Annotated in this window: 57 protein-coding genes (1 of these 57 cut by a window edge); 24 read left to right on the top strand and 33 right to left on the bottom strand. The window is 67.6% G+C overall.

Translation table 11 applies throughout. The annotated features are described in order from the left end of the window. From EAF64_RS01020 to EAF64_RS00995, 6 genes are all read right to left on the bottom strand, one after another. Positions 1–206, bottom strand: partial view of a hypothetical protein gene (locus EAF64_RS01020; RefSeq protein ID WP_227738848.1) — the 5' portion only. The gene continues 19 nt to the left of window position 1, outside the view; only the first 206 of its 225 coding nucleotides appear in the window; it begins with the start codon at positions 204–206; the stop codon falls past the left edge of the window. Next, positions 206–997, bottom strand: coding sequence for a M48 family metallopeptidase (locus EAF64_RS01015; RefSeq protein WP_394345743.1), 792 nt, complete (start codon positions 995–997; stop codon positions 206–208). Before EAF64_RS01015 ends, EAF64_RS01020 begins: the two co-directional genes overlap by 1 nt. A 141-nt stretch (positions 998–1,138) precedes the next feature. Beyond that, entirely contained in the window at positions 1,139–1,690 is a 552-nt protein-coding gene (gene moaC, locus EAF64_RS01010; protein ID WP_129067120.1) for a cyclic pyranopterin monophosphate synthase MoaC, read from the bottom strand. Then, positions 1,683–3,119, bottom strand: a complete 1,437-nt coding sequence (locus tag EAF64_RS01005; protein ID WP_193767530.1) for an NAD(P)H-hydrate dehydratase — start codon at positions 3,117–3,119, stop codon at positions 1,683–1,685. The genes moaC and EAF64_RS01005 overlap by 8 nt, the downstream gene beginning before the upstream one ends. Before the next feature lie 2 nt (positions 3,120–3,121). Then, a complete protein-coding gene (locus EAF64_RS01000) occupies positions 3,122–3,400 on the bottom strand; it encodes an acylphosphatase (protein WP_129067118.1) in 279 nt (92 codons plus the stop codon). Between the two features lie 36 nt (positions 3,401–3,436). Beyond that, the gene (locus EAF64_RS00995; protein WP_129067117.1) at positions 3,437–4,345 is read right to left on the bottom strand and encodes a DNA-3-methyladenine glycosylase family protein; all 909 of its coding nucleotides are present in this window, start codon (positions 4,343–4,345) and stop codon (positions 3,437–3,439) included. A gap of 142 nt (positions 4,346–4,487) precedes the next feature. On the opposite strand from EAF64_RS00995, the gene EAF64_RS00990 reads away from it, so the two are divergent. Further along, a complete protein-coding gene (locus tag EAF64_RS00990; RefSeq protein WP_129067116.1) occupies positions 4,488–4,988 on the top strand; it encodes a DUF555 domain-containing protein in 501 nt (166 codons plus the stop codon). 102 nt (positions 4,989–5,090) lie between these two features. Here EAF64_RS00990 and EAF64_RS00985 read toward each other — a convergent pair whose 3' ends face one another. Next, on the bottom strand, positions 5,091–5,327 hold the full coding sequence (locus tag EAF64_RS00985) for a UPF0058 family protein (RefSeq protein ID WP_129067115.1): 237 nt from the start codon (positions 5,325–5,327) through the stop codon (positions 5,091–5,093). Positions 5,328–5,551: 224 nt separating this feature from the next. On the opposite strand from EAF64_RS00985, the gene EAF64_RS00980 reads away from it, so the two are divergent. Then, positions 5,552–5,956 carry a translation initiation factor IF-2 subunit beta gene (locus EAF64_RS00980; RefSeq protein WP_129067114.1) on the top strand — a complete coding sequence of 135 codons (405 nt, stop codon included), beginning with the start codon at positions 5,552–5,554 and terminating at the stop codon, positions 5,954–5,956. On the opposite strand, the gene EAF64_RS00975 is transcribed toward EAF64_RS00980, so the two are convergent. The 6 genes from EAF64_RS00975 to EAF64_RS00950 form a co-directional block, all read right to left on the bottom strand. After that, the gene (locus tag EAF64_RS00975; RefSeq protein WP_129067113.1) at positions 5,953–6,132 is read right to left on the bottom strand and encodes a DUF7836 family putative zinc-binding protein; all 180 of its coding nucleotides are present in this window, start codon (positions 6,130–6,132) and stop codon (positions 5,953–5,955) included. The genes EAF64_RS00980 and EAF64_RS00975 overlap by 4 nt on opposite strands. 83 nt (positions 6,133–6,215) lie before the next feature. After that, positions 6,216–7,196, bottom strand: a complete 981-nt coding sequence (locus EAF64_RS00970) for a transcription initiation factor IIB (protein ID WP_129067112.1) — start codon at positions 7,194–7,196, stop codon at positions 6,216–6,218. A 243-nt stretch (positions 7,197–7,439) separates the two neighbouring features. Then, positions 7,440–8,246: a DUF4397 domain-containing protein gene (locus EAF64_RS00965; protein ID WP_193767529.1), complete on the bottom strand. Its 807-nt coding sequence runs from the start codon at positions 8,244–8,246 to the stop codon at positions 7,440–7,442. A 119-nt stretch (positions 8,247–8,365) separates the two neighbouring features. Further along, the gene (locus EAF64_RS00960; protein WP_129067111.1) at positions 8,366–8,668 is read right to left on the bottom strand and encodes a hypothetical protein; all 303 of its coding nucleotides are present in this window, start codon (positions 8,666–8,668) and stop codon (positions 8,366–8,368) included. Positions 8,669–8,722: 54 nt separating this feature from the next. Then, positions 8,723–8,998 (bottom strand): winged helix-turn-helix domain-containing protein, encoded by a 276-nt coding sequence (locus EAF64_RS00955; RefSeq protein WP_129067110.1) that lies wholly within the window; start codon positions 8,996–8,998, stop codon positions 8,723–8,725. A gap of 459 nt (positions 8,999–9,457) precedes the next feature. Continuing rightward, entirely contained in the window at positions 9,458–9,742 is a 285-nt protein-coding gene (locus EAF64_RS00950) for a DUF357 domain-containing protein (RefSeq protein ID WP_129067109.1), read from the bottom strand. A gap of 129 nt (positions 9,743–9,871) precedes the next feature. On the opposite strand from EAF64_RS00950, the gene EAF64_RS00945 reads away from it, so the two are divergent. Continuing rightward, a complete protein-coding gene (locus tag EAF64_RS00945) occupies positions 9,872–10,924 on the top strand; it encodes an NAD(P)/FAD-dependent oxidoreductase (RefSeq protein ID WP_129067108.1) in 1,053 nt (350 codons plus the stop codon). On the opposite strand, the gene EAF64_RS00940 is transcribed toward EAF64_RS00945, so the two are convergent. Next, positions 10,921–11,502: a hypothetical protein gene (locus tag EAF64_RS00940; RefSeq protein ID WP_129067107.1), complete on the bottom strand. Its 582-nt coding sequence runs from the start codon at positions 11,500–11,502 to the stop codon at positions 10,921–10,923. The genes EAF64_RS00945 and EAF64_RS00940 overlap by 4 nt on opposite strands. A 43-nt stretch (positions 11,503–11,545) precedes the next feature. Between EAF64_RS00940 and EAF64_RS00935 the strand changes: the two genes are divergently transcribed. Further along, a complete protein-coding gene (locus tag EAF64_RS00935) occupies positions 11,546–11,779 on the top strand; it encodes a hypothetical protein (RefSeq protein WP_129067106.1) in 234 nt (77 codons plus the stop codon). A 192-nt stretch (positions 11,780–11,971) separates the two neighbouring features. On the opposite strand, the gene EAF64_RS00930 is transcribed toward EAF64_RS00935, so the two are convergent. Further along, on the bottom strand, positions 11,972–13,006 hold the full coding sequence (locus EAF64_RS00930; protein WP_129067105.1) for a hypothetical protein: 1,035 nt from the start codon (positions 13,004–13,006) through the stop codon (positions 11,972–11,974). A gap of 85 nt (positions 13,007–13,091) precedes the next feature. Continuing rightward, positions 13,092–13,229 (bottom strand): hypothetical protein, encoded by a 138-nt coding sequence (locus EAF64_RS20690; protein WP_193767528.1) that lies wholly within the window; start codon positions 13,227–13,229, stop codon positions 13,092–13,094. Between the two features lie 151 nt (positions 13,230–13,380). Between EAF64_RS20690 and EAF64_RS00925 the strand changes: the two genes are divergently transcribed. Beyond that, entirely contained in the window at positions 13,381–13,671 is a 291-nt protein-coding gene (locus tag EAF64_RS00925) for a DUF7545 family protein (protein ID WP_129067104.1), read from the top strand. Positions 13,672–13,699: 28 nt separating this feature from the next. Here the strand turns inward: EAF64_RS00925 and EAF64_RS00920 are convergent, their stop codons facing one another. Then, the gene (locus tag EAF64_RS00920) at positions 13,700–14,362 is read right to left on the bottom strand and encodes a 2,5-diamino-6-(ribosylamino)-4(3H)-pyrimidinone 5'-phosphate reductase (RefSeq protein WP_129067103.1); all 663 of its coding nucleotides are present in this window, start codon (positions 14,360–14,362) and stop codon (positions 13,700–13,702) included. A 99-nt stretch (positions 14,363–14,461) separates the two neighbouring features. Here EAF64_RS00920 and EAF64_RS00915 point away from each other — a divergent pair, with 99 nt between their 5' ends. Then, positions 14,462–15,511 (top strand): bactofilin family protein, encoded by a 1,050-nt coding sequence (locus EAF64_RS00915; protein WP_227738881.1) that lies wholly within the window; start codon positions 14,462–14,464, stop codon positions 15,509–15,511. 2 nt (positions 15,512–15,513) lie between these two features. On the opposite strand, the gene EAF64_RS00910 is transcribed toward EAF64_RS00915, so the two are convergent. After that, positions 15,514–15,774, bottom strand: coding sequence for a DUF7513 family protein (locus tag EAF64_RS00910; protein WP_129067101.1), 261 nt, complete (start codon positions 15,772–15,774; stop codon positions 15,514–15,516). Continuing rightward, positions 15,771–17,345, bottom strand: coding sequence for a Na+/H+ antiporter NhaC family protein (locus EAF64_RS00905; RefSeq protein WP_129067100.1), 1,575 nt, complete (start codon positions 17,343–17,345; stop codon positions 15,771–15,773). Before EAF64_RS00905 ends, EAF64_RS00910 begins: the two co-directional genes overlap by 4 nt. 123 nt (positions 17,346–17,468) lie before the next feature. Between EAF64_RS00905 and EAF64_RS00900 the strand changes: the two genes are divergently transcribed. The 7 genes from EAF64_RS00900 to EAF64_RS00870 all read left to right on the top strand — a co-directional run bounded on the left by EAF64_RS00900 (position 17,469) and on the right by EAF64_RS00870 (position 25,530). Next, complete coding sequence (locus tag EAF64_RS00900) at positions 17,469–18,743, top strand: Single-stranded DNA binding protein (protein WP_129067099.1); 1,275 nt, start codon at positions 17,469–17,471, stop codon at positions 18,741–18,743. Then, the gene (locus tag EAF64_RS00895) at positions 18,740–20,449 is read left to right on the top strand and encodes a hypothetical protein (protein ID WP_129067098.1); all 1,710 of its coding nucleotides are present in this window, start codon (positions 18,740–18,742) and stop codon (positions 20,447–20,449) included. The genes EAF64_RS00900 and EAF64_RS00895 overlap by 4 nt, the downstream gene beginning before the upstream one ends. Then, positions 20,449–21,195, top strand: coding sequence for a metallophosphoesterase (locus EAF64_RS00890; RefSeq protein ID WP_129067097.1), 747 nt, complete (start codon positions 20,449–20,451; stop codon positions 21,193–21,195). The genes EAF64_RS00895 and EAF64_RS00890 overlap by 1 nt, the downstream gene beginning before the upstream one ends. A gap of 65 nt (positions 21,196–21,260) precedes the next feature. Further along, positions 21,261–24,086, top strand: a complete 2,826-nt coding sequence (locus EAF64_RS00885; RefSeq protein ID WP_129067096.1) for a DEAD/DEAH box helicase — start codon at positions 21,261–21,263, stop codon at positions 24,084–24,086. A gap of 30 nt (positions 24,087–24,116) precedes the next feature. Beyond that, complete coding sequence (locus EAF64_RS00880; protein ID WP_129067095.1) at positions 24,117–24,614, top strand: macro domain-containing protein; 498 nt, start codon at positions 24,117–24,119, stop codon at positions 24,612–24,614. A 60-nt stretch (positions 24,615–24,674) separates the two neighbouring features. Beyond that, positions 24,675–25,259: a hypothetical protein gene (locus EAF64_RS00875; protein WP_129067094.1), complete on the top strand. Its 585-nt coding sequence runs from the start codon at positions 24,675–24,677 to the stop codon at positions 25,257–25,259. A 25-nt stretch (positions 25,260–25,284) separates the two neighbouring features. Beyond that, positions 25,285–25,530, top strand: coding sequence for a hypothetical protein (locus EAF64_RS00870; protein ID WP_129067093.1), 246 nt, complete (start codon positions 25,285–25,287; stop codon positions 25,528–25,530). Here the strand turns inward: EAF64_RS00870 and EAF64_RS00865 are convergent. The 5 genes from EAF64_RS00865 to EAF64_RS00845 form a co-directional block, all read right to left on the bottom strand. Continuing rightward, positions 25,513–26,619, bottom strand: coding sequence for an alpha/beta fold hydrolase (locus EAF64_RS00865; protein ID WP_129067092.1), 1,107 nt, complete (start codon positions 26,617–26,619; stop codon positions 25,513–25,515). The two genes, EAF64_RS00870 and EAF64_RS00865, sit on opposite strands and share 18 nt — an antisense overlap. Beyond that, positions 26,619–27,593, bottom strand: a complete 975-nt coding sequence (locus EAF64_RS00860; RefSeq protein WP_129067091.1) for an aldo/keto reductase — start codon at positions 27,591–27,593, stop codon at positions 26,619–26,621. The genes EAF64_RS00865 and EAF64_RS00860 overlap by 1 nt, the downstream gene beginning before the upstream one ends. Before the next feature lie 64 nt (positions 27,594–27,657). Then, positions 27,658–28,716 carry an ABC transporter permease gene (locus tag EAF64_RS00855; protein ID WP_227738847.1) on the bottom strand — a complete coding sequence of 353 codons (1,059 nt, stop codon included), beginning with the start codon at positions 28,714–28,716 and terminating at the stop codon, positions 27,658–27,660. Beyond that, positions 28,703–30,562 (bottom strand): ABC transporter permease, encoded by a 1,860-nt coding sequence (locus EAF64_RS00850; protein ID WP_129067090.1) that lies wholly within the window; start codon positions 30,560–30,562, stop codon positions 28,703–28,705. Before EAF64_RS00850 ends, EAF64_RS00855 begins: the two co-directional genes overlap by 14 nt. Continuing rightward, positions 30,559–31,434, bottom strand: a complete 876-nt coding sequence (locus tag EAF64_RS00845; protein WP_129067089.1) for an ABC transporter ATP-binding protein — start codon at positions 31,432–31,434, stop codon at positions 30,559–30,561. Before EAF64_RS00845 ends, EAF64_RS00850 begins: the two co-directional genes overlap by 4 nt. Before the next feature lie 93 nt (positions 31,435–31,527). On the opposite strand from EAF64_RS00845, the gene EAF64_RS00840 reads away from it, so the two are divergent. Further along, on the top strand, positions 31,528–31,950 hold the full coding sequence (locus tag EAF64_RS00840) for an SRPBCC family protein (RefSeq protein ID WP_193767526.1): 423 nt from the start codon (positions 31,528–31,530) through the stop codon (positions 31,948–31,950). A gap of 21 nt (positions 31,951–31,971) precedes the next feature. On the opposite strand, the gene EAF64_RS00835 is transcribed toward EAF64_RS00840, so the two are convergent. From EAF64_RS00835 to EAF64_RS00815, 5 genes are all read right to left on the bottom strand, one after another. Then, on the bottom strand, positions 31,972–32,208 hold the full coding sequence (locus EAF64_RS00835; RefSeq protein WP_077207588.1) for an HVO_2901 family zinc finger protein: 237 nt from the start codon (positions 32,206–32,208) through the stop codon (positions 31,972–31,974). A gap of 196 nt (positions 32,209–32,404) precedes the next feature. Next, positions 32,405–34,708: a PAS domain S-box protein gene (locus tag EAF64_RS00830; protein WP_129067088.1), complete on the bottom strand. Its 2,304-nt coding sequence runs from the start codon at positions 34,706–34,708 to the stop codon at positions 32,405–32,407. A 113-nt stretch (positions 34,709–34,821) separates the two neighbouring features. Continuing rightward, positions 34,822–35,691, bottom strand: coding sequence for a succinate--CoA ligase subunit alpha (gene sucD, locus EAF64_RS00825; RefSeq protein WP_129067087.1), 870 nt, complete (start codon positions 35,689–35,691; stop codon positions 34,822–34,824). Then, entirely contained in the window at positions 35,688–36,833 is a 1,146-nt protein-coding gene (gene sucC, locus EAF64_RS00820; protein WP_129067086.1) for an ADP-forming succinate--CoA ligase subunit beta, read from the bottom strand. Before sucC ends, sucD begins: the two co-directional genes overlap by 4 nt. Positions 36,834–37,164: 331 nt before the next feature. Continuing rightward, entirely contained in the window at positions 37,165–37,818 is a 654-nt protein-coding gene (locus EAF64_RS00815) for a hypothetical protein (protein WP_129067085.1), read from the bottom strand. Positions 37,819–37,995: 177 nt separating this feature from the next. Here EAF64_RS00815 and EAF64_RS00810 point away from each other — a divergent pair, with 177 nt between their 5' ends. Then, positions 37,996–38,964 carry a transcription initiation factor IIB gene (locus EAF64_RS00810; RefSeq protein ID WP_129067084.1) on the top strand — a complete coding sequence of 323 codons (969 nt, stop codon included), beginning with the start codon at positions 37,996–37,998 and terminating at the stop codon, positions 38,962–38,964. A 13-nt stretch (positions 38,965–38,977) separates the two neighbouring features. Here EAF64_RS00810 and EAF64_RS00805 read toward each other — a convergent pair whose 3' ends face one another. Together EAF64_RS00805 and EAF64_RS00800 are read right to left on the bottom strand one after the other, a co-directional pair. Then, on the bottom strand, positions 38,978–39,703 hold the full coding sequence (locus EAF64_RS00805; protein WP_129067083.1) for a bacteriorhodopsin: 726 nt from the start codon (positions 39,701–39,703) through the stop codon (positions 38,978–38,980). A gap of 2 nt (positions 39,704–39,705) precedes the next feature. Continuing rightward, positions 39,706–42,009, bottom strand: coding sequence for a methyl-accepting chemotaxis protein (locus EAF64_RS00800; RefSeq protein WP_129067082.1), 2,304 nt, complete (start codon positions 42,007–42,009; stop codon positions 39,706–39,708). Positions 42,010–42,190: 181 nt separating this feature from the next. Between EAF64_RS00800 and EAF64_RS00795 the strand changes: the two genes are divergently transcribed. Further along, complete coding sequence (locus EAF64_RS00795) at positions 42,191–43,705, top strand: protein kinase domain-containing protein (protein ID WP_193767525.1); 1,515 nt, start codon at positions 42,191–42,193, stop codon at positions 43,703–43,705. After that, positions 43,702–44,454: a hypothetical protein gene (locus tag EAF64_RS00790; RefSeq protein ID WP_129067080.1), complete on the top strand. Its 753-nt coding sequence runs from the start codon at positions 43,702–43,704 to the stop codon at positions 44,452–44,454. The genes EAF64_RS00795 and EAF64_RS00790 overlap by 4 nt, the downstream gene beginning before the upstream one ends. Positions 44,455–44,617: 163 nt before the next feature. Here EAF64_RS00790 and EAF64_RS00785 read toward each other — a convergent pair whose 3' ends face one another. After that, positions 44,618–45,280, bottom strand: a complete 663-nt coding sequence (locus tag EAF64_RS00785; RefSeq protein WP_129067079.1) for a glycerophosphodiester phosphodiesterase — start codon at positions 45,278–45,280, stop codon at positions 44,618–44,620. Between the two features lie 125 nt (positions 45,281–45,405). Between EAF64_RS00785 and EAF64_RS00780 the strand changes: the two genes are divergently transcribed. From EAF64_RS00780 to EAF64_RS00765, 4 genes are all read left to right on the top strand, one after another. Next, positions 45,406–46,113, top strand: coding sequence for an SDR family oxidoreductase (locus EAF64_RS00780; protein WP_129067078.1), 708 nt, complete (start codon positions 45,406–45,408; stop codon positions 46,111–46,113). Beyond that, positions 46,061–46,525 (top strand): DUF7509 family protein, encoded by a 465-nt coding sequence (locus EAF64_RS00775; protein WP_129067077.1) that lies wholly within the window; start codon positions 46,061–46,063, stop codon positions 46,523–46,525. The genes EAF64_RS00780 and EAF64_RS00775 overlap by 53 nt, the downstream gene beginning before the upstream one ends. Positions 46,526–46,586: 61 nt before the next feature. Beyond that, positions 46,587–47,924 (top strand): sodium-dependent transporter, encoded by a 1,338-nt coding sequence (locus tag EAF64_RS00770; protein ID WP_129067076.1) that lies wholly within the window; start codon positions 46,587–46,589, stop codon positions 47,922–47,924. 128 nt (positions 47,925–48,052) lie between these two features. After that, positions 48,053–49,450, top strand: coding sequence for a sodium-dependent transporter (locus EAF64_RS00765; protein WP_129067075.1), 1,398 nt, complete (start codon positions 48,053–48,055; stop codon positions 49,448–49,450). Here EAF64_RS00765 and EAF64_RS00760 read toward each other — a convergent pair whose 3' ends face one another. Then, complete coding sequence (locus tag EAF64_RS00760) at positions 49,451–50,071, bottom strand: uracil-DNA glycosylase family protein (protein WP_129067074.1); 621 nt, start codon at positions 50,069–50,071, stop codon at positions 49,451–49,453. It abuts the gene before it with no gap. A gap of 106 nt (positions 50,072–50,177) precedes the next feature. Here EAF64_RS00760 and acs point away from each other — a divergent pair, with 106 nt between their 5' ends. The 3 genes from acs to EAF64_RS00745 all read left to right on the top strand — a co-directional run. Then, positions 50,178–52,142, top strand: a complete 1,965-nt coding sequence (gene acs, locus EAF64_RS00755) for an acetate--CoA ligase (RefSeq protein WP_129067073.1) — start codon at positions 50,178–50,180, stop codon at positions 52,140–52,142. Between the two features lie 125 nt (positions 52,143–52,267). Continuing rightward, a complete protein-coding gene (locus EAF64_RS00750; RefSeq protein ID WP_129067072.1) occupies positions 52,268–54,088 on the top strand; it encodes a bacterio-opsin activator domain-containing protein in 1,821 nt (606 codons plus the stop codon). Between the two features lie 243 nt (positions 54,089–54,331). Next, positions 54,332–54,823, top strand: a 492-nt coding sequence (locus tag EAF64_RS00745; protein ID WP_153188278.1) for an acetyl-coenzyme A synthetase N-terminal domain-containing protein, incomplete at its 3' end; no start/stop codon positions are given.

Below are 54,823 nucleotides of genomic sequence, written 5' to 3'. Positions count from 1 at the left end.
AAGTAGCCGCCGCCGACGAGCAACAGGACGCCTACGGCGCGAACGATCCACTGCCAGGTGTCGGGCGCGCCTGCTTCGCCGTACTCCCCGTGTCTGTCACCCGTCCAGCCGGCAGTGTACATCCGGACGACGGCCTGGGGGAACGCGAGGAACCCGAGTCCGAGCGCGACGCCGAGCACTGCGGCGAGCAGTTCCCGGGTGACCATCAGTAACTGCGGAGGCGCTCGATGCGTTTCTCGGTGTCGGGGTGGGTCGAGAGCAGGCTCATCCCGCCGCCGAAGATACAGAGCGCGCTGACCTCCTTGGCCTCGGCGGTCGGCTCACTGCGCTGTGCGCCGGCGGAGATCTTCTCGAGGGCCCGCGCCAACGGGTCGCCCCGGCCCAGAGTCTCGGCGGCCGTGCGGTCGGCGACGTACTCGCGGTGCCGGGAGATGGCGAACACGAACAGCATGACGAGCAACTGGGCGATGTTGCTCACGATGATACCGAGGAAGATGTCGACGAGCTCGTTGTCGCCGGTCAGGATCACTGCGAAGTAGGCAGCGAAGCCGATGATCGAAGCGATCCCCTGCCCGAGTTGCATGATGATCGAGTCGCGGTTCTTGAGGTGAGCCAGTTCGTGAGCGACGACGCCTTCCACCTCGTCCTGGTCGAGCAACTGGAGGAGTTCACGCGACACCGCCACGGTACCGCTTCCCTGCCGACCCAGCGCGAAGGCGTTGGGGACGCCCATCTCGACGAGGTAGAGGTCCGGCTTGTTGATACCCATATCCTCGCTGGTGCGCTCGACGAACCGGTGGAGCTCCTGGAACTGGCCTTCCGGGAGTTCCTGTCCCTTGAGCGACCGCAGTGTGAACCACTTGCTGATCTTGTACTGGGCGGCCACGAACAGGACGCTCAGCCCGATCAGTAACGGGATCGGTACCTGGAACACCAGGTAAAAGAACGACATCGCGATCGTGTAGAAGGCGAACAGGATCGAACCGACGATCGCCATTCGCAGTTTGAGTCCGAGGTTGCGCATTGCTGTGCTGATAGTTGGTCGTTCGCGAACTTATGTTTCGTGGTCGGGACACAACCAAAAAGTACTCCAAGGCACGGAACGGAGCCGAGCGGTCGGCTCGCAGGCCGGTCGCCGTTAGGACTCGTATTTCTGTTTCTCCACCACTCGCACCTCCCGGATCGCCGTGTCGGGGTACTGTCCGTCCCCGTCCTTCTCCGCGGCCTTCACCATGTCCCAGACGACGTTCAGGCCCGTCGTCACGCCCTCCAAGGCCTCCATCTCACAGCCTGTCTTCCCCGTCGTCTCGACGGCGACGGTCGCGACCACCCGATCCTCGCGCACGTCGAACTCGCAGTCGACGTTCGTGATCGGGATCTGGTGGCACATCGGGATCGTCTCCCAGGTGTGTTTGACCGCCTGGATCGCGCCGATCCGAGCCGTCGCCAGTACGTCGCCTTTCTCGACCTGATCGTCCCGGATCGCCTCGACGGTCGAGGGCTGGAGTCCGATCTCCCCGCGAGCAACCGCCCGGCGATTCGTGTCGGGTTTGTCGCCCACGTCGACCATCTGCACGTCGCCCTCGTCGTCCGTGTGGGTCAGTTCTTCGCTGCCCTCCGTGGCGGTCGCCCCGACTTCGTCGAGGGGGTCGTCGTTCTCGCCGCTGTCACCCTCGCCACCCTCACTCATCGGCACCACCCCACAGCGCCGTCGGGAGTGCGTCCACGAGGTCTGGAGCGACGAGGCCGTGGCCGAACTCCTCGACCGCGATGTCGCCCGCACGTCCGTTCGCGTACGCGGCGATGGCCCCGGCGTGGATCGGCTCCTGGGTGGCCACCAGTGCGCCCGACGCCCCTGCCAGCACGTCGCCAGTGCCGCCGACGGTCATCCCGGGGTTGCCCGTCCGGTTGACGCGTGTCGTCTCGCCGTCGCTGATCACGTCGTAGGCTCCCTTCACCAGTAGTGTGTGGCCGAGGTCGGCGGCGAACGACTCCACCAGTTCGGCCCGCGTCTCCCAGCTCTCGTCCGTCTCCCCGCCCATCGTCCGGAGTTCGCCCTGGTGGGGCGTACAGAGCAGGGTGGCGTCGGTGTCGGCCTCGGGGACGACCTGCAGGGCGTCGGCGTCGACGACGGCCCGCCCGTCGAACTCGCCGAGGAACTCCTCGACGGCTTCGAGCGTCCCCGTCGCGTTGCCGAGGCCGGGACCGATCACGACCACGTCGTGTTCGACGGCCCGGTCCAGCAGCTGGTCGACGTGGCTCGGTTCGAGCAGGTCGCCGGTGAACGGCCGGACGATGATCCCCTCGGAGAAACTCTGGACCTCGCGGGCGACCGAGGAGGGACAGGCGACCCGCACGAGGTCGGCTCCGGCCCGGAACGCGGCCTGGGCGGTGAGCGCCGGCGCGCCGGTGTAGGGACCGCCGCCGATCACCAGTACTTCGCCGTGGTCGCCCTTGTGGCTCTGGGGGTCCCGGGAGAGTCGGAGGAGATCGCCGCGTTCGACGAACCGCTCGGCGGCCTCGGGGATGCCGATGTCCGCGACGGTCACGTCGGCGTCGAGATCGACGAGTCCGGGCTTCTGGTCGTGGAACGTGACGACGTGGTCGGCGTCGACGGCCGCGCCGGCGGCCTCGCCGGTGTTGGCGTCGACCCCCGAAGGGACGTCGACGGCGACGACAGTCGCGTCGGTCTCGGCGATCCGTTCGGCGGCGGTGGCCTCCGGTTCGCGGAGCGCGCCGGTGACGCCGGTGCCCAGCATCGCGTCGACGACCACGTCCGGGTCACCCAGGTCGAGTCCGGTCGAGTCCCGGAGCTCGCGGGCGTCGACCTCGGCCCGCTGGAGTGCATCCCAGTTCTCCCGGGCGATGTCGGTCGTGATGGTCTCGGCGCGGCCCAGCAGGTGGACGGTCACGTCGTAGCCCTTCAGGAAGCGTGCGGTGACGAACGCGTCGCCGCCGTTGTTCCCGCGCCCGGCGACGATTGCGACCTGGCTCCCGGACTCGGCCACGTCGCGAACGACCCGTGCGACCGCGCTGCCGCTGGATTCCATCAGCTGTTTCCGCGGGACACCCAGCGCTGCGGCGTTCTCGTCGAGGACGGCCTGGTCCTGGACGCCCATCATCACCACTTCACCTCGAAGCCGTCCAGACCCTCCGGGTCTTCGTACTCGACGTCGACGTCGTCGACGCGTGCCCGGGGGCTCCCGTCGTGACACCACTCGACCAGCGTCTCCACGTCCCCCTCGGGTCCCTCGAAGACGGCTTCGACGCGGCCGTCGTCCAGGTTGCGAACCCAGCCGTCGAGGCCCTGCTCCCGGGCGGTGTCGCGCGTGTTCGCGCGGTAGTAGACCCCCTGGACTTTGCCGGTGACGTGGACGTGTGCACGGACGCGCTCGCTCATAGCCCACCCTTCTCTCGCCGCCGACGAAAACCTTGGTCACTCGCCGCCGTTCCGAAGGTAGTGGAAGACGTAGGTCTGGGCGTAGCCTGCGTACTCGCCCCCGAACGCTTCGCGGATCGCCCGCGACGTCTCGGCGTAGGATCCCCGGTCGCAGTCGGGGTAGTACTCCTCGATGGTCGTCCTGATCCACGTGTCGAGCGGCACCGCCTCCAGGAAGTCGAGCGAAAACAGCAGGACGCAGTCGGCGACTTTCTCGCCGACGCCGACGAACTCCGTGAGGTACTCGCGGGCCTCCTCGTAGGGCAGGTCCCGGGCCTCGTCGGGGTGGGCCGTCCCGCCGGCGACCATCTCCGCAGTCCGCTGGACGTAGGGCGCACGGTAACCCAGGCCTACTTCGCGGAGCAGGGCCTCCGTCGTGTCGGCCAGTGCCCCGGGTGTCGGATAGGCGTGGTAGGTCTCGCCGTCGAAATCGACCGGCTCGCCGAACTCCCGCCGGAGCGCCAGCTGCATGTCGTGGATACGGCCGACGCGCATCTGGGCCGAGCAAATGAAGGAGATCAGCGCGCCGAACGGTGGGTCCCGAACCAGGCGCATCCCGCGGTAGGTGTCGAACGCGTCGCGGAGTAGTCTGTCGTCGGGGGTCCGGCGGCGGATGGCGTCGAGATCGTCGTCGAGCCGGAGCAGGTACCGGAGGTGTGGTTCGGCGTCGACGTGTGACTCCCACTCCAGCGCGCCGTCGACCTGACGGACGCGGAGGACGGCGGGTTCGGACCGCTCCTCGTGGCGGACGGTCGTCCAGTACCAGGCATCGCCGCCGTGTGCCCGCTCCTCCTCGTAGGTGGTGCCGTCTTCGCGGGCCCACAGGTACGATTGGCCGCTCTCGACAGTCGACTGGAGATCGACGCCGCCGGCGAGGGTCGTCGCGTCGATTCGGCCCCGTTGCATCGTCGGTCGGGACGGACCGGAACGGCTTGGGGGTTTCGAGTTCGGATCCGGTGACGGAACGGGGGTGGGAACTCTGGGAAGGCACAGAATACCGCGTGAACGGACACCAATCTTCTTACCGTTGGACAGCTAACAGCAAGGTATGAACTGCAGAGTTGTCGTAGAGGCCGCAGTTCCGGTCTACGACGTCGAAACACCGGACGAGGCGGTCCGGATCGCCATCTCGAAGACCGGTGAGATGCTCAACCCCGACCTCAACTACGTCGAGATCAACATGGGACAGCGATCCTGTCCCCACTGCGGCGAGGAACAGGAGCCCGCCTTCATCGCCGCGGACGAGAGTCTGGTCGCGCTCGAACTGGAGATGACCGTCTTCAACGTCGAGCGGGAGGAACACGCCGCTCGGATCGCTCGCAAGGAGATCGGCCAGCGACTTGAGAACATCCCGCTCGACGTCCTCGAGATCGAACCCATCGACGAGGAGACCGACGGGGACGACACGGACGACTCGGAGACCGAGACGGCGAGCGAGAACGAAACCACGGTGGACGAGATCACGTCGGACACGGACATTGGAGAGCGGGAAGGGGAAGGGGAAGGGGAGGAAGTGTTACCGGAGTTCGAGGAGCTCATCGACGAGTAGCGCCGTTTTCGCCGAACCAGAACGACAGTCCGCAGCGGCGGCTGGGTCCGGCAGGGCCGTGGCTCCGGAGTCGCAAGTATAGCGAGAACGAAGAGAGACGGCTCAGTCGGCAGCGGCCGGAACCTGCTCGGACTTCTCGTCGCCCATCTCCGAGGTGATGCCCCCAGCGAGCGCGAAGACGGCGTCCTTGTGGTCGTCCTTGGACATGTGAATCGAGGTCGGTCGAACGTTTACACGCTCGTACTCGTCGTGGTCGACCTCGTTGCCTGTCGTCTCTTCGTAGTGGTTCTGCACCTGTGCAAGCAGGCCGTGAAGATGGATGAGCTCCTGCTTTTTCATAGTCACCCATGCGTTACAACTGAAGGGTTATAGTACTACTCTGAGGCCCGTTAACACACGGCCCTGCCGTAGCGCCGTCCATACACGGGTTTTCAAATGATTCACATTCGGGGAGGAACCGGTGAGGAGTTGTTTACTCCCCGACAATCGGTGTATTTTCCGGGGGCGAGGCTGGCGCGCACTCGGTTGAAAGGTTTTTGGCTCGCGCACGGCATGCTCGAGATATGGACTACGAGGACCAGCTCGACCGGGCGATGGAACAGACTCCCGACATCGAGGGCAGCAGTGACCGGTTCGACGTCCCCGAACCGGAGGTCCGCCAGGAGGGGAACATGACCGTCTACGAGAACTTCCAGGACACGACGTCTCGCCTCGGGCGCGAGGACGATCACGTCGTGAAGTTCCTCCAGAACGAACTCGGGACCAGTGGGCACATCGACGAGAGCGGGCGCGCGCGGCTGACGGGGGAGTTCAGACAGAGTCGTATCCAGGACGCACTCGACGAGTACGTCGACGAGTTCGTCCTCTGTTCGGAGTGTGGACTCCCGGATACGAAACTCGAACGCGAACGCGGGGCGCTCGTCCTGCGGTGTGAGGCCTGCGGCGCGATCTCTTCGACGAGCGGCTAACTCAGCGTCTTCAGTGTCTCCAGATCGTGTTCGGTGCGCGTGAACTCCGCGAGCCGCCGGCTCGCGTGGCAGTTCGGGCAGTGAAAGGTCCGCTTGTGTGAGGGCAGATCGTTCGGCGACGACTCCCAGCCCTTCCTGCACTCGGGACAGAGCAACCGGACGTATGTCTCGGTCATGTGTGACCTGTTGACAATCGGCAGGGGCAAAAAGGTTGTCGCCGGCTGGCCTGTCGTGTCCGGCCCAGGAGCGAGGCGGCCGTTCAGGCCGCCGTCAGGTCGTGTTCCGCTTCCAGGAGTTCCTTGTACCGGTTGCGGATGGTGACCTCGGAGATGCTGGCCACGTTGGAGACTTCCGACTGGGTCACCTTCTCGTTGGTGAGCAGCGAGGCGGCGTAGACGGCGGCCGCGGCGAGGCCGACCGGGGACTTGCCCGAGAGGAGGCCGGTCTCGCGGGCGCTGTCGAGTAGTTCCCTGGCGCGGCGCTCGGTCTCGTCCGACAGGTCGAGGTCCGAGGCGAAGCGGGGGACGTAGCTCTCGGGGTCGGCGGGCTGAATTTCGAGGTTCAGCTCGCGGACGATGTAGCGGTACGTCCGGGTCATCTCCATCTCGCCGACACGGGAGACCGTGATCATCTCGTCGATGCTCCGGGGCGTGTTGGCCTGTCGGGCGGCGGCGTACAGCGCAGCAGTGGCGACGCCCTCGATGGACCGTCCCGGCAGGAGGTCCTCGTCGAGTGCACGGCGGTAGATGACGCTGGCGGTCTCCCGAACGTTCTTCGGGAGGCCGAGCGCCGAGGCCATGCGGTCGATCTCGCCCAACGCCTGCTTGAGGTTGCGCTCCTTGGAGTCACGGGTGCGGAACCGCTCGTTCCAGGTGCGGAGCCGCTGCATCTTCTGTCGCTGGCTGGAGCTCAGCGACCGCCCGTAAGCGTCCTTGTCCTGCCAGCCGATGTTGGTCGAGAGTCCCTTGTCGTGCATCATGTTCGTGGTCGGGGCTCCGACCCGGCTCTTCTCGTCGCGTTCGCTGGCGTCGAACGCACGCCACTCGGGCCCGCGGTCGATCTCGTCTTCCTCGACGACCAGGCCGCAGTCGCCACAGACCGTCTCGCCGTGTTCCGTGTCGGTCACGAGATTACCGCCACACTCCGGGCAGGTCGTCTCGGACTCCGTTTCGGTCGTCTCCTCTGTGATCTCCTTCTCCGTGCGTTCGGTCGATATCGTCCGGGTTGTGGTGTCGCTCATGGGGGGTTTACTCTGGGTTGCCGGCGGCGAAAGCCATAAAAAATTGCCGGCGACTTCCTAACTGTTAGTAAGTGCGAAAGCCATATAAATGTTTCGCTAATCCGAGGGGCTCGGATCGGGCGTGTGGGTCCCGGTATCGTGCCTCTGTATGTCGATTTCACAGGGCTTACTGTTGCGGACCGGTACGTTCGGCCGGCAGTGTGTCGGCGTGTCAGCGAGGACCGGGGTGGGAGCCCGAGTTCGTTACTGGGTGTCCTGAGCGACGACCAGCTGGAGGGCTTCGTCGGTCGGCTCGTCGTCGGGCGACAGGTAACCGGCGGCGAAGACGGTGTAGCCGGTCCCGCCGTTGAGCGAGAGGTCCTGATCCAGCACGATCTGTCCGTCGTCGTTCTCGTTTGCCGCCCGGACCTGGATCGTGTAGTCGTTGCTTTCGACGGTCGTGGACGCGGTCTCGCCGTAGGCCACGTCGTCGAAGATGGCCGCGCCGGTCGCGTTCACCGTCACGTCGACCGCGGGCGCGTCCGGGGCGGCGTGGACCAGCCGGACCCGGGACATGTTCCCGCCGGGGGTCTCCCGGTCGTCTTCGAGGACCAGCGGCGAGAAGGCCTGTCCGTCCTCGGCCAGTTCGCCGGCCGCCGCGATGGTGTAGTCGGCGGCGGCGAGTTCGAGGTCCTGCTCGAAGACGGACGTACTCATGTCGCCCGCCGCGGTGATCTCGACGGTGTGGGTCCCGGGCGCGAGTTCGAGGTAGCCACTCACGTCGGTGAACGCCACGTCTTCGAGGACCGCGGATCCGTCCACGTAGACGTCGACGTTGGGCGCGTCCGGCGAGAGGTGGGCCACCCGGACGGACGCGCTGCCGTCCATCTCACTGTCCATGTCGCCCTCGGTCGTCTCGTCGTCCATCCCCTCTGTCGTCTCGCCCTCGGTCATCGCGTCCGTCTCCGTGGGTGTGTCCCCGGAGTCGCCGCCCTGGCTACAGCCCGCCAGGCCGACCGCGACTGTTCCACCGAGCGCTGCGAGTACGCGTCGCCGTGTTCTGTCTGCCATCGTCAGGGTAGAGCGGAGACACATAAAAGTGGATTTGCCGGAAACCCACCGCACTTTCACCCAAATTCGTGCAGAAACCCTCGGAAATGGGACAGCGGTGGTCGCTACGGAGGTGTAGCTCAGTCGAACGCCGACCAGGTGAGGACGAGCAGCGCGCCGAGTTCGAGCACCTGGACGAACATCATCGCGCGGCCGGCGATGGGTGCGGCGCTGTTCAGTAGCGTCGCGACCTGCGGGTCCAGGACGTAGTAGTAGAAGGCCAGGAGGTTCTCCGCGAGCAAGAGGAGGGCGAACAACGAGAGCGCCAGGGCGTGCTTCGAGCGGAACTGCCGATAGTTCCGGCCCCAGATACCGAGCAAGGCTACGAGCAGGACCACGTTCACCGCGGTCGCAGCGCCCGCCGCCGTCAACCAGACTCCCATCTGTCCCTCCGTTCGTCGTGTCCTCGAATATAGTCTTTCCCAAATTCGGCCATACTAGTCGACCTCTGCGATGATCTCTTCGATGGTGTCCCAGTGGTGACTTGCCCGATCGGTCAGGAGATAGACCGCACCGTAGTCGTCACCGCTCTTCTCGACGACGCCGTTGTCGATCAGCACGTCGAGGTGGTGGCGAACCGTCTTGTAGTCCAAGTCCAACTCCTCGGCCAACTGATTCGCGTTGCGCGGACGGTCCTCGATAGTCCGGAGGATACGTGCCCGGTTCGCACCGCCACGCGTCCCAGTCAGCACGTACCACAGGACACCCTCCATTCCCACGGAAAAAGTACCCCCACGCCAGTTAATAATACCGACACGCGCCGGACTCGGCCGAAAAGAGTCGACGTCACGGACGCCCACCACACGTCGCCGTTCCGGCCGAACCGCTCCGACAGCGGAGCCACGTCCTCGGCCGGCACCAGGTCGAACGCCTGGTCGTCGGCGTCCGCCTGGCGGTTCCAGCAAGCCCACCGCGAAGGCCGTGTAGGTCGCCCCCAGGTCCGTTTCCGCCGAGAAGTCGGAGACGCTCTCGTCGCCACCGGCCGGGCGCACCGACAGGTCGTACTCCAGCGGCGGCAGGTCGAGGGGATTCGCTCTGCTCCCGGAATTCGAGGTCCCTCGTAGCATCGGACAAGCATCACTTTCTCGGTTCTCACCCGAACTCCGCCCGGTTGAATCGGAAAACTGGGCCAGGGGGAGTCGTGAACGACCGGTGGGGATACGAAGGTAGTCTCAGACGGTGAAGAGGTGTCCCTCGTCCGGGACGTCGAAGAGGCCGATGCGCGCGCCCGCGTCGAGCCAGGCGTGCCCGTAGGAAAACGCGGCGAGGGCGTTGACTGGATCGTCGTCGGCCCGGAAGTGACGGCCGTCTTCGAGGTAGGAACGGGCCATCTCCTCGCACTCGGCGGCGGCGTCGCCCAGCGGCGAGTCGGGCGGGACGGCCACCTCCGCGGCCGCGAGCGCTTCGGCGAGCAGGTCCTCGTAACGGTCGGTCTTCTCTGCCAGTTCGGCGGGCATACGTCACCCATCCGGTCGTTCGGTCCTAAGCGTGTCGCCGCGTCCACGACTGGGGTTCCGGACGACGGCTGTGTCCGAACCGTACAGAACAGCGTAGGGTTAATACGCCGGCCCCGACTATCCTCTCACATGACTGACGAGGCCGTCGAACACCGGAGACTCATCATCGCTGGTTCGGGAATCGCGGGCCTGAGCGCCGCGATATACGCCGCTCGCTCGAACAACGACCCGCTCGTGCTGGAGGGTGACGAGCCGGGCGGGCAGCTCACGTTGACGACCGACGTGGCCAACTATCCCGGTTTCCCCGACGGGATCAGCGGTCCCGATCTGGTGAACAACATGAAAGAGCAGGCTCGGCAGTTCGGGACGGAGATCGACCACGGGATCGTCACCGACGTCGACGCCGAGGACCGGCCGTTCCGCGTCGAACTCCGCGACGGGACGGTCTACACCTGCGACGGACTCGTCGTCGCCTCGGGTGCGAGCGCCCGCACGCTCGGCATCCCCGGCGAGGACGAACTGATGGGCTTCGGCGTCTCGACCTGTGCGACCTGCGACGGCGCGTTCTTCCGCGGCGAAGACATGCTCGTGATCGGCGGCGGCGACGCCGCGATGGAAGAGGCCAACTTCCTCACGAAGTTCGCCGACACGGTCTACATCGCCCACCGTCGCGAGGAGTTCCGCGCCGAGGACTATTGGATCGACCGCATCCAAGAGAAAGTCGACGCGGGCGACGTGAAAATAATGAAGAACACCGAGGCCGTCGAGATTCACGGCTCCGAGGAGGACGGCGTCGACCACGTCGACCTGGTCCGCCACCCCGAGGGTCACCCCACCGACAAACTCGACGACCCCGACACCGAACAGATGCAACTGAACGTGGGCGCGGTGTTCCTCGCCATCGGCCACACGCCCAACACAGAGTACCTCGAAGGGACGGGCGTCGAGATGGACGAGGCCGGCTACCTCGAGACCCAGGGTGGCGACGGCGGCGGACAGACGAAAACTGCCGTCGAAGGTATCTTCGGTGCCGGCGACGTCGTGGACCACCACTACCAGCAGGCGGCGACGGCTGGTGGGATGGGCGTGAAGGCCGCGCTGGACGCCGACGACTACCTCGAAGACGCGGTGACAGCCGAAGCAGTTGAGGCCGAGGGAGCGAGCGCCGAAGCCGACGACTAATTGGGGTAGGTAAAGAGGGCGACGAGCGCGAGGCCGCCAGCGTAGAGCGTCAACAGCCCGGTGAACAGGGGCCCGAACGTGTAGTTTCGCGTCGGTGTAACGATCACGAATGCCGGAAGCAGATACGCGAGCAGGAACCCGAACGTCCAGGCGGCCAGTTCGCGTCGTGATCGACAGCGGTTCTGACTGCTCCAGTGAACCACTGCGAGGAGGCCGGAGAGAAAGACCAGTCCGAGCAGGTGTATCTCCGCGAAACTCGTGAAGACGACCGGTGCGAGGGCGGCCGCGACAGCGAACGTCGTCAGGTGACCAGTGGCCCACCCGTCGGGCCCGAACACGACGTAGCTGTTCTCGTAAATCACCGGTCCCATGTCCGCAGTCCGTGACCAGTCACTCGCACGGCTGATCGTCAACTGCCGCCCGTCGACGGCCACGTCGTAGCACCGGTCGTTCCCGTGGACGAACGTGGGATCGTTCGTGACGGTGGTGGCCGGTGGACCGACCACCCTAAATCGGTCGACGACGACCTCCCGGCCGGCGAGGTAACCGCCATACTGGAAGTAGTCGACTCGTACCACGCCGCCGGGATAAGTCGTCCCTGCATCGGGATCGGTGAACCGGATGGTAACCGTCCCGGAGCGATTCAGCGTCGCCGAGACGTTCCGGACTGGCCCGGTCCGTTCGACCGGGAGTCCGGGCCCCCTGTTCGAGGGTTTCGTTCGCAACGCTGTCCAGCAGGGTCGGATTCCGGCGGAATCGTTCTACCGCCTGGCCGCTGGCGAGTCGGTTCCGGACCGTCCAGCGGGCCACGCCCTCCTCGTCGATCCGGACCGTCGCGGTACTGTGGGTCAGTGATCCGTTCAGGTTCCTGTCCGCGACGGTTTCGGTGAAGCTCGATCCGCAGGCGGCACACAGCGGCCGAGGCTGTGGGCTGGCGGCGACACCGGCGACCAGCGTGAGTGCGAGGGCGGCAAGGACGCACGGGACCAGGCCACGACGCACGCCTGACAGTTATCCAGTGTCGGCATCCGTTTTCTGTAGACTCGGCTACGTGTCCGAGCCGACGGTGTCACTCTCGTCGCTGTCCAGAAGGACGCCGAACCCGTACCAGCCGCCCACGCCGACGGCGATAGCGATCACCACGCGGACGAGGTTCGGGATGGGTCCGAGTGAGATGCCTACTGGCCGATAGACTGCCCCGAACAACGCGCGCGTTGGGAGCAGGTACAGCGAGATCGCGACGCCCAGCCAAAGCACCAGCGCGTCGCGGTCGAGTGACTCACCGCGGCGACGCCGGAACCAGAGGACTGCACCCAGCGCCAGCGCGAGCGCGACGGCTCCGACGAGTTGCGCCGCGACCAGTCCGTGGAGGAACTGCGGGACGGTCACCGAGGCGATGGCGACCGTCGCTACCGGGCCGTCCCACCGTCCGGGCGGCGCGAACGCGAGGAAGAACCGGTCGCCGGGCAGGGCGGGCGGATCGGTCGCGTTTCCGGTGAATGTGAGTGTCCGAGTCTCGACCGTGCCGTGGTCGCCGACTGCGGACTCGACCTCGTTGGCCAGCGTCGTGTCGGGCGGGCCGACGACGCGGAGTCGGTTCACGTCGACGAACCAGCCGGTGTGGGGGCCGTCCGGACGGAACACGTCGACGAGGACGACGCCGCCCGGGGCCTGCCGCGCGACGGTCGGCTCCAGAAACCGGAACCGGATCGTGTCGTTCGCGACGGTGACCGACTGGAGCCGGACCTCCTCCGGCGCGGTGTCGTCGGTGTGGTCGGCCGCCTCGGCGGCGATAGTCCGGGCGAGTTGGTCGTCGCGCGCCAGGGCCGAGGGGTCCTCGAAGGACTCGTTCGGGCCGGTGGCGTACCTGTCGGGCACTCCTGGGGCGAACTGACTGGTGGCGGTCCAGGTGGCACTGCCGTTCCGGTGGATCCGCATAGTCGCGTTGCTCTGCGTCACGTCCAGGGCGATGTCGTGGCGATGGGCGGCCCACTCCAGCCCCTCTTGACAGGGTGCGCAGACGGACTCCGGCGGCGGTGCTGCGGTGGCGGGGACCACCGCGAGCGCGAGGAGGAGGGTCATCGCACGGGGCGGGCGAACCACTGGTACGGTCGGTGACACGTCGGCGGCGGGCAAGTAGATTTCGACGGGGTGGCTCGGGAGGCGTCTACACGTCGACGTCCGTGTCGCCGTCCCTGCTTCCCGTTTCGCGGTCGACCGTGCCCAGCGCGTCGGTCAACTCGACGTACAGCCAGCCCACGGTGATCGCGAGCGTCAGCACGAGCAGGATCCCGGACCCGATCATACAATTACGTTCCGAACACGCCGTAAATAGCTCGCTAACAGGTATATTGAGAGCTCCGTAGGGATCAGAGCCATCAGTAGTGCTCCGTGACGTGACTGGTCGGTCCTGCCGGACCCAACAGATGCTTTAGGCCAGTCTGCCAAAGGGGGTCATGGCATATCAGGACACTGCGACGCTCACCATCGAGACCGAAGACGGAACCAGCGACGAACTCGAGATTCCGACCGGCCTGCTGGACATGCTCCGGGAGGGCGACGAGTCCGACCCCCAGATCGTCGGCGACATCGCGATGATCGGGCTGGCCCAGCGCATCCACGGCGCGATCCACCACGCCCAGGGAGAACCCGGCGAGGAAGTCGAGGCCGCCGAAGACGTGACGATGGACCTCTTCGAAGAGCGGTTCGGGCAGACCTTCGCCGACATGACCGGCCACGATCACTGACCGTCGGAAACTACACCGCGATCTTCTCTCAGGAGACCTCCCACTCCAGCAGCGCGCCCGCGTCCAGTCGCTCGACAGAGTTCAACGACAGTTCGGGAAACGCCTCGGTGAAGCCGTCGCCGTCGGCCAGCGTCGGGGCGTCCCGGCCGCCGATGATTTTGGGGCCGACGAACACCGACAGTTCGTCCACCAGGTCCCCCTGAAACAGCGAGAAGATGAGTTCGCCGCCCCCCTCGATCATCAGTTGCTCGACGCCTTCACCTTCCAGTTTTCCGAGGGCCGTCGTGAGGTTCACGCGGTCGTCGCCGGTAGCGAGGACCGTCGCGCCGGCCTCTTCCATCTGCTCGACGAAGTCCGTCGGCGCGGCCTGGCTGACCAGCAGGTAGGTGTGGGCTGCGTCGTTGAGGACCGTCGCGTCCGGCGGCGTCCGGATGCGTGAGTCGGCCACGACGCGAGCGGGGTTCTCCGGGTCGCCACGCTCCCGGCGGGCCGCTTTGCGTTCGGCGCTGTCGATGGTCAGCGACGGGTCGTCGGCCAGCACCGTACCGACGCCGACCATGACCGCGTCGCTGTCGGCCCGCAACTGGTCGACCCGGTCGAAGTCGTCGGGGCCGCTGATCTCGATCTGCGTCCGCTCCCGCGAGGAGAGCTTCCCGTCCGCACTCATCGCCGCATTGACGACCACGCGCATACCTCCCGTTCAAACCCGGGCGACAACCGTCTTACGGAACCGTGGGAACCGAGGCGAGGCTTTTGTGGACGGCGGGTGATGTATCCAGCGGTGACTTCGATGTCGGCACTCCGATCCCACAGCCGTATCGCCCTCCTCACTGTCCTGCTCGTCCTGTTGGGGCTGTCGGTCTTGCCGGGAACCGCGGCGGCCGAAACCCGGACCGGGGGATCGGTCGTCGTCGAGGCGAACGAAACCGTCGACGGCGATCTCGACGCCTTCGCCGGGTCCGTCGTGATCAGTGGTACCGTCACCGGCGATCTGAACGGTGTCGCCGGCAACGTCCGGATCGTCGGAACCGTCGACGGGAACGTGTCCGTCGCCAGCGGAACCGTCGTCGTACTGCCGAACGCGACCGTCGGCGGGAACCTCGATGCGGGTGCCGAGACGGTGACCGTCGCCGGACGCGTCGACGGGGACGTCAACGCCGGTTCGCGCCTCCTCAGGCTCACCGACACGGCTTCGGTCGGCGGCGACGTGACCTACGGGGAGACGCTGGAGCGCGCGCCGGGTGCCGTCGTCGGCGGCACGGTCCAGCGAGGAGACGTCGGCGGCGGACCCGCCGCTCCCGGACCGGAGATCCCCTCGCTCGTGTTCTCGGTGTACTTCCTGCTGGTCAACGCCGCACTCGGCGTGATCCTGCTCTTGGTGTTCCCGGAGTTCTCGCGGGCCGTCGCCGACCGCGCGGTCGACGCGCCGCTGAAAAGCGGCGGTGTGGGACTGCTCGCGCTGGTGGGTACCCCCGTCGCGCTCGTGGCCATCGCACTCACGGTCGTCGGACTTCCCATCTCCTTTCTCGGAATCTTCGTCTTCCTCGCGGTGGCCTGGACCGGGGCGATCTACGGCCGGTACGCGCTCGGCACGTTGGTGACCGACCGGCTGGGTGTCGACAACCGCTGGCTCGCACTGCTCGTCGGCCTGGTGGCCGCGTTCGCCCTGAAGCTCCTGCCGGTCGTGGGTGGGGTCGTCGAACCCCTGGCGGTCCTGTTCGGGCTCGGCGCGCTGGTCACCGTGCTGGGCTCGCGGTACCGGCGCCACCGCCGCGGCGCGGCCACCGCCGAGGGCCCGACGGACGATGGCGGGCCGGGGACAGCCGGCGAGACTGCCTGAACTCAAAACGTCGCGGTCCCCAGTACGTCCAGCAGGTCCGCCTCGCCCCGGTGGGTCTCCTCGTCGAAGGCGGTGACTCGGACCCGGACCTGCGTGTCGGCCGGAACCGACTCGTCGAGTTCGAGCCGCGAGTCACCGATCCGGAGCACGCTGGTTCCGCCGTCGGCGTCGGTGACGTAGGCGACGAGTTCCGCGCCCGGTTCGAAGGTCGGCCTCCGCGACCGGAACCGCCAGCCGGCCAGGAACTTTTCGAGTGAACTCATGCGCGTTCCACCTCCCCAGCCTCGCGGTCGGCGACGTATTCACGCCCGAAGCCGGTCCAGGCGGCGAACAGGAACATGGCGACCAGGAGCCAGCCGTGGAACACGTAGGGGACGACGGCGACGGGATTGACCATCATGCCGGGTTCGAACCAGGCGTACTGGTCGGGGAGGCCCTGCATGGCGGCGACGCCGACCAGCACGCCGCCGGCCCACGGGAAGATGTACCCCAGCGCGGAGGTGTTGGCGTCGAGGATGTTCGCGCGACGGTAGCCGTTGAGGTTGAACCGCCGGCCGATGGTCGAGATGTACGGCGCGATAGCGATCTCGGCGGCGGTGTTGATCGTGATCATCGCGTTGACGGCCGCGGTCCCCAGCACCATCGTGGTCTCGGCGCGGGTGACCGTCGTGGCGACCCGGGAGAGGAGCCAATCCTGGAGCGCGGCGAAGCCGCCACCTCGGATCATGATGCGTGCGCCGGCGACGATCAGCAAGGTGAGAACGATCAGCGGGAAGAAGCCAGCGGCCCCGCTGTAGAGACTGCCGGCGACGCCGGCCGACTCGCCCGAACCCGCGACCTCGACGATGGGGAGCCAGGAAACCGCGTCGGCGACGCCCGAGCGGGCCGGCGCGCGGAAGAGGAGCATCTCGGCGGGTCCAGCCAGGTCGAACACGAGGTTGAACGCGACGGCGACGATGAGGCCCCACGAGATCGCCTCGACGATGTGGCGGCCCCGGACGGCGCTGGCGATCACGACGCCCATCGAGACGAGGTGGAGGAGCCCGGCGGGGTTGGCGCTCTGGACGAACACCTCTCGGGCCTGGCCGGCGACCTCGATCCCCTCCATGAGGTTGCCGGCGACGATGTAGGCGACGAACGCGATGATCGCCGGGACGATCGCGTACTTGAACCGGGAGGCGACGACGCCCCCGATGTCTGCGTCCTGGGTCACCGCACTGACGATGGTGGTGTCGCTGACGGGCGCGAGGTTGTCGCCGAACACCGCACCGGAGAGGATCGCACCGAACACGAGGACGGGGCTCGCGCCGAGGAGGACGCCGGCGGGGAAGAAGAGGGTGGTAAAGGCGACGGCGGTCCCGTAGCCCGTACCGATGCCGGTCGCGAGCAACGCGGCGAGAATGAACGTGGCGGCAGGGAACAGCGCGGCGCCGATGTCCAGCGCGCTCGCGGCCCAGACGAGACCGTCGACGAAGCCGCCGGCCTGCAGGGTCGATGCGAACATCCCTGCCCACAGCCAGGCGACGATGGCCGTCGCGGCGACGCGCTGAGTCATCCCCTCGAAGATCGTGTTCGCGTAGCTCTTCCAGTTCCCGCGGACGAACAGCATGCCCACGATGAGCGACAGGAGCATCCCGATCACGAGGCCGGTGGTGTCAGAGATGCCGAACAGGCCGCTCTGGACGATGGCCCAGACGATGAACAGGCCGATCGGGAGCGCACTGACCCCTTTCCCACCGTAGAACTCGATGGTGGGCTCGTCCTGTTCCGCTACCTCGGCCAGCTCCGCCTCGAACGGTTCGTCACCGGGATCGTCGTCGTCTCTCCGTGCCATCGAGGGTCGTTCTCAGACCGCAGATACAAGCCTGACGGTCGTTGCGGTGAGGCGGGGCTGGTCGTCCACAGCGCGCGCCCGGGCACGCCACGATTTTTATCCCACCCTCCCGAACGGGCGGGCATGGAGTTAGACGACCATGCCGAGGAACTCGCCTCCGACCTCGGCGTAGACAAAGAGGAGGTCAAATCCGACCTTGAGAACCTGGTGAGCTACAGCGTGCCCGTCGACGAGGCCAAGCAGAGCCTCCGCCGGAAGTACGGCGACGGCTCGACTGGCTCGACCGGCGCACCCAGCGCCGTCGACGTGGCCGACGTGTCGCCGGACGACTCGAACGTCACGGTGACCGCCCGCATCCTCACCGTGGGGAAACGGCCAATCCACTACCGCGGCGAGGACCACGTCATCTTCGAGGGCGAACTCGCAGACGAGACGGGGAAGATCTCCTACACCGCGTGGGAGGACTTCGACCTCGACGCCGGCGAAGTCGTCGAGATGGGCAACGCCGGCGTCCGCGAGTGGGAGGGCAAACCGGAGTTGAACCTCGGGGAGAGTACGACCCTCACCCGGGTCGACGAGGCTCTCGCCGTCGACCACCCCGTCGGCGGCGACGCCGACCTCTCGGCGCTGTCGCCCGGTGACCGCGGCGTCAACGTCGAAGTGCAGGTCGTCGAGTGCGAGCAAAAGACCATCGACGGGCGCGACGGTGAGACCGAGATCCTCAGCGGGACGCTGGCCGACGAGAGCGCCCGCCTCCCGTTCACCGACTGGGAACCACGGGCCGAACTCGAAGCGGGAGCCTCGCTCCGCATCGAGAACGTTTACGTCCGGGAGTTCCGCGGCGTGCCCTCGGTGAACCTCTCGGAGTTCTCCCGCGCCGAGCAGCTCTCAGGCGGCGTCGACGCCCGGGACGACCCCGAGCGACTGCCGATCCGCGAGGCCGTCGAACGCGGCGGGGCCTACGACGTGGAACTCGTCGGCAACGTCATCTCGATCCGGGACGGCTCGGGGCTCATCGAGCGCTGTCCCGACTGCGGCCGAGTCATCCAGAAAGGGCAGTGCCGGAGTCACGGCGCGGTCGAGGGCGAGGACGACCTGCGGACGAAGGCTATCCTCGACGACGGCACCGGAACCGTGACCGTCGTGCTGGACGACGAACTCACCGCCGAGGTGTACGGCGGCGGACTGGAAGACGCGAAAGCGCACGCCCGCGACGCGATGGACCAATCGGTGGTCGCCGAGAGGATCGCCGAGCGCGTCGTCGGTCACGAGTACGCGGTGCGTGGCTCGCTGTCGGTCGACGAGTACGGGGCGAACCTCGACGCGACCGCGTTCGCACAGAGCGCCGACGACCCCGCCCAGCGTGCGCGTGACCTGCTGGCGGAGGTGGACGGATGAGTACAGACGACTCCGACCAGGGCGGCGCAGGTCGTCGCGAGGTCGCCTACCGCATCTTCGCCGCCGAGTACGACGACGCGGACTTCTCGTACTCGGAGAGCGACGAGGAGCGCGCGCCGAACTACGTCGTCACGCCAAGCGGGGCGCGTGTCAACCGGCTGTTCGTCGTCGGCGTCCTCACCGAGGTCGAACAGGTCAACGATGACGTGCTCCGCGCCCGTATCGTCGACCCCACGGGGGCGTTCGTGGCCTACGCCGGCCAGTACCAGCCCGACGAGATGGCCTTCCTCGACCGCGCCGAACCGCCAACGTTCGTTGCGCTCACCGGGAAGGCCCGCACCTTCCAGCCCGACGATTCCGATACGGTGTACACCTCCGTCAGACCCGAGAGCATCAACGAGGTCGACGCCGAGACGCGCGACCGCTGGACCGTCGCGACGGCCGAGCGGACCCTCGACCGAATCGCCACGATGGCCGGCGCGCTCTCCCGCGAGGGACGCGGTGACGACCTCAGTGACGCCCTGATCGCCAGCGGCGTCGACGAGGGGTTGGCCGCCGGAACCGCGCTCGCGCTGGAACACTACGGGACGACGCCGACCTACCTCGACGCGATCCGGGGGACCGCGCTGGACGCGGCCCGCGTGGTCTCCGGCGATATCGACGAGGTGGACCGGCTGGTGACCGACCCCGGCGACCAGGGCACTGTCACGGTCGCCGACCTCGACGGCCTGGAGATCTCGGCCGGCCCGACGACCGAACCGACCGAGACGGCAGCGCCGGACGCCGAGACACCGACCGAGACGGCCGACTCCGGTGGGGTCGCGTCGACCACCGAACCCACCGAGGACACCGAACCGACCGAAACCACGGAATCCGGCACCGTCGACACCGAGACCGCGGCGACCGACGAGCCCGAAGCGGAGCGCGCCACCGGCGACGCCGGCACCGAGACGGCCGGCGTCGAGACCGACGAGGAGCCGGCGGAGCCAGTCGAGGCGGAGCCGGCCACCGAGCCCGCCGAGACCGAACCGGAACCGGCCGAAACCTCCACGCCCGACGCCGAGCCCGTCACCGACTCGGCCGACGAGGACATCGGTGACTTCGATTCCAGCGGTGGTGTCGACGACGCCGATACCGACGACGAGGAGGTTGGCGACTTCGATCCCGGCGAGTTCGAACTCGACGAGGAGGAACGCGAGGAGATCGAAGCGGAGTACGGCACCGACTTCTCGACCGGGACGGAAGTGAGCGAACCCGGCGAGGCCGACATCGAGACGCCCGATCCGGAACCCGCAGAGGCCGACCCCGCGGCGGAGTCAGAGCCGGCGGACCCGACCGGTGACGGCGCGCCCGCAACCGAGACCGCCGAACCCGAAACGACCGAGGAGCCCGCCGACGTCGCGGCGGAGACGGACACGGAGTCCCCGGCCGCGGTCGATGCCGAGGAGACGAGCGAGGCCGACGGAACGGACGAGACGAGCGAGGAGACCGCCGCCGAACCCGCCGAGGACGTGGACCTCGAAGACGCCGTGATGGACGCGATGCGGGATCTGGACGACGGCGACGGAGCCGACCGCGAGACCCTGATCGAGCAGGTCGCAGACAGCGCAGGGGCCGACCCCGGCGAGGTCGAGGAGGCCGTGCAGGACGCGCTGATGGACGGTCGCTGTTACGAGCCCGACGAGGCGACGCTGAAACCCATCTGATGGCGGTCGAACCGGTGCCCGGCGAGCCCGCCGCCGTCGCCGACCTGCCGGACGGGCGGGCGCTGGTGATCGCCGACTACCACGCCGGCCTCGAAGTCGGCCTGCGCTACGACGGCGTGGAACTCCGCAGCCGCGCCGCCGAGCGGCGCGAGACGGTGCTCGACCTGCTCGGCCGGACCGACGCCGACCGACTGGTCGTCCTCGGTGATTTCGGCCACGCCATCGGTGACCCCGGCGGCGAGGAGCGCGAGGAGATAGAGGCGCTGCTGGACGCACTCTCGGTGCCCGTGGTGGTCGTCAAGGGCAATCACGACGGTGACCTCGGGGGCCTGCTGGACGGCCGTGCGCGGGTCGACCTGACGCCGGGCCACGGGGTCAGGCTGGGCGACGTGGGGTTCGTCCACGGACACACCTGGCCGTCGCCGGACGTGCTGGCCGCGGATGTGGTCTGCATGGGGCACGAACATCCGATGGTCCGGCTAGAGGACGAGGTCGGCGGGGCACGGGCCGAGCGAGCGTGGCTCCGTGGCTCGCTCGATCCCCACCCCTTCGAGGCGTTTCACGACGCCGACCTCACCATCGACGGCGAACTCGTCGTGTTCCCGTCGGTGAACGATCTGACCGGCGGCACCTGGATCAACGTCGCCGGGCAGGACTTCCTCGCACCGTTCCTGCCGGCGGGACTGTCGGCCGGGCAGGCCTACCTGCTCGACGGGACGCGACTCGGTGCGTACCGGCAGGTCTGAGGGCCGACGACGACCGGAGCGTCAAAAACGGTGTGCTTAATCGGCTGAAACCGCTAGCGAGGGCGATGGCAGAATCGGGGTCGGCGGCGGCCTTCGCCGAACTCGGGTCGGCGGTCCGCGCGGCACTCTCCGAACGGGGCTTTTCGACACCGACGGAGCCACAGCGCCGCGCCATACCGCCCCTCGTCGCTGGCGACCACGGCCTCATCGTCGCGCCGACGGGGACGGGCAAGACCGAGACCGCGATGCTCCCGGTGTTCGACGCGCTGGAGGGCACGGACACGTTCGGCATCGGCGCGCTGTACGTGACGCCGTTGCGGGCGCTGAACCGCGACATGCGCGACCGGTTGGAGTGGTGGGGTGAGACACTGGACCTCGACGTGGACGTGCGCCACGGAGACACCACGGACTACCAGCGACAGAAGCAGGCCGAGAACCCCCCGGACGTGCTGGTGACGACGCCGGAGACGCTGCAGGCGATGCTCACCGGCGAGAAGTTGCGGATCGCGCTGGAGGACGTGGCCCACGTCGTGATCGACGAGGTCCACGAACTCGCGGCCTCGAAACGCGGCGCGCAGTTGACGCTGGGGCTGGAGCGGTTGCGGGAGGTCTCGGGACCGTTCCAGCGGATCGGGCTGTCCGCGACCGTCGGCGATCCGGCGGAAGTGGGCAAGTTCCTCACGGGCGACCGGGGCTGTACGGTCGTCGAGGTCGACGTGGGGAGCGAACTCGACATCGAGGTCCGGGAACCGCGGGTGACCGACGACGACGAGCGACTGGCCAGCGAGTTGATGACCGATGTGGACGTGGCCAGTCACGTCCGGGCGATCGACGAGATCGTCACGGCCCACGAGTCGACGCTGGTGTTCGTCAACACTCGACAGACCGCCGAGGCGTTGGGCTCGCGGTTCAAAGAACTCGGGACGGACATCGAGGTCCACCACGGCTCGCTCTCGAAGGAGGCCCGGATCGAGGTCGAAGATCAGTTCAAGGCCGGCGAACTCTCCGGATTGCTCTGCACTTCCTCGATGGAACTGGGGATCGACGTGGGGAGTATCGACCACGTCGTCCAGTACCAGAGCCCGCGGCAGGTCTCTCGGCTCCTCCAGCGGATCGGGCGGGCGGGCCACAGCCGCGACGAGATCTCGTCGGGCACGGTGATCACGACCCGCCCGGACGACACGTTCGAGACGCTGGCCATCGCCCGGCAGGCCCAGGTCGGCGACGTGGAGCCCGCGAACATCCACCACGGGAGTCTCGATACCGTCGCCAACCAGATCGCCGGCCTCGTCATGGACTTCGGCGAGATCTCGGCGATGGAGGCGTACGGGATCGTCACCCGGGCCTACCCGTTCCGGGACCTCGGTGAGGACGAATTCAAGGCCGTCGTCCGCGAGTTGGCGGAGAATCGCGTGGTCTGGCTCGAAGAGAACGAGGACCGCATCGAGAAGCGCCGCGGGACCTGGCAGTACTTCTACCACAATCTCTCGATGATCCCCGACGAGGCCACCTTCGAGGTCAAAGACATGGCCAGCGGCAACCAGGTCGGAACCCTCGACGAGCGGTTCGTCGTCAACTTCGCCCAGCCCGGCGAGATCTTCATCCAGCGCGGCGAGATGTGGCGCATCACGGAGGTCGACGAAGAGGAGGAGGAAGTTCTCGTCACACCCGTCGAGGACCCTGCCGGCGAGGTTCCCTCCTGGATCGGCCAGGAGATTCCAGTGCCCTACGAGGTCGCACAGGAGGTCGGTGAAGTCCGCGAGGTGGGCGGGAGCCAACTCGACGGCGCGGTCGGGACCGACGCCGTAGCGCGGGACCTCACGCGCAGATATCCCGCCGACGCGTACACCATCGGGGAAGCGCTCGACCAGCTGGCTCGCCACGACGCGCCGATCCCCTCGGGCGACCGCATCCTCGTCGAATCTCACGGCCGCGAGGTCGTTTTGAACGCCCACTTCGGGCACACGATCAACGAGACCCTCGGGCGCGTCCTCTCGGCCCTGCTGGGCCAGCGCACGGGCTCGTCGGTCGGGATGGAGATCGACCCCTATCGGATCGAACTCGAAGTGCCCGGCGGGATCACCGTCAACGACGTGCTGGCGACGCTCCGGGAGACCGAGCCCGAACACGTCGCCGGAATCGTCGAACTCTCGCTGAAGAACGCCGACGCGCTGAAGTTCAAACTCGCACAGGTCGCCGCGAAGTTCGGCGCGCTCAAGAGCTACCAGCGCGGCTCCAGCGGCGGGTTCGGGAAGCGCCGTCTGCTCGAGGCGCTGGAAGACACGCCGATCTACGACGAGGCCCTGCGGGAGTTGCTCCACGAGGAGCTAGCAGTCGAGGGGGCCAGCGAGGTGCTGGCGGCGATCCAGCGCGGCGAGATCGGGATCGAGACGGTCGCCGAGCGCACGCCGGTCGGGCTCGGCGGGCGCTCGTCGGGCCAGGAGTTGCTCGCGCCGGAGAACGCCGACGCCAGCGTCATCCAGACGGTCAAAGAGCGCATCCAGAACGACCGCGTCCTCCTCTTCTGTCTCCACTGCCAGGACTGGGAGACCAAACGGCAGGTCTCCCGGGTCTCCGACCAGCCGAAGTGTCCCCAGTGCGGGTCGACCCGCATCGCCGCGCTGAACCCATGGGCCGACGAGGTGGTGTCGGCGGTGAAACAGCCGGAGAAAGACGACGAGCAGGAGAAACAGACCCAGCGGGCGTACAAGGCCGCGAACCTCGTCCAGAGTCACGGGAAGCAGGCGGTGATCGCGCTGGCGGCTCGCGGGGTGGGCCCGCACAACGCCGCCCGGATCATCAGCAAACTCCGGGCGGACGAACAGGAGTTCTACCGGGACATTCTCGCCCAGGAGCGACAGTACGCGCGCACCCAGTCGTTCTGGGATTGATTTTTCGGGCTGGCACTCCACACTCCGCACATGGACTTGGAGGTCGTGCAGGGTGACATCGCGGCACAGGAGGCAGATGCCCTCGTCAACGCGGCCAACACGGGCCTGCGGATGGGATCGGGGGTCGCGGGCGCGCTCCGCCGGGCCGCCGGCGACGAGTTGAACGACGAGGCCGTCTCGAAGGGGCCGGTCGATCTCGGCGGGGTGGCGACGACCGACGCCTACGATCTGAACGCCGAGTACGTGATCCACGCGGCGGCGATGCCGGCAGGCGGGCAGGCGACGGCCGACTCGATCCGGGCGGCGACCCGGAACACGCTCGAAGAGGCAGACCTGCTGGACTGTGAGACGCTGGTGATCCCGGCGCTGGGCACCGGCGTCGCGGGCTTCTCGCTCCGACAGGGGGCGGAGATCATCTGCGAGGAGATCGCATCGTTCGTGCCCTCCAGCCTGCGTGACGTGCGCGTCATCGCGTACAGCGACGAGGACTACGGGACGATCCGGGACGTGGCCGAGTCGGTCCGGTGAGGCGACGACGGGCGGTCCTTCGCCAACAGGGTCTTGACAGTGCCGCCGAAACGGGGCCGCATGGATAGACGGAGGGTGCTCGTCACGCTCGGGAGCGCGCTCTCGCTCCCGCTGGCGGGGTGTGTGGTCGGGGGTGAACCGGTCGCGGGGACGACGGCGCTCTCCGGGCCGACACGCAGCAGTGACGGTGCGGAGACGCATCTGGAGTACGCCCGTGGCGGCGAGACGGTCGCGACGATGAGCCTGCTCGGACGTGGATTCGTTCCCGAGGACGGTGAGGGACGGTTTCGGCTGTCCGTGTCCCACGACAGTGATCTCCGGGCCGAACGACTCCGCTATCGACTCCGCGCGCCGGCCGGGGACCTGGAGACAGCCGTCGAGCTCTACCTGCAACGGCCGTCGGGTGACTCGTGGCCGCCGATCACGTTCAGCCGGGCCGACGATCCGTCCCGGACGCTCGTCGCGGTCGACGATCTCGGGCGGCAGGGGATCGGGACGGTCACGCTCGACTTCCTGGCCGACACCGCCGCGGAGGTGGCGGGGTTCGACCTGACCGTCGACGCCCTCGCCACGTTCTCGGGGTTCGGCGTCGGGCAGTTCACTGCGACGGGCACCTTCGAACACCGGTTCGAGCAAAACGCCTGAGTGATCGGCGACCCCACTACGAACGATGGACGTTCCGGACGAGCCCCCCGTCGAGTGTCCCGTCTGCGAGACGGCCTACGACTCGGTGTCGGTCCACGACGAGGGCGTGATGGTGAACCTGCTCGACAACGACCGGTACCGCCGGGTCTGTTTCGAGCCGACCAGCCGCGGCGGTCGCGCGATGTTGCGGTTCTACCACCACACGCACGAACAGACCGACGCCGACGGGGAGCAGGCGGACGTGCCGGCCGACTCAGAGCCCGGCGGCTGATCGGATAGCCGACGCCACCGCGCGGGGTCGTTCCTCCTCGACGAAGTGGCCCACGTCCTCGAAGGCGGTGACGTTGCCCGCCAGTTGCGGGAGTGCTTCCTGCCAGCGCCCCAGCACGGAGGGCTTCCCGCAAGGGTCCCAGCGGCCGACGACCGCCCGGACGCCGATCTCCCGCCCGCGTGGCCCCCAGGTCTTGCCGAGCGAGCGCCGGATCCGTTCGTAGAAGGGACCGGTATCCCGTTGGCCCAGATCCGGTTCGTCGTAGACGTTGCCGTGCCCCCAGTACGGCGTCTGTCGCACGAGTCGCTTGGAACTGCGGACGTTCACCGGGTCGCGGAACTGCTGTCGGAAGACGCGGTGTGCGTCGGGGTCTCGCGCGGGTGAGAGGCCGAGCCGCCGGGCCGCGGCGTAGCGCGCCCACTCGGCGTAGAGTCGGACCGGGTGCGTCGGGGAGGCGTGAAAGAGGACGTACGCCGACAGATCGCCCCACAGGGCGTCGGGGATCACGTCCGGCGTCCGCGCCCATGGCAACCACCGCGCCGGATACGTCGTGTACGTCGGCCGGTCGGCCGGCATCGGGAGCACGGTACTGTTGCAGATTACGAGATTCGAGACCAGATCCGGGTACTGGAGGAAGGCCCCGACGCCGATGGGACCGCCCCAGTCGTGGACCACGAGCGTCACGTCCTCCAGGTCGAGCGCCGGCACGAGGCTGGCGAGGTTCTCGGCGTGGTCCATACAGACCATCTCGTAGTCGGCGGTGTCCGAGAGGCCAAACCCAACGTGGTCCAGGGCGACGATCCGTACCGTCTCCGCCGTCCCGTTCAGCAGGTTCGTGATCACGTGGCGGTACGTGTAGCTACACTCGGGATTGCCGTGGACGAAGACGACGGTTCGATCGGGGTCCGCATCGGAACTCCGGCCCGATTCGATACGGCCGTCGCCGTGGACGCTGTCCCGGACGAACAACCGCTTGCCCGTGTCCCGGCCCTCTGGGATCTCGAACCACGAGCCACAGCCGGTGGGGTAGTAGTCGGCCGGCACGTCCTCGACCGGCGTGTCGCCGGACTGGTCGTACCAGACCGACATCACTCGTGGCCCGACACCGGCACCGGTTCGTACGGCTCCTCCAGCCACGCCACGTCGCTCTCCGCGAGGTCGACGTCGAGCGCCTCGACGGCCTGTTCGAGGTGTTCGACGCTCGTCGTGCCGACGATCGGCGCGTCCACCACGTCCTTGTCGAGAACCCACGCCAGCGCGATCTGAGCCATCGTCACGTCGTACTCGTCGGCCAGTTCCTGCACCCGCCGGTTGATCTCCGGCCCGCTGCTCTCCATGTAGGGGTGTTCGTACAGGTACTCCTCGCTCTCCCCGCGGGCGGTGGCGTCCACGTCCTCGTGCGGTCGTGTGAGGTAGCCCCGCGCCATCGGACTCCACGGGATGACCCCGATCCCCTCTTTTTCGCAGTAGGGCAACATCTCCCGCTCCTCCTCGCGGTAGACCAGGTTGTAGTGGTTCTGCATCGTGCTAAATTCGTCCAGGCCCAGACGCTCACTCGTGTGCAGAGCGTCGGCGAACTGGTGGACCCACATCGAACTCCCGCCGACGTACCGGGTCTTCCCGCGCCGCACGGCGTCGTCGAGCGCGCGCAGCGTCTCCTCGATGGGCGTGTCGTAGTCCCAGCGATGGATCTGGTAGAGGTCTACCGTGTCCATGCCAAGGCGCTCCAGCGAGGCGTCCAGTTCCTGCTCGATGGTCTTCCGCGAGAGCCCACCCGAGTTGGGATCGTTCTCGTCCATCTGGAAGAAGACCTTCGTGGCGACGACGTTCTCTTCGCGGCGTCCCTCCAAGGCGTCGCCGAGGACGCGCTCGGACTCGCCCGTCGAGTACATGTTGGCCGTGTCGAAGAAGTTGATCCCGAGGTCGATGGCCCGGTCGATGATCTCGTGGGCCTCGTCGTCGTCGAGCACCCACTCGCGCCAGTCCGCATCCCCGAAACTCATACACCCGAGACAGAGCCGGCTGACCTCCATTCCCGTCGATCCGAGGGTCGTGTACTCCATGGCGGGCGGTCGCACGGCCGGTGCAAAAAGTTACCCCGACGCGGTGGGGTCGCCGACCTCGCGGTTACAACGACTCCACGTCCAGCCCCCGCGTGTACCGCCGCGCCAGCCCGTACAGCCCGACGGCCACCGCCACGTAGACCACGACCAGCACGTAGGTCGTCGTCGTCGGACTATCGACGGCCAGTTTCGCTACCGTGGTGGCGGGGTGTTCGGGGAGGAACACGGCGGAGGCGAAGAGTCCGAGCACGCCGATGGAGTAGAGCAACTGCGCCGACCGGCGTTCGCCCATGACGAGGCCAAGCGTCACGCCGACCACGACGACGATGGCCGCCATCGCGGCGACCGTGACGAGCAACAGCCCCACGTTGGAGACGTTGATGCCGTTGAAGGATAGCAGGACGATCCACATGAGCGCCTGCACGGGCGCGAGCACGGCCATGGCGGCGGCCTTGCCGTCCACGATGTCCACCAGATCGACGGGCGCGACCCGGAGCAGGTCGAGCGTGCCGCGTTCGATCTCCTCGGTGATCGCGTCGACGGCGACGGAGCCGCTGATGAACGGTGGGAGGAAGAGGAGCAGCGGCAGGAGGATGGTGTAGGTGAACCCGAAGTAGGGGCTGGCCGAGACCTCGCCGGGCAGGGGCACCGGCGGGTCGTCGAGGAACGCTTCGCGGGCGTCGCGTTGCTGGCGCTCGAAGGTCTGGAGGACCTCCCGGATCTGGACGACGATCAGCGTCGTCTTGATACTGCCCTCCGGCGCGGTGGCCTGGACGGAGATGCGGCTGTCCGGCTGTCTCGTCGCGATCATCACGACGTCGACCGCGCCGTTCTGGAACCCCTGGAACGCGGTGGCGTTGCTCCGGTACACGACCGCCTCCGCGCCCTCTGTGTCCTCGATGGCCCGCAGCAGGCTCTCGTTTGCCTCGCCGGTCACGCCGATGTCGATCTCGCCGGAGGCGGAGGCTCCCGGATCGTACAGCGAGGTGAGGCCGACGACGAGGAACGAGGAGAACGCCGCCACGAACAGCTGGATGAGCAGGGCGAGGACGATGGTCTTCTCGCGGGACAGCGAGGCCAGGTCGCGTCGCCCGATGGCGACGCGAGGGTCAGACGAGGCCACTGATGCTCACCACCGTGTAGTTGTAGGCGAAGTGGATCGCCATGGAGAGCGTGACCGCCGCGAGGTAGGTGCGTCTGGTCTTGCTCGCCCCCACCGCGGAGATGGCGGCGGTGACGACGTGCAGGGCCAGGGGTGCCAGGAGCAACCCGATCGCGATGGGAAGCGAGGGGATGCCCGTCCCGGTGGCGAGGGCGGCCTGCCCTTCGACGACCGAGTCGGGGAGTCCCACGAGCTGGGCCAGCAGCGTGAGCTTCTCGCCGACGAAGAAGCCGATTCCGGAGAACGCGCCGACGACCAGCGCTGGCCCGAGGCCCGCCTCGAACCGGTCGTGGGCGTACCCGGCGTAGACGTGCAGCGACTTGGCGAACTCCTCGACGACGACCACGACGACCAGCACCGTGGGGATCGACAGGGCATTCGGGATGGCGAACAGCGTCGCGACGCCGACCAGTTCGGTAACGAACACGAACGGCAGGAGGATCGCGGTGACCGCGGCCACGGACCACTTGCCGTGGACCCGGGCCGCCAGCGCGTCCAGCGCCTTCAGCGGGATCGACCGCTGGGTGAACATGTCCTCCTCGCGGTAGATGCCCGCGCCCAGGCCGAACAGGACGCCCGCGGTGAGCAGGGGTGGCACCAGCGAGAACGCGAACTCGCCGAGTCCCACGGCCTGGCCCTGCAGGTTGCGGACGACGATGGTCAGCGGCGAGATGAGCGCGACTGCACCCACGTCGGTGAAGATGGCGGGCACGAACGCGTAGGTCGTCAGCGACACGGTGACGGTGACCGTCACGAAGGTCAACTCCTTGAACGAGCGGGCGAACATCGCGCCGAGGAAGGTCGCCGACAGAAAGAGCAGGGCGATTGGCACGACGGCCAGTACCGAGGTGGCGACCGAGAGGGGGTCGACCGCCGGGAACTCCAGCGCGGCGGCGATCACGGCGGCGATGCCGATAGCTGCACTCAGGTACGGCAGCGTCTTCCCGCCGATGATGTCGAACCGCGAGACGGGTGCGACCAGCAGGAGTTCACCCCGACGATTGAGCCGTTCGGAGAGCATCGTGCTCCCGTAAGCCTGGATGATGAAGTTCAGCGGGAGGACGAACAGGAAGGCCAGCACCAGTGACTGGAAGGGGAAGGGTGGTGCGATGTCCGCCGGAGTCCCGGAGGTGTTGCCGCCGGCGAGTCGGCCCGCGATGCCGCCGACGCCGCCGGCACCACCGGCCACGTCGTCGATGTTCTCACCGCCACCGCCGGCACCACCGGCCGTCCCGTCGCTCCCGTTGCCGTCGGCGGTACCGGTCCCGCCGTCGCCCTCACCGTCACCAGCGCCGGTGCCGTCGGCCGTGGGCTCGTCGTCGGTCGTCGACTCCGGCCCGTCGCCGGTGGCGATGATTTCGTTGACCTGTGCCCGCTCCGTGTAGCCCAGGGAGACGCGAACCGGGAAGGCGGCGGACTGGTTCGATTCCTGGCGCATCTGCCGGTTGTTGTACGCTCTGACCGAGGAGCGCAACTCCGTCTGTGCCGCCGCGGCCTTCGAGGTGGGTGCGGCGTCGATGGCCAGTCCGTCGATCCGGAGTTCGACCTCGTCACCGAGGTCGGCGCGTTGGTCCCGGACGGCGAACGTCGGGTCCTGGTCGACCACGTCGTAGTACCGGCTGTCGTCCGTGACGCCGACGCGGTAGATGCCGCTGTCGACGGCCACGCCGGAGGTGGCCGCGTAGGGCGCGGCGATGCCGACGGCCAGCAGTGCCAGCGCGCCGACGACGACCGTCCGGCGGTCGACACCGCCCGCGTTCTTCGTGACCTCCCAGCGTGCGATCCGCAGGAGTGTCCGGAGATTCACGGTGTGGCCCCCGACTCGGCCAGATCGAGGAACACTTCTTCCAGGCTGGACTCCTCGGTTCGGATGTCGACCACCGACCCGTCCGCGTCCTGGGCGTCGGTCCGAATTCGATCGACGCCGTCCATGGACTCGACGACGCTCCGATACCGTCCGTTCTCCTGCACACTGCCGGGCACTTCGACGGTGGTGAAGACGTGATACTCCGTCTCACCGTGTTCGGCCCGGAGGTCTTCGAGCGGGCCCTGTGCGACCACGCGCCCCTCGTTCATGATAGCGATCCGGTCACAGATGCTCTCGACGTGATAGAGGTTGTGGGCGCTGAAGACGATGGTCTTGCCCTGGTCGGCCAGGTCGCTCGTGAAGTCGATGACGTAGTTGGTCGTCAGCGGGTCCAGGCCGCTGGCGGGTTCGTCGTACACCAGCACGTCGGGGTCGTTGATGAGCGACCGGGCGATGGCGACCTTCCGTTTCATCCCTTTCGACATGTCGCCCAGCTGGCGGTCGCGGTGTTCGAGGTCGAGTTCGTCGAGCGTGTCGTGGATACGCCGGTCCGCGACGCCGTCGGCCACGTCGTAGAGGTCGGCGAAAAAGTGCAGGTACGACAGGGGCGTCATCTCCTCGTACAGCGGTGATTCCTCGGGGAGAAAGCCCAGCTTTCGACGCATCTCGGTGGTTCCGGCGTCGTGGCCCGCGACCGAGACGTCGCCGTCGGTCGGTTCCAGGAGGCCGGCGAGCATCTTCAGCGTCGTCGTCTTGCCGGCACCGTTGGGGCCGATGATCCCGAACACTTCGCCCGTGTCGACGGAGAACGTGCTTCCCTCGACGGCGGTGAACCCGCCGTACTCCTTTCGCAGGTCCCGGACCTCGATCATTCTTCTTCGGCTAAGCAAGCCGACACTGTATAACTTGGCACCCGATTATCACTGGCTGGAAAGCGTTTTGACGGTGGCGGCCCCCCATCAGGTATGCTCGGCCGCGAGTTCGGGGACGTGCATGCCGGTATCGAGCGCACCCCCGACGGACGACGGCTCTGTGTGAGCCGCGAGATCGACGCCCCCGCCGAAGTACTGTGGGACTACCTGACCGACACCGAGCGCTGGCCGGAGTGGGGGCCGTCGGTCCGGGCCGTCGACTGTGGCACGCGACAGATAACGGCCGGGACGACGGGGTGGATCGAGACGGTCGGCGGCGTCCGGGTCCCGTTCGAGATCACGAGTTGTCGGGACCGACGCTGGACCTGGCGTGTGGCGAAGGTGCCAGCGACCGGGCACCGCGTCGAGGGCGAGCGACCGTGTCGGGTCGTGTTCGAGATTCCGGTGCTGGCCGGTGGGTACGCACCGGTGTGTGCGCGGGCCCTGCAGGACCTGGCGCGGCTAGCCGGGACGTGAACCGCAGAACTGAGATCCGGGTTACTGTTTCGCGACGCGGGCGTTCGCTACCTGGTGGATGTCCTCGCCGATACCCTCGCCGTCGCAGTCGTCGGTCGGGCAGCGATAGTGCCACCCGTCCGTGGTCGCCGACCGCTCTGTAAAGCGTTCGCCACAGTTGTCACAGAACAACTGGCCCTCGGAGCACGTGTCTCGGTGGAGGTCGAGCTCGAGTTCCGTGGCGAACGTCCGCTTGCAGTTCCTGCAGGTGTGAGCCATACTAGACACAATTCAAATCGAACCTTATATCTGCACCGGAACGTTCATCGCTCCGGATTCGGGCCGATCGGCCCGTTCCAGCCCGCAGACGGCGTCGGGACGGTCGGAGCGAAGCGCCGACTGAGGACGGTTTCGAGGCTCGGGACGGGGGTACAACAGGACACTACGGGGTGGTATGGACTGCTTTACGGCCCGTTCAGCGATCGGTCCAGTCGATACCGCCGATCTCGAACCGGGCACCGCCCGGTGACCCACTGTCCTCGCCACTCGAGCCATCGCTCGCGCCGTCGTCCCGCCGGTGGCCGGTCGAGCTGTCGACGGACTGGCCCGAAACGCCCTGCCGTGACCGCTCGTCACCACGAGCGGCGGCGTCGGTGACGCTGAGGCTCCAGTCGTGTGCTTCCGCGATATCTTTGACGATCACCAGGCCGAGGCCGGTGCCCTCGTCGGACGTGGAGTAGCCCGACTTGAACACGTCGTCGCGCTCGGTGTCGGGGATCCCCGGGCCGTCGTCCTCGACGTAAAAGCCGGACTCGGCGTGGCCGCCGTCGGTCGCGCCCTCCGCGTCGGTCATCGTGCCCACGGAGACCTTGACCGCCTCACCGCCGTGTTCGATCGCGTTCCGGAAGAGGTTCTCCAGCAGGGAGGCCAGCCTGGCGCGGTCGGCCGGGAGCGTCCCGAGGTCGTCGTCGAGGTGGAGCGACGCCTCGTAGGTCTCGACGTTCTTCCAGGCGTCGCGGGCCGCCGACGCCAGGTCGATCGGCTCGGTCTCGCCGACGGTCTGACCGTCCCGTGCCAGCGTCAGGAGGTCGTCGATCATCCGCTCCATCCGCATCGCCGACCGCTCGATGGCGTCCAGGTGCTCCTCGCCAGGGCGGTCACGTGCGAGGTCGACCCGGCCGAGGATGACGTTCAGCGGGTTCCGGAGGTCGTGGGAGACGACGCTGGCGAACCGGTCGAGACGTTCGTTCTGCCGGCGCAACTGCTGTTCCCTGGCCTTCCGCTGTGTGATGTCCCGGACGACGCCCGCCGTCCCGCGGAACTTCCCGTCCGACACGAGCAGCGCCACGTGGTCCTCACAGCGGATGTGGTGCCCGTCCTTGTCGATGGCCTCCATCTCGAAGGTCGCCCGCGTTCGCTCCTCGCTCTCCACCAGTTCCCCGATGAGGTCCCGGGCCGTCTCCACGTCCTGCTGGCGCATGACTTTCCCGACGAACTCGCCGAGCAGTTCCTCCTCCTGGTAGCCCGTCACCGACAGCAGGGCGTCGTTGACGAACGTGATCTCACCCTGTTCGTCGAGCGTGTACACCGCGTCACCGACGGCTTCGACGATGGTCTGGTACTGGACGAGCTCTTCCTCCCGGGCCAGGCGCTCGCTGATGTCCCGGGCGACGCCGGCGATGGCGTCGATCTCACCGTCCTCGTCCGACAGCGGCGCACCCCGGAACTCGAAGGGGAGCCGTCGGCCGTCCTTGGTGCGGACTTCGGCCTCGATCACCGCACTGCCCGTCGCGACGGCGTCCCGGACCTTCCGGATGGCCTCGTCGTAGTACTCCTCGGGGAGCAGGTCGAACGCGCGCATCTCGTCGAGTTCCTCGTCGGTGTACCCGGTCACTGCACAGAGCTGGTCGTTCCAGCGCACCAGGTCCCCCTCGAGCGAGAACACGAAGATGACGTCCTCGAGCGTGTCCAGGATCGTCTCCATGAACTCCTTGGTCTCGGCGAGTTCCCGCTCTTGCCGGCGGCGCTCGGTCACGTCCCGGACGGATCCGAGCACGGCCGCCTCACCGTCGTAGGTCGTCGTCTGGACGGAAAACTCCAGGTGGCGAGTCTCGTCGTCCTTGCGCACGACCCTGGCCTCGTAGGTGTTCGGGGCCTCCTCGTCCGGGCGGCGACGGCGGGAACCGACCTCTTTGACCCACTCCCGATCGTCCGGATGGACCAGGTCCCAGATGTCCATCTCGTACAGCTCCTCGGGCTCGTAACCGGTGATCTCGGTGATTCGGTCGTTGACGAACAGGAAGCGATCGTCGTGGTAGATGTAGATGCCGTCGTGACTGCGCTCGACCAGCGTCCGGTACCGCTGTTCGCTCTCGCGGAGCGCCAGTTCGCTCCGGTAGGTGTCCACGCCGTCCTCGATGGCCGTGGCTAGCGCCGCCGCCGGATCGTCCCCGTTGCGTCTGACGTAGTCGGTGACGCCCACGCCGATGGCCTCGCTGGCGACCCGGTCGTCGGGCTGGTCGGTGACCAGAACCACCGGGACGTTCGGGTGGGCCTCGCGGACCGCCTCGATCAGCGTCACGCCGTCGGTATCGGGGAGCGCGTAGGTCGTGACCAGACAGTCGGCCTCGGACACGCGCGAGAGCGCTTCGTCCCCGGTCGCGACGGCCTCGACGGTCACCGCGTCCGGCCCGGTTATCCGGGACGTGGACCGGTTCAACAGTCGCTCGTCGGTTCCGACGCCGACGACCGAGAGCGAGTCCCCAGACGAGGCTGTCATTGTGCTTGGATTGCTAACGGAATTGTTTAATCTATCCCGTAAAACTATCGGAAGCTTCCTCGAACAGCCGGAAACGCCGTCCGGCGGGTCCGGCCCGGCAAGGCCTGACGGGGCTACAGGATATCCTCGACGTGGTCGGCGACTTCCTCGGGGGTGTCACCGACGGGCGTGCCCGCGTTCTCCAGCGCGTCGATCTTCGACTGTGCGGTTCCGGTCCCGCTGCCGGAGACGATGGCACCCGCGTGGCCCATCCGCTTGCCCGGCGGGGCGGTCCGGCCGGCGATGAAGCCGACGACCGGCGTGTCCATGTTCGCGCCGATGTACCGGGCGGCCTCCTCCTCGTCCTCCCCGCCGATCTCGCCGCACATGACCACTGCGTGCGTGTCGGGGTCGGCCTCGAACAGTTCGAGGGCGTCGATGAAGTCCGTCCCGATGATCGGGTCGCCGCCGATGCCGATGGCGGTGGTCTGACCGAGGCCGCGCTCGGTCAGGTTGTCGACGACCTGGTAGGTCAGGGTGCCCGACCGCGAGACTAGGCCGACGTTACCCGACGAGAAGATGTTGCCGGGCAGGATACCGAGTTTGGCGACGCCGGGGGTGATGACGCCGGGACAGTTCGGACCCACGAGGTGGGTGTCGGTCTCCTGCAGTTTGCGGTAGACCTTGCTCATGTCCTGGGTCGGGATGCCCTCCGTGATGGCGACCACGAGGTCGACAGGTGCGTCGAGGGCCTCGAAACAGGCGTCGGCCGCGAACGCGGGCGGCACGAACACGACGGCCGCGTTGGCGTCCTCCTCGCGGGCCGCGCGGTCTACGGTGTCGTAGACGGGCACGCCGGCGACCGCCTGGCCGCCCTTGCCCGGCACCGCGCCGGCGACGACGTTCGTGCCGTACTCGAGCATCTGTTCGGTGTGGAACTTGCCTTCCCCGCCCGTGATGCCCTGCACCACGACGCGGGTGTTTTCGTCTACTAGAACGCTCATTGTGAGTCCTCCTCCGCGTATTCGACCGCGCGCTGGACGGCGTCTTCCAGCGTCTTCTCGACGGTCACCAGATCCGTGTTCAGAATCTCCATGCCTTCCTCGGCGTTGGTCCCGGCGAGTCGGACGACGACCCGCTTGGGGATCTCGTCGAAGGCCTCCAGCGCCTCGTTGATCCCCTGGGCCACTTCGTCACCACGAGTGATCCCGCCGAAGATGTTGAAGACGACGGCGTCGACGTTCTCGTCGGAGAACACCATGTCGAGGGCGTTGGTGACGCGTTCGGCCTTCGCACCGCCGCCGATGTCGAGGAAGTTGGCGGGTTGACCGCCGTAGTGGTCGACCAGATCCAGCGTCGTCATGACCAGGCCCGCGCCGTTGCCGATGATGCCGACGTTACCGTCCAGGCGAACGTAGTCGAAGCCGTAGTCGTTGGCTTTGGCTTCCAGGTCGTCCTCGGCGGCTTCCTCCTGCATCTCCGCGAGGTCGGGCTGGCGGAACAGGGCGTCGCCGTCGATGTTCATGACCGCGTCGGCGGCGACGACCTCGTCGTCCGCCGTGATCATCAGGGGGTTGATCTCCGCGTCGGCGCCGTCCTTGGCTGCCCAGAGGTCGTACAGCGTCGTCAGCACGGAGGCCACGTCGTTGGCGACCGTCCGGTCGACGCCAGCGTCGTAGACGGCCTTGCGGGCCTGGTAGGGGTGCATGCCGAAGGCCGGGTCCACGTGTTCGCGGGCGATGGCGTCGGGGTCCTCGGCCGCGACTTCCTCGATGTTGACGCCGCCGCGTGTCGAGACCATGGCGACGGGTTTCCCCTCGCCGCGGTCCATCGTCACGCCGACGTACAACTCGTTGGTGAAGTCGACGGCCTCCTCGACCAGCACGCGGTCGACGTGGTAGCCTTTGAGGTCCATGCCGAGGATCTCGTCGGCGGCCTCGCGGGCCTCGTCGGCGTCGTCGACGAGCTTGATTCCGCCGGCTTTGCCGCGCCCGCCGACCTGTACCTGTGCCTTGATCGCGACCGGATAGCCGATCGCCTCGGCCGCGTCGACCGCCGCGTCGACGGTCTCGGCGAGTTCCGCGTCGGGGGTGGGAATGCCCGCCTCCGCGAAGACCCGTTTTGCCTGGTACTCGTGGAGCTTCATTACCACCGTCAACAGCGCCCGCGACCCGCTTAAATCCACCCGGTCTATGCCCGGTGTTCCCACGATCCGACACGTCGTCCGTGCCGATCCGTCGAAGGCTCGGGGTATTATCGGGGGTTATGTCCAAATTCAAACCTGATAATTTGAACCCAAAATTAAATACCAATAAAATCCTCGACCATAATGTTGGCACGTTACAGTGCCACACCCCAACTTCCCACCCCCGTTTCCCACCCACTCTCCCCCGTTCGGTCGTCTCTCCCCGATCGAACGTCCTTTCACTACACTCCACAGCTGTGGGACCGGACGATGGCGTGTGGCGGTCTCGGGCTCAGAAGTCCCCGGCCAGCCGTCGTTCGCGCATCGTCCGATAGAAGAGATACCCCAGGCTGACGATGGCGGCCAGGATCGTCACGAGGATGACGGCCCACCCGCCGAGGAAGCCGAGCCCGCCGAGCAGTTCGGTGTACCGGTAGTCGAGGTTGAACAGGAGCATCAGAGTCCCTGCGCCGGCCATCCCGCCGCCGATGTCGATCGGCTGGGGTCTCCGGACGTAGAGCGCGCCCATGACCGCCAGGACGAATCCGAGCCCGAGCAGGCCCTGCGAACGGTTCGATTCCGTGTTGAAGTCCGGGCGGCTGAGCGTCCAGACGTAGAACTGCTCGTCGCCGCGCTCGATCCGGTAGATCTCGCCCTCGACCCGCACCGCCTGCCCCGTCTGGACGAACGTGAATTCTTCCGCCCGGTTCTCGTCTCCACGGAAGGTGATCCGGCCGGACTCGGCGGCCTGTGCCCGGTCGACGAGGGTCTGGGCCCGGCTCGATATGTTCTCGTACGTGTAGTTGGCCGCGGCCGTCCCGTTGTACGAGTCCAGCAGCCGCACCTCGTTCACCTCGTCCGGATTCGGGTAGAGATACACCGGATTCGCGAGCAACAGCACCGCGATGACCAACAGTCCCACCCCGAGCACCCGATGGTCGTCCATTCGTCCGGACACATTTCTGTCCCCGAAGGTAAGCTTTTCGTGAGGTAAATCACCGGCCAGTGGCTCCGTACCGCCGATATCGTGCCCACGGGAACCCTGAACCACTGGCGGGTCATTTGGTGTCTTCTGACGTACCGAAGGGTTTTTATATGCTCCTGCTTGTTCTATATAAGAACGATGGTTCGTCCGAGTCGCCAGCGGGAGCGCGAGCAGGACCGAGCGACCGAGAAAGAGACTGGGGACGACGAGGAGATGCAGAGTTGTCCCGAGTGCGAGTCAGCAAACCTGGTATCGAGCGCTGACGGAGGTGAAATCGTCTGTGAGGACTGCGGACTGGTGATCGAAGAGGAGAACATCGACCGGGGTCCGGAGTGGCGCGCGTTCAATCACAGCGAGCGACAGAGCAAGTCGCGCGTGGGCGCGCCGACGACCCAGACGATGCACGACAAGGGGCTGACCACACAGATCGACTGGAAGGACAAAGACGCCTACGGTCAGTCGCTGTCCTCCGAGAAGCGGAGTCAGATGCACCGGCTCCGGAAGTGGCAGGAACGCATCCGGACCAAAGACGCCGGCGAGCGCAACCTGCAGTTCGCACTCTCCGAGATCGACCGGATGGCCTCCGCGCTCGGGGTCCCGCGCTCGGTCCGGGAGGTCGCGTCGGTCATCTATCGCCGGGCGCTGAACGAGGACCTGATCCGTGGCCGTTCCATCGAGGGCGTCGCCACGTCCTGTCTGTACGCCGCCTGTCGCCAGGAGGGCATCCCGCGCTCCCTGGAAGAGGTCTCTGACGTGTCCCGCGTCGATCAGAAGGAGATCGGCCGCACCTACCGGTACGTCGCCCAGGAACTGTCCCTGAAGATGGAGCCGGTCGACCCCAAACAGTACGTCCCGCGGTTCGCCTCGGACCTGAACCTCTCGGAGGAGGTCCAGTCCAAGGCCAACGAGATCATCGACGAGACCGCCGAGAAGGGCCTGCTCTCGGGCAAGTCCCCGACCGGCTACGCCGCCGCAGCCATCTACGCCGCCTCGCTGCTCTGTAACGAGAAGAAGACACAGCGCGAGGTCGCAGACGTCGCCCAGGTCACCGAGGTCACCATCCGGAACCGCTACCAGGAACAGATCGAAGCCATCGGCGTCCGGTAGGACGCTTCTCTCCTCAATCCGCTGTCGACGGCTCCCCAGCCGCAGGTTCGGCGTCGGCGTCCTCGCCCGTGACCAGCGACGCGATCGCGCGGCCGTTCAGCGCGATCAGGCCGAACCCGATCTTCGCCACCACGTCGATGTACGTGATCACGAGCGCCTGCGTCTCCAGGTCGAGGATCCCGATCCCGCTCTGGGCGAGGATCCAGACGACCGGATAGATCAGCCACAGCACCGCGATGAAGTTCAGCAGCGTTCGGTGCGTGCCGGCGACCTGCTCGTCACCCGTCCGGGCCACGTCGGTGACCGGGCCGTACAGCAGGTAGAGCACGCGGACGAACGCCAGGCCGCCGGCCGCGAACAGGACCCACTTCAGCGGTCCCTCGACGTACGCACCGGCCAGGCCGAGGACGATCGTCAGCGCCTGCACGATCGTCACTTCCCAGAGGTACCGGCCGGTGACCCCGACGAGCAGGGCGAGGTAGGCCACGTGCATCGGCGTCGTCACCAGCCAGTCGATATACCGGACCGCGTAGATCGTGTGGCCGTCCATCGCCTGGATCGTCCCGATCTCGCCGCTCAGCAGCGCGTACGCGACCGCGGCGACGACGCCGACGCCGATCAGCAGCCAGTCCTCGCGGGCGTTCTCGCCGGGGGCACGCCAGAGCGCGTACCCCATCGCGAGCGTCCCGCCGATCATTCCGAGCGTCCCGAGCGTGAACCAGGTTGTGATGTCCGTCATGGTCAGTCGTCAGTGGTCGCGGTGGTGTTCGCGGATCCCGCGGCCGCGTTGAGCGCTTCCGCCTCGAACCGGTCGAGGAGGTTCGTCAGCTCCTGGGCGCGTGCCTGCAGCGCCTCCGCGTTGCTCGCCACTTCGTCGATGGAGTCGGTCTGTTCGTCGGCCGCCTCGGCCACCGTGTTGGCCTCCGAGGAGGTCTGCTGGCTGATCGCCGTCAGGTGATCGATGGTCCCCATCACCTCCTGGGCGGTCCGGGCCTGTTCGGCCGTCGCGTCGTCGATCTCCTGGATGCCCGTATCCAGTTCCTCCGTGTACTCGACGATGGTCTCCAGGGCGTCGACGGCGTCCTCGACCGTCGCCACACCGTCCGTGATTCGGTCCTGGGTCTGTTCCATCGTCTCGACGGTATCACCGGCCTGGCTCTGGACGCGATCGATCCGCTGTTCGATGTCGTTGGCGGCCTCCTTGGTCTCCTCGGCCAGCTGTTTGACCTCGTCGGCGACGACGGCGAACCCTTCGCCGGCCTCGCCCGCTCGCGCGGCCTCGATAGAGGCGTTCAGCGCGAGCATGTTCGTCTGTTCGACGATGTTGGTGATGACCGAGACGATGTCACCGATCTCGGAGAGTTCCTCGTCGAGGGCGTTCATCTCCTCGACCGTGCGATCGGTCTCCGCCTCGATGGCGCTCATGCCCTGGATGGCCTCCTGGGCGGCTTCCTGGCCGGTCTCGCCGACCTCGGCGGCCTTCTGGGAGGTGTCGGCGACCTCCTGGGCCGAGGAGGCGACCTCCTCGGCCGTGGCCGAGAGGTTCTCCATCTCACCGGCGGCGTCCTGGAGCGAGTCGGACTGTTCGCTCGCGCCGTCGTAGATCTCGCGGATTGACTCACGGACCCGCTGGCTCGCCTCTTCGACCGTCGCGGCGCTCCGGTCGACCTCCTGGCTGGACTGGAGGACGTTCTCGGCGAACGCCTGCGTGTTGGCGACGGTCGCTTCGAGGTCGGTGATCGCCTCGTTGATCGCCGCGCCGATCTCGGCCATCGCCTCGTTCTCGGCGTCGGTGTCGGCCCGCGCCGTGAGGTCGCCGTCCGCGACGGCCCCGAGGACGGTCCCGTACTCCTGGGCTTTCCGTTGGAGTTGGCTGTTCAAGGCCTCCGCCTCTTCACGCTCGCGTTCGGCCTCGACGCGAGCTTCTTCGGCCTCCTGTTTGGCCGTCTGGGCCTCCTCCTTGGCTGCTTCCGTCTCGCGAATCTTCTCGCGCAACGACTCGCGCATCCGGTCGAACGAGTCGTACAGCGTCCCGATCTCGTCGTCACGGACGGTGCTCAGGTCCACGTCGAGGTTCCCGTCGGCCATCGCCTCCGCCCGGCCGGCCAGGCGGCGCAGCGAGATGGCCGTCCCGCTCCCGATAGTCACCCCGACCAGTCCGAGGTTGATGACCGCCAGCAGGATGAGTCCGATCAGGTCCGAGCTGATCTGATCGCCGAGCGCGTACGCCTGTTCGGACGGACTGTGGACCATCACGGTCCAGTCCTGGGCGGACATATCGGACATCCCCATCACGATAGTCTCGCCGTGCATCTCCCGTTCCATGAACTGCATCTCCCCGCTCCCGCCCTCGTGTTCCATCATGATCATCGAGGTGTTCGGGTGCGCGACGTACCGACCCTGTTCGTTGACGACGACGGTCGTGGAGTTGCCACGCGCCGCGGAGAGGGCCTCCGTTCGGCTGGCCAGGTCGGTCATGTACACGAGCGCCTTGTCCTCGGTCCCCGGAACCGGCGTGACGACCGCGAGAATCGGGTGGTCGGCGATCGGAACCCGGAACGGCTCGGAGACGTACACGTCCGAGGGGCCGTCGAAGTTCGGCGGGTTCTCCGCGAACGGCGCGCCCTGTTCGGCCGGGCTGACGCCGACGAACTGCTCGTTCGAACTCGCCTCGAAGGTCATGCTCGACGTGTTCAGGTAGTGAACTGCCACCACGTCCCCGGGCAGGCGGTCGTTCGCGACCTGCGACCGGAGCGCGTCGTTGATCGCCGCCGGGTCGCCGGACCCGAAGACCGGCAGCTCGGCGGTCGTCCGCACGTCGCCTTTCACCGCGCCCATCCACGTGTCGAGTTGTTGTGCGCGCGTCTCCGCGCTCGTCACGAGCTGGTCCTGTACGTCCTCCTGAAGCGTCGCCTGTGCCTGTGCGTTGATGACGGCACCCGAGACGACCACCACGAGAATGGCGAGCGCCAGGGCGAACCCGAGTCGCCTGGTGTAACGCTTGCTGACGAACGCCGGGAGGAGTGAACCCCGATCCGCTGTCATTGTTGGTCCAAATACTATCCCTTCAGTAAACCTTCCTCTTCGGTTCTCATTCCTGATAACTCCTGTGGCCGATACCGGGCGGTTCGAGGGCGATGGCGACCCGATCAGTCCCTCGTCGTCGGAAACGGGCACAACAGTCATGACCTGTGATACCAAAGCCACGACAGGTCAAGACGATTCGATGACAGAGTCAGGGGAAGACGCGTCGGCGGAGGTCGACACCGCCGTTCGGGCGGTCCTCGACGATCCGTCCGGGGGGCGGGCTCGCATTCCGACGCTGCTGGCCGCGCTGGACGAAGACGATCGGGAGTCCCGACTCTCGGCCGCGTGGGCGCTGACGCTCGTGTCGACCGCGAATCCGGATCTCCTCGAGGCCGTGACCAGACGACTCGCGGACCGACTGGCCGCCGACACACGCCAGCCCGAGACCCGGCACGCGCTGGGCTATCTCGGGCGGCGGTACCCCGAGCGTGTCGACGCCGTTCTCGACGAACTGGCCGCGGAGGCCGACGAGCGCGAGCGCCGTCGTCGCTATCTGTCGCTCTCACGCGGGTTCGCCCGGAGCGACTACGTCGGGCAGTCCGAGCGGAACCGCGACGTCGGGCGCACGCAGACGCCGGCGGCGGGTGGATCCACGGGGCCCCAGCGCGTCTACCGCGAGGAAGGGGAGGCCGTCGGTGGCCCGCCCGAGAACGAAAGCGGTGACGACGCGCGGGATCGACTCGAAGACGGGTCCGAAGACCGTAGCGACGACGGCAGCGCGGCCGAGGCCGACGACGAATCGGGGGACGCGGACTCGCTCTCCTCTCCGGCTGCCAAGCGGCGTCGCCAGGAGGCGGAACTGGCGGCGGTGGCCGAGCGCATCGGTATCGACAGGGTCGCGGCGCACAGCCGGTTCGACGAGTTGCAGGTCGTCTCGCGCGGGGTCGAGGGTCGCTTCGCCACCGTCTACCGGACCCGGGCGACTATCGGGGACTCGGCGGTCGGCGTAGCGCTCGGCGTGTTCGAGTCAGCCCCGGACCGGGCTCGATTCGAGGCGGACGTGGCCGGGCAACTCGAAAACTGGGCGGCGGTGTCCGACGACGACGGCGTCGCGACCCTCTACGACTGGGGGACCGACCCGTCGCTGTGGATGGCGACGGTCTTCACTGCGGAGTCGCTGTACGACAGGCTCGACCTCTCCATCGACGAAGCCGTCTGGAACGGACGCAGAGTCGCCGAGGCGGTTGCCGCCATCCACCAGCGCGGCGTCGTCCACGCGGGTCTGGACCCCTACAGCGTGGTGTACACCGGTACGACCATCGCGGACCGAAAGCGCCCGCTGGTGACGAACGTGGGCCTGTTACGTGCGATGCGGATGTACGTCGACCCCGCGTCGCTGCTCGATCCTCGCTTCGCCGCGCCGGAGTACTTCGACCGCGGGTTCGGCGACGTGGACCACGCCACCGACATCTACCAGCTCGGGGCCGTCCTCTACTATCTGGTCACCGGTCGGCCGCCGTTCCAGGGAACGTACGGCGAGGTGCGGACCGCAGTCCTCCAGTCGACGCCGCCGCTCCCCTCTGAGATCAACCCCGAGATCCCGGCGTGGCTCGACGACGTTCTCCGGACGGCGATGGCCAAACAGAAACTCACGCGCTACGAGACGGCGACCCAGATCGTCCGGGAGCTCGAACGGAGGGCAGGGGAGCGATGATCCCGTTCCAGACTTCGGTGTTCGCCCGGGACGCCGGCCTCGCCTTCGTCTTCTTCATCGCCTTCTCGCTGATGTTCGCGCTCGGCGTCCGGTTCGGCCTCTACGCGTACCTCAACGGCGAACACACCGAGGCCGAGGCCCAGTCGACGCTCTGGAACTACCTGTTGCTCGTCGGCCTGACGGCCGCGCTGTACGGTGCGCTCGGCCTGGTCGAAGCCGTGACGGCCGTCACGACCCCCGCGGCCGCCGTGACCACCCCGTACCGCGACGGCGTGATGCTCGCCTTCCTGCTCACGCTCGCGCTGACGATGCGAGAGATCAACACCAACGAGGCCCTCGCCAACGCCGGCCGGACCGCCGAACGTCCTCCCGCTACCCGTCGGTCGGTCGAGGTCGGGTTCGGAGTGCTGGTGACGACGAGTCTGTTCCTGTCCGGCCTCTTCGGCCCGACGGCGGTACTGGTCGCGGTCGAAGGCGTCGCCGCACTGGCCGCCGCCGGCTACGGGCTGACCTACGGGCGGCGACAGCTGACGAGGTCCGCGGTCCGGGGAACCCTGCTGGACTCGCTTCTGCGCCACCTGCTCCCCGTCGTCGCGTTCGCCACCCTCGTGCTGGTCGTCGACCTCACCCTGCTGGTCGGGCTCACCGTCGGCGTCGTCCGGCACGTGCAGGTCGTGTTCGTTATCATGACCGCGACGACGCTGATGACTGCGACGATCAAACTCCGGCAGAACGTGGCGGGGCTCTGAAAGTTTCTTCGGCAGCGACAGCCGATGGATTTATTTCCGTGCCGCCCCGAAAGGGAGTCACTGGCACAGGTTTCTGTGCCACCCCCACCATCCCCCACCCCTTCCTTTCGTTGCACGCCGGTAGCTCCCGCTGTAGGCGGACGCGCCGACGGTCGGCTCCCGATCAGTCCCCGCAGACGGCGGGCCGGTCGACGACGACACCGTCGACGCCGACCTGGGACAGGGCCTCGGTGTCGTGGCGCGACGGGACTGTCCAGGCGTTGACGTCGAGTCCAGCCTCGTGAGCGCGGTCGACGAATTCGTCGACACAGAGTTGCCAGTGTGGATGGATCGCTTCACAGCCGAGGTTCCGGGCTACGTTGAGCATCCCCTGCTCGTCGCCCTCGGCGGCGAGGAGGGCCAGCCGGTCCGCGCCGGCGTCGCTGGCTTCCTCGAGGATTTCGGCGGAGAACGCCGAGACGAGAACGTCGATCCCGGCGTCGTCGGCGGTGTCCAGCGCGTCGGCCGCGACGCCGCGCTCTTTGAGATCCAAGACGAGTTCGACGCCCTCGGGTGTCGCGTCGAGGAGCGATGGCAGCGTCGGAACGCCCTCGCCCGAGTCGAGCACGTCGAGTGCGGCCAGCTCACCGGCGGACGACTCGTCGACGCGACCCTGCCCGTCGGTCACGCGCTCGATGGTCTCGTCGTGGATCACGACGAGTTCGCCCGAGCCACACCGGCGCACGTCGATCTCGACCACGTCCGTGTGATCGGCCGCCGACCGAACGGCCGTGATCGTGTTCTCCGGATAGGTCTCGGCGAATCCCCTGTGGGCAATACAGCGCACGACCCCCGTTCGGACCGGCACGGAAAAGAGTTTTCCCCCTTACAGAAACCTCGCCGCCCGACGCCGAACCGGCAGAGTCGTCTGTCACTCGTGGTTTTTTGCCCGTCGGGACGGTACGAGGTGACATGCCAGTCGAGTTCGAATTCAGCGGCGAGACCGCCCTGGTGACGGGCGCCGGGGGTGCGCTCGGCAGTGCAGTGATCGAGGCCTTCCACGAGGCCGGTGCAGACGTCTGCGGTGCCGACATCATCGGCCCGGACAGCGAGGACTTCCTCACCGACCCCGATCCGGTCTGTCACCATCAGGCCGACTTCAGCGCCGAGGACGAGGTCGCCGAGACCATCGAGACCGTCGCCGAGGAGAACGGCGGCCTCGACTACCTCTGTAACGTCGCGGGCACGTGGCGTGGCGGTACGCCCATCGAGGAGACCGACGCCGAGGACTTCGACTTCCTGTTCGACGTGAACCTGAAGACGATGTTCCTCGCCTCGAAACACGCTCTCCCCCACCTCCAGAACAGCGAGGGGGCCATCGTCTCGGTCTCCTCGCGGTCCTCGCTGGAGGGCGGCGAGGGCGACGGCGTCTACCGCGCCAGCAAGGCCGGCGTCCGCCTGCTGACCGAGACCATTGCCGAGGAGAATCGCGGAACAGTGCGAGCGAACGCGGTGATGCCGAGCGTCATCGACACGCCGATGAACCGGGGAATGATGCCCGACGCCGACCACGACGCGTGGGTCGACCCGGCCGACATCGCCCGGACCGTGCTGGCGCTGTGTTCGGATGCCACGAGCGTCACCAGCGGCGCGGCGGTCCCGGTGTACGGGGAAGCCTGAGGACGGATCGACGGGGCTACTGCGTCCGCTCGGCCGCGCGCTCCCGCAGCGTCTCGAACAGCGGTTCGACCAGTCGGTCGCGTTCGCCGCCGCGAGCGACGCCAGCGCCTTCGTCTTCACGAGGGCCGGGCTGACGATCGGCGCGGGGGCCGAGGCCGGGGCAATCCCGGAGTACTTCGGGTTCCGCGACGACGAACCCTCGCGCCCGCCGGAACTCTGTCGGATCTTCGCCGAGGCGAACCGAGTCGAGCGCGACGGGCGGACGTATCTCGAACCGCAGTTCGCGTCCGCCTCCATCGACGAGATGGACGCAGCCTCCGACGTGCCCGTCGCACACTTCGCCGAGTACGACGAACTTCTCGACAAACTGATCGGATTCGTCGAGGGCGACGTGTTCGAGTTAGCCCGATGAAGTGTCGGTATCCGGGATCGCTCTCGCAATATTTTTGCGGCCGCTTGGCAACGACCGCGGTATGGTCGAACGAGCAACCTGGCGGACGAGACTCGGGTTCATCTTCGCAGCCGTCGGGAGCGCGGTCGGACTGGGCAACATCTGGCGGTTCCCCTTCCAGACCGCGGAGTTCGGTGGTGCGGCCTTTCTGTTCGTGTATCTCGTCGCAGTCGTGTTCATCGGCATTCCCGCGATCCTGTCCGAGTTCGTGATCGGGCGGCGGGCACAGCTCAACGCTATCGACGCGTTCGAGAAGCTGGGCCATCCCTCGTGGAAGGTCGTCGGTGCGCTCGGCGTGTTCACCGGCTTCTGGGTGCTGTCGTACTACAGCGTCATCGGCGGCTGGGTCATGCGCTACATCGTCGGCAGCCTCTCCGGTGCGTACTTCGGCGATCCGGCGACCTACTTCGGGACGGTTTCGGCGGGGCTCCCGGCGCTTGCGGCCCACGGCCTGTTCATGCTCGTCGCGGTCGGCATCGTCGCCTTCGGCGTCGAGGAGGGCATCGAGCGCGCGACGACGGTGATGGTGCCGGCCGTCCTGGTCTTGCTCGTCGGCATCGCCGTCTACGCCGCGACGCTGCCGGGTGCCGGGGAGGGCTACGCCTACTTCCTCACGCCGGAGCCGGGCGCGATCACGGCCAACCTCACGTCCGTCCTTCCGGCCGCGGTGGGGCAGGCGCTGTTCTCCCTGTCGCTCGGGTTCAGCGTCATGATCACCTACGCCTCCTACGTCGGCGAGGACGAGAACCTCGGCGTCGACGGGCTCTCCATCGCGGGCTTCAACACCGGCATCGGTGTCCTCGCCGGGCTGGTCGTCTTCCCCCTGCTGTTCGCACAGGGCGTCAGTCCCGAGACGGCGGGGCCGGGCGCGGTGTTCGTCTCCATCCCGACGGCGCTCGCCGACCTGCCCGTCGGCGGAATTCTCGGTCTCGTCTTCTTCCTCATCGTGCTGATCGCCGCACTCTCGAGCGCCATCAGTCTGCTGGAGGTGCTGGTCTCGTACATGGTGGACAACTACGGCTACGCGCGCAGGCGCCTGGCGACCATCGCCGGGACCGTCATCTTCCTGCTGGGCATCCCCTCGGCGCTGAAGACGGCGTGGCTGGGCTGGTTCGACGGCATCGCGGTCAACCTGTTCCTCCCGCTGGTCGTCTTCCTCGTCGTCGTGTTCGTCGGCTGGGTGCTCGCCGGCGAGGCGGTCGCGGAGATCCGTGAAGGGACCCGCGGCGGCGAATCACTCGCGACGGCCTGGCTGTGGACGGTCCGCACCATCGTCCTGCTCGGCGTCGGCCTGTCGCTTGCACTCGGCGTGTACGAACTCACGACGCCCAGTGGCGCGTACCTCCTCCCGCCGTTCTGACGACGACCGGCCGAATCGACCCCGACGGGACGTGCCCGCCGTCACCGCTCCTGTCAACGGATCTGCCTTCGTCGCTCCGCTCCGGCCGTCTCGACACGTTTTTCGCCGTCCGGTCACAGGCCCGACTGATGACGAGAGCATCGTGGCGGACGCGGATCGGGTTCATCCTCGCCGCCGTGGGCAGTGCCGTCGGTATCGGGAACGTCTGGCGATTCCCCTGGCTGACCGCCGAGAACGGCGGAGCGGCCTTCCTGCTGTTGTATCTCCTCTTCGTCGTGCTGGTCGGCGTCCCCGGCCTGCTCGGCGAGTTCGTGATCGGCCGCCGGGCCCGGAGCGACCCCATCGGCGCGTTCGCGAAACTGGGCGGAAAGAACTGGCGTCCCATGGGCGGGATCGCACTGCTGGCGTCGGTCGTCGTCCTCTCGTTTTACTCGGTGGTCGGCGGCTGGATCCTCCGGTACCTGCTGGGCAGCGCGACGGGCGCGTACTTCGCGGCCCCACAGCAGTTCTTCGCGGCCATCGACTACGGCCTCGGTGCGGTCGCCTTCCACGTCCTCTTCCTGTCGCTGACTGCGGCGGTCGTCTACGCCGGCGTCGACCGCGGCATCGAACTGGCGACCACGATCATGGTCCCCGGGATCCTCGTCCTGCTGGTCGGACTCGCCGCCTGGGCGAGTTCGCTCCCGAACGCGGCCGGCGGGTACGGCTTCTACCTCTCGATCGACTGGGGCTACCTGCAGGCGAACTTCCTCGACGTGGCCGCGGCCGCCGCTGGGCAGGCACTGTTCACCCTCTCGGTCGGTGCCGGCGTCATGCTCACCTACGCCTCCTACCTCGACGAGGATCGGTCGCTGGCGGCCGACGGGACGATCATCGCCGGGCTCAACACCCTCGTCGGGTTGCTCGCCGGCCTGGTGATCTTCCCCGTGCTCTTCTCGATTGGCGTCCAGCCGGGACAGGGCGGCCCCGGCGCGCTGTTCATCAGCCTCGCCGGTGCCTTCGCGGACCTCCCGTACAGCCGGGTGATCGGGGTCACCTTCTTCGGCGTCGTCACGCTGGCGGCGCTGTCCTCGGCCATCTCGCTGTTCGAGGTCCCCGTGGCCTACCTCGTCGACGAGTGGGACGTGTCACGCCCGCGGGCGACCGCCGGGGTCGGGACGCTCTTTCTCGTCACCGGGGGTGTCGCCGCGCTCTCGCCGAACCTGTTCACGCTGCTGGCCGACACCGTGGCGAACCTGGCGCTGACCGTCGGGCTGCTCGGCTTTCTCCTGTTCGACGGCTGGGTCCTCGGTCGGGTCGCGCTGGAAGAGTACGAGTCCGGTGCCGGGCCACTGGCGCGCACACTCGGTCGGCCGTGGCTCTACGCCATCGCCGTCGTCCTCCCCGTGTTCCTCGCGTTCACTGGGCTGTCCAGCGTAACGACGACGCTTGGCGTGTCGGTCCCGGCCGTCGGGCTACTCCTCGGGGCCGTGCTCGCCGTCGGTGTCGCCGTCGTCGTCCTCCGGCGGCCCGAGTCGGTGTTCTGATCACCGCACGAAGTAGGAATCGTCCCCCGCGATGAACCGACCGAGGTCGGCCTCGCGGCGGTAATCGGTCCGGTGGATCTCCCGGAGCGTCGCCACCAGTTCCTCGGCTTCGTCGTCCGTCCAGGCGGCCGGCTCGTCGACGGGGACGACGAGGAACCCGCCGCCACGTAGCTCCGTCGCGTGGAGCGCAACGACATCGTCGGGCACGGGGTGAGCGGTGTAGGTTTCGAGGACGTGACGGATGGCGCGCCCGCCGACGGGCAGGAGGACGTGGGCGGTGATGGCCCGGAGCTCCGCGTCGAACTGTGGCTCGACCAGGGGGTAGTCCGCATCCGTCGGCGTGCCGTCCGCACAGGGGTACAGATACGAGCAGAAGGTGCCGGCGACCTCGGGAGGCGTGCCGGTCGCCGCGAGCAGGCCACCGGCTGCGAGCGCGCGCTGGAGGCGGTCGGCGGCCGGGCAGTCGGTGAAGGGGACGCCCGAGTCCGCGCCGCCGTGGACGCTCGGGTGGTCGCCGATCACGTGGAAGTGCGCGTTGGCGTCGCCGTAGCCGGGGACCGGCCGCTCACAGGGGTAGGTCATCCCGAACGGGTTCGACGGGCGGTCCGTGACGTTCTCCACAGCGGTTTCAGGAGGGCCAGGAAGATAAGGAACGGCCCGGCTGCGGCTCACTCGCGGTCAGAAGTGCCAACGTTTATTCGCGCTAGACCGTAGTTCCGAGCGACAGATGCCCTCCGAGGACCCGGCGGCACCGTCTGCACGAGCGCCGGTAGGCGAGGCTGTCGACCCGCCGCCGTCGTTCGTCGAGCAGGCAAACGTCTTCGATCCGCGCGTCTACGAGGCGTTCGCGGAGAACTGGCCCGACTGCTGGGAACGGGCCGCCGACCTGCTCTCCTGGGCCGAGCCCTACGACGAGGTACTCGGCGGCGCGGGCCCGCCTTTCCGCTGGTTCGACGGCGGGCAACTCAACGCGTCGTACAACTGCCTCGACCGCCACGTCGAGAACGGCCGGAAGAACCAGGTCGCCCTGACATGGGAGGGGCGACTCGGCGAGTCCCGGACCTACTCCTATCTGGAACTATACCGGGAGGTCAACGAGTTCGCGGCCGCGCTCCGCGACCTCGGCGTCGAGGAGGGCGACGTGGTGACGCTGTACATGCCGATGATCCCGGAACTGCCGGTGGCGATGCTGGCGTGTGCCCGGATCGGCGCGCCCCACTCGGTCGTGTTCGCGGGCTTCTCGGCCAACGCCCTGGCTGCCCGGATGGACGACGTCGACTCGGCGTATCTGGTCACCTGTGACGGCTACTACCGCCGTGGCGCGCCGGTCCACCAGAAGAGCAAGGCGGACAACGCCGCTATCGACCTCGAACAGGACGTGACGACGGTCGTCGTCGACCGACTCGGCGACGGGACGCCGCTGGCCGACGGCGAACACGACTACGAAGGCCTGGTGGCGACGCACCGTGGCGAGACCGTCGAGCCCGTGGCCCGGGACGCCACCGACCAGCTGTTCCTGATCTACACTTCCGGCACGACCGGTGAACCGACTGGCGTGCGCCACACGACCGGTGGCTACCTCGCACACGTCGCCTGGACCGCCCACGCCGTCCTGGATATCAAGCCCGAAGACACCTACTGGTGTTCGGCCGACATCGGCTGGATCACCGGCCACAGCTACACCGTCTACGGCCCGCTCGCACTCGGGACGACGACGATGCTGTACGAGGGCACGCCCGACCACCCCGAGAAGGACCGGGTGTGGGAGCTGATCGAACGCAACGCGGTCGACGTGTTCTACACCGCCCCGACCGCGATTCGGGCGTTCATGAAGTGGGGCGAGAAACATCCAGAACGCCACGACCTGTCGAGTCTCCGGCTCCTGGGCACCGTCGGCGAACCGATGAATTCACGCGCTTGGACGTGGTACCGCGACCACATCGGGAACGGGGAGTGTCCGGTGGTCGACACCTGGTGGCAGACCGAGACCGGCGGGGTGATGGTCTCCACCCTTCCGGGCGTCGACCGGATGAAGCCCGGCGCGGCGGGTCGCCCGCTCCCGGGGATCAGCGCGGACGTGGTCGACGGCGCGGGCGAACCGGTCGACCCCGGCGAGTCCGGCTATCTCGTCGTCACTGACCCCTGGCCGGGGATGCCCCTGTCGATGGTTCACGACGAGGACTGGTTCGCTGACCGTGACCCGACCCAGCCGAACCTCGACGGCTACGACTGGGCGTACTTCACCGAGGACGGCGCGACCGTCGACGAGGACGGCTACGTGACCCTGCTGGGCCGGGTCGACGACGTCCTCAACGTCTCGGGCCACCGCTTCGGGACCATGGAGATCGAGAGCGCCATCGCCGACGTGACCGGCGTCGCCGAGGCCGCCGTCGTCTCCGGTCCCCACGACCTGAAGGGCGAGGCGATCTACGCCTACGTCAGCCTCGCGGAGGGAGAAGACGAGGCGACGCTCCGCCAGCAGGTCGACGACGCCGTCGAGTCGGCCATCGGCCCCATCGCCGTCCCCGACGTGGTCGTGTTCACACCCGACCTGCCGAAGACCCGTTCGGGGAAGGTGATGCGCCGCCTGCTGGAGTCGGTCGCCCACGACGAGGACCTCGGCGACACCAGCGCGCTCCGCAACCCCGAGGTCGTCGGCGAACTCGAATCCGCGCTCGACGACGAGGAGTGACGTTTCGGATCTTCCACGATCTCCGAAACGATTTATTCCCCGAATCTCGGCTGTATATTCTCACCCCGGTCGAGACGGGCGGCGGCGCAAGATTGATCTTTCGCGTTTCCGAAAATGGACGAAACATGTGTGCCGTGGACACCGACGTCGGGACGACGGTGACGCCGGCGTCGTACCGTCGGCTCCGGCGCGCGACCGACACGCTCCGCGCGGAGCTGGTCGTCAGGCTGGTCGGCGAGGTCGGCCTGCGGGCGGCGGAGATCGCCCGCGTGCGGCCAGCCGACGTGGGGCACTACGACCGCGACGGCACCGATCATTACTTCGTCGCGGTGCCCGACGACGACGGCGGGACCGACCGGCGGGCGTACCTCCCGCCGGACGTGGAACACGACCTCCGGCAGTTCGCCCGCGCGAACGACGTGGACGACGGGGAGCGACTGGTGCCGGTGTCGCCCCGGCGGGTACAGATGCTCGTCGCCGAGACGGGCGAGCGCGCGGCCGACCGGACCGGCGACGAGCGGTTCCGATCCGTCTCTTCGCGGACGCTCCGGCAGTTCTTCGCGCGCCGACTCCTCGCCGAGGAGGGAGTCGACCCTCACGTCGTCGCGACCGTCGGCGGGTGGGGGAGTCTGGAGCGCGTCGAGCGGTTCCTGCCGGACCTGGACCGGGCCGACGTGGCGGCGGCGTTCGAGCGGACCTCGCTGGTCGAGGGAGCCGACGGGCCGTCCGCCGACGGGCCGACCGTCGGATCGCGATTCGACGCCGCTTTCGAGCGAATTCGGGCCGCCGCCGACGCGCTGTCGACCGCCTCGACGCGGGGCGGGGTCGAGCGCCGGACCTGTGAACGCCTCGTGGACGGCGAACCCTACGCCGTGGCCTGGATCGGCCAGCAACGCGGGGACGCGGTCGGCGTCGCCGCACAGGCTGGTGCCGGTGCGGTCGAACTGGACGGAGTGTCGCCCGAGGACGGCGCCGTCGGAGCGGCGTTGTCGACGGACGAGGTTCGGACAACCGACGACGTGCAGTCGGACCCTGCGTTCGGCGCCTGGCGTGATCACGCCGACGCGACCGGCTACCGGGCGGCGGCGGTCGTCCCGGTGGGCGACGGCGAGTCGACCGACTCCGTCCTCGGCGTCGGGACGGTGGCCCCAGTGACCGATCGCGAGCGGGCACTGTTGTCGGATCTGGGTCGCCGTATCGGGCAGGCGATCACCGTCGTCGAACAGCGGAAACTCCTGCTGGCCGACACCGTCGTCGAACTCACCTTCGAGAGCGGCGATCAGGGGTCGTTCTTCGCCGGCCTGTCGGCCGAACACGACTGTACCCTGACGCTCGACGGCGTCGTGCCGGGCGAGGACGGGGCCCTGGTCTACTTCGTGACGCTGTCGGGCGCCGGCGCGGAGCAGGTCCTCTCGTGGGCGACCGACCGCGCCGCCGTCGACGACGCCCGCTTGGTGCGTGACTACGGCGACGAGTCGCTGCTCGAACTGGTGGTGTCGGGCCCGGACGTGGCGACGACGCTGGTCGATCACGGCGCGACGGTCGGGGAGATGGACGCCACGGCCGGGACCGAGCGTGTCGTCGGCCAGGTGTCCGCCGAGACCGACGTGCGCCAGTTGGTCGCGACGGTGACCGATGCCTTCCCCGACACGGAACTGGTGACCAAACGTGAGCGCGACCGCCCGGCCGAGACGCCGACTGCGTTCCGCGCGTCGCTGCGTGACTCCCTCACGGAAAAACAGTCGGCCGTCCTGCAGGCCGCTTTCCACGCCGGCTACTTCGAGTGGCCCCGGGGCAGCACCGCCGAGGAGCTGGCGGACGCCATCGGGATCACCTCGCCGACGCTCCACAACCACCTCCGGCGCGCCCAGCAGAAACTCCTGACCGCCTTCTTCACCGACGACCAGCGACCGGGCGACCCCGAGTCGCCGTGGGCCGAGGACTGAGACGCTCCGACTGGCTCCCCGTCGCTAACTGTTTAGTGATACGTTGGCGTTGCCGAAATCCTGCTCCTCAGGTCTCTTCGCGCGGTAAACACGAAAACGGTTTGGTAGTTTATCACCTCCGACGAACGGGAATTCAACTCGTTCGTGTTCCCGACCGAAGGATCGGCGGTTGGGCGTCCGTCACTGGTTAGCATAATTAGAACCGTTTCTTTAGGGCGATGTCGTGAATGATGATGATGGACCATGTCCGAGGAATCCGAGGGTGAACTCGAAGCCCGGTTACCGGAGGGAGAGAGTTTCGAGCCGCCCGAGTCGTTCGTCGAACAGGCGAACGTCACCGACGAATCCATCTACGAGGAGTTCGCGGAGAACTGGCCCGACTGCTGGGAGCGGGCCGCAGATCTGCTGGACTGGGCGGAACCGTACGATCAGGTACTCGACGACGGCGACGCCCCGTTCTACGAGTGGTTCGTAGACGGGAAACTCAACGCGTCGTACAACTGTCTGGACCGGCACGTCGAAGACGGCCGCGGCGACGAGGTCGCCATCGAGTGGGTCGGAGAACCGACCGACGAGGCTCGTACGTACACGTACTCGGAACTGCTGGACGAGGTCCAGGAGTTCGCGGCCGCGCTCCGCGACCTCGGCGTCGAGGAGGACGACGTGGTGACGATGTACATGCCGATGATCCCGGAACTGCCGGTGGCGATGCTGGCGTGTGCCCGGATCGGCGCA

This window comes from Halorientalis pallida, from assembly GCF_004118325.1.
In the GTDB taxonomy this organism is placed as follows: Archaea; Halobacteriota; Halobacteria; order Halobacteriales; family Haloarculaceae; genus Halorientalis; species Halorientalis pallida.
The sequence above is the reverse complement of the archived record's forward strand: the minus strand, read 5'-3'. Positions and strand labels throughout refer to the sequence as shown.

Bases quoted from the DNA above. Each gene is read 5' to 3' on its own strand.
- EAF64_RS01015 (WP_394345743.1), bottom strand. From the start codon at position 997: ATGGCGATCGTCGGTTCGATCCTGTTCGCCTTCTACACGATCGCGATG.
- moaC (WP_129067120.1), bottom strand. From the start codon at position 1,690: ATGAGTGAGGGTGGCGAGGGTGACAGCGGCGAGAACGACGACCCCCTC.
- EAF64_RS01005 (WP_193767530.1), bottom strand. From the start codon at position 3,119: ATGGGCGTCCAGGACCAGGCCGTCCTCGACGAGAACGCCGCAGCGCTG.
- EAF64_RS01000 (WP_129067118.1), bottom strand. From the start codon at position 3,400: ATGAGCGAGCGCGTCCGTGCACACGTCCACGTCACCGGCAAAGTCCAG.
- EAF64_RS00995 (WP_129067117.1), bottom strand. From the start codon at position 4,345: ATGCAACGGGGCCGAATCGACGCGACGACCCTCGCCGGCGGCGTCGAT.
- EAF64_RS00990 (WP_129067116.1), top strand. From the start codon at position 4,488: ATGAACTGCAGAGTTGTCGTAGAGGCCGCAGTTCCGGTCTACGACGTC.
- EAF64_RS00985 (WP_129067115.1), bottom strand. From the start codon at position 5,327: ATGAAAAAGCAGGAGCTCATCCATCTTCACGGCCTGCTTGCACAGGTG.
- EAF64_RS00980 (WP_129067114.1), top strand. From the start codon at position 5,552: ATGGACTACGAGGACCAGCTCGACCGGGCGATGGAACAGACTCCCGAC.
- EAF64_RS00975 (WP_129067113.1), bottom strand. From the start codon at position 6,132: ATGACCGAGACATACGTCCGGTTGCTCTGTCCCGAGTGCAGGAAGGGC.
- EAF64_RS00970 (WP_129067112.1), bottom strand. From the start codon at position 7,196: ATGAGCGACACCACAACCCGGACGATATCGACCGAACGCACGGAGAAG.
- EAF64_RS00965 (WP_193767529.1), bottom strand. From the start codon at position 8,246: ATGGCAGACAGAACACGGCGACGCGTACTCGCAGCGCTCGGTGGAACA.
- EAF64_RS00960 (WP_129067111.1), bottom strand. From the start codon at position 8,668: ATGGGAGTCTGGTTGACGGCGGCGGGCGCTGCGACCGCGGTGAACGTG.
- EAF64_RS00955 (WP_129067110.1), bottom strand. From the start codon at position 8,998: ATGGAGGGTGTCCTGTGGTACGTGCTGACTGGGACGCGTGGCGGTGCG.
- EAF64_RS00950 (WP_129067109.1), bottom strand. From the start codon at position 9,742: ATGCCCGCCGAACTGGCAGAGAAGACCGACCGTTACGAGGACCTGCTC.
- EAF64_RS00945 (WP_129067108.1), top strand. From the start codon at position 9,872: ATGACTGACGAGGCCGTCGAACACCGGAGACTCATCATCGCTGGTTCG.
- EAF64_RS00935 (WP_129067106.1), top strand. From the start codon at position 11,546: ATGGTAACCGTCCCGGAGCGATTCAGCGTCGCCGAGACGTTCCGGACT.
- EAF64_RS00930 (WP_129067105.1), bottom strand. From the start codon at position 13,006: ATGACCCTCCTCCTCGCGCTCGCGGTGGTCCCCGCCACCGCAGCACCG.
- EAF64_RS20690 (WP_193767528.1), bottom strand. From the start codon at position 13,229: ATGATCGGGTCCGGGATCCTGCTCGTGCTGACGCTCGCGATCACCGTG.
- EAF64_RS00925 (WP_129067104.1), top strand. From the start codon at position 13,381: ATGGCATATCAGGACACTGCGACGCTCACCATCGAGACCGAAGACGGA.
- EAF64_RS00920 (WP_129067103.1), bottom strand. From the start codon at position 14,362: ATGCGCGTGGTCGTCAATGCGGCGATGAGTGCGGACGGGAAGCTCTCC.
- EAF64_RS00915 (WP_227738881.1), top strand. From the start codon at position 14,462: ATGTCGGCACTCCGATCCCACAGCCGTATCGCCCTCCTCACTGTCCTG.
- EAF64_RS00910 (WP_129067101.1), bottom strand. From the start codon at position 15,774: ATGAGTTCACTCGAAAAGTTCCTGGCCGGCTGGCGGTTCCGGTCGCGG.
- EAF64_RS00905 (WP_129067100.1), bottom strand. From the start codon at position 17,345: ATGGCACGGAGAGACGACGACGATCCCGGTGACGAACCGTTCGAGGCG.
- EAF64_RS00900 (WP_129067099.1), top strand. From the start codon at position 17,469: ATGGAGTTAGACGACCATGCCGAGGAACTCGCCTCCGACCTCGGCGTA.
- EAF64_RS00895 (WP_129067098.1), top strand. From the start codon at position 18,740: ATGAGTACAGACGACTCCGACCAGGGCGGCGCAGGTCGTCGCGAGGTC.
- EAF64_RS00890 (WP_129067097.1), top strand. From the start codon at position 20,449: ATGGCGGTCGAACCGGTGCCCGGCGAGCCCGCCGCCGTCGCCGACCTG.
- EAF64_RS00885 (WP_129067096.1), top strand. From the start codon at position 21,261: ATGGCAGAATCGGGGTCGGCGGCGGCCTTCGCCGAACTCGGGTCGGCG.
- EAF64_RS00880 (WP_129067095.1), top strand. From the start codon at position 24,117: ATGGACTTGGAGGTCGTGCAGGGTGACATCGCGGCACAGGAGGCAGAT.
- EAF64_RS00875 (WP_129067094.1), top strand. From the start codon at position 24,675: ATGGATAGACGGAGGGTGCTCGTCACGCTCGGGAGCGCGCTCTCGCTC.
- EAF64_RS00870 (WP_129067093.1), top strand. From the start codon at position 25,285: ATGGACGTTCCGGACGAGCCCCCCGTCGAGTGTCCCGTCTGCGAGACG.
- EAF64_RS00865 (WP_129067092.1), bottom strand. From the start codon at position 26,619: ATGTCGGTCTGGTACGACCAGTCCGGCGACACGCCGGTCGAGGACGTG.
- EAF64_RS00860 (WP_129067091.1), bottom strand. From the start codon at position 27,593: ATGGAGTACACGACCCTCGGATCGACGGGAATGGAGGTCAGCCGGCTC.
- EAF64_RS00845 (WP_129067089.1), bottom strand. From the start codon at position 31,434: ATGATCGAGGTCCGGGACCTGCGAAAGGAGTACGGCGGGTTCACCGCC.
- EAF64_RS00840 (WP_193767526.1), top strand. From the start codon at position 31,528: ATGCTCGGCCGCGAGTTCGGGGACGTGCATGCCGGTATCGAGCGCACC.
- EAF64_RS00835 (WP_077207588.1), bottom strand. From the start codon at position 32,208: ATGGCTCACACCTGCAGGAACTGCAAGCGGACGTTCGCCACGGAACTC.
- EAF64_RS00830 (WP_129067088.1), bottom strand. From the start codon at position 34,708: ATGACAGCCTCGTCTGGGGACTCGCTCTCGGTCGTCGGCGTCGGAACC.
- sucD (WP_129067087.1), bottom strand. From the start codon at position 35,691: ATGAGCGTTCTAGTAGACGAAAACACCCGCGTCGTGGTGCAGGGCATC.
- sucC (WP_129067086.1), bottom strand. From the start codon at position 36,833: ATGAAGCTCCACGAGTACCAGGCAAAACGGGTCTTCGCGGAGGCGGGC.
- EAF64_RS00815 (WP_129067085.1), bottom strand. From the start codon at position 37,818: ATGGACGACCATCGGGTGCTCGGGGTGGGACTGTTGGTCATCGCGGTG.
- EAF64_RS00810 (WP_129067084.1), top strand. From the start codon at position 37,996: ATGGTTCGTCCGAGTCGCCAGCGGGAGCGCGAGCAGGACCGAGCGACC.
- EAF64_RS00805 (WP_129067083.1), bottom strand. From the start codon at position 39,703: ATGACGGACATCACAACCTGGTTCACGCTCGGGACGCTCGGAATGATC.
- EAF64_RS00800 (WP_129067082.1), bottom strand. From the start codon at position 42,009: ATGACAGCGGATCGGGGTTCACTCCTCCCGGCGTTCGTCAGCAAGCGT.
- EAF64_RS00795 (WP_193767525.1), top strand. From the start codon at position 42,191: ATGACAGAGTCAGGGGAAGACGCGTCGGCGGAGGTCGACACCGCCGTT.
- EAF64_RS00790 (WP_129067080.1), top strand. From the start codon at position 43,702: ATGATCCCGTTCCAGACTTCGGTGTTCGCCCGGGACGCCGGCCTCGCC.
- EAF64_RS00780 (WP_129067078.1), top strand. From the start codon at position 45,406: ATGCCAGTCGAGTTCGAATTCAGCGGCGAGACCGCCCTGGTGACGGGC.
- EAF64_RS00775 (WP_129067077.1), top strand. From the start codon at position 46,061: ATGCCACGAGCGTCACCAGCGGCGCGGCGGTCCCGGTGTACGGGGAAG.
- EAF64_RS00770 (WP_129067076.1), top strand. From the start codon at position 46,587: ATGGTCGAACGAGCAACCTGGCGGACGAGACTCGGGTTCATCTTCGCA.
- EAF64_RS00765 (WP_129067075.1), top strand. From the start codon at position 48,053: ATGACGAGAGCATCGTGGCGGACGCGGATCGGGTTCATCCTCGCCGCC.
- acs (WP_129067073.1), top strand. From the start codon at position 50,178: ATGCCCTCCGAGGACCCGGCGGCACCGTCTGCACGAGCGCCGGTAGGC.
- EAF64_RS00750 (WP_129067072.1), top strand. From the start codon at position 52,268: ATGTGTGCCGTGGACACCGACGTCGGGACGACGGTGACGCCGGCGTCG.